This window comes from bacterium (assembly GCA_014360495.1).
Lineage (GTDB): Bacteria > Armatimonadota > JACIXR01 > JACIXR01 > JACIXR01 > JACIXR01.
In genome coordinates, this window is sequence record JACIXR010000013.1 from 1 (window position 1) to 57,671 (window position 57,671).

Annotated in this window: 49 protein-coding genes, 6 tRNA genes and 1 pseudogene (1 of these 56 running past the window's edge); 37 read left to right on the plus strand and 19 right to left on the minus strand. The window is 46.5% G+C overall.

Going from position 1 to position 57,671, the window contains the following annotated elements; genetic code table 11:
- Positions 1–100: 100 nt before the first annotated feature.
- Both H5T88_09940 and H5T88_09945 read left to right on the plus strand, forming a co-directional pair.
- Positions 101–361: a hypothetical protein gene (locus H5T88_09940; protein MBC7330662.1), complete on the plus strand. Its 261-nt coding sequence runs from the start codon at positions 101–103 to the stop codon at positions 359–361.
- A gap of 283 nt (positions 362–644) precedes the next feature.
- Positions 645–2,069 carry a hypothetical protein gene (locus H5T88_09945; GenBank protein MBC7330663.1) on the plus strand — a complete coding sequence of 475 codons (1,425 nt, stop codon included), beginning with the start codon at positions 645–647 and terminating at the stop codon, positions 2,067–2,069.
- A gap of 42 nt (positions 2,070–2,111) precedes the next feature.
- Here the strand turns inward: H5T88_09945 and H5T88_09950 are convergent, their stop codons facing one another.
- The 3 genes from H5T88_09950 to amrA are packed head-to-tail and all read right to left on the minus strand — an operon-like array spanning position 2,112 to position 5,493.
- Positions 2,112–4,499 carry an NTP transferase domain-containing protein gene (locus H5T88_09950; protein MBC7330664.1) on the minus strand — a complete coding sequence of 796 codons (2,388 nt, stop codon included), beginning with the start codon at positions 4,497–4,499 and terminating at the stop codon, positions 2,112–2,114.
- Positions 4,496–4,936, minus strand: coding sequence for an arsenate reductase ArsC (locus H5T88_09955; GenBank protein MBC7330665.1), 441 nt, complete (start codon positions 4,934–4,936; stop codon positions 4,496–4,498). The genes H5T88_09950 and H5T88_09955 overlap by 4 nt, the downstream gene beginning before the upstream one ends.
- On the minus strand, positions 4,936–5,493 hold the full coding sequence (amrA, locus tag H5T88_09960) for an AmmeMemoRadiSam system protein A (protein MBC7330666.1): 558 nt from the start codon (positions 5,491–5,493) through the stop codon (positions 4,936–4,938). Before amrA ends, H5T88_09955 begins: the two co-directional genes overlap by 1 nt.
- A gap of 203 nt (positions 5,494–5,696) precedes the next feature.
- Between amrA and H5T88_09965 the strand changes: the two genes are divergently transcribed.
- Positions 5,697–5,930, plus strand: coding sequence for a hypothetical protein (locus H5T88_09965; GenBank protein MBC7330667.1), 234 nt, complete (start codon positions 5,697–5,699; stop codon positions 5,928–5,930).
- On the opposite strand, the gene H5T88_09970 is transcribed toward H5T88_09965, so the two are convergent.
- Positions 5,917–8,232: a family 14 glycosylhydrolase gene (locus tag H5T88_09970; GenBank protein MBC7330668.1), complete on the minus strand. Its 2,316-nt coding sequence runs from the start codon at positions 8,230–8,232 to the stop codon at positions 5,917–5,919. The genes H5T88_09965 and H5T88_09970 overlap by 14 nt on opposite strands.
- Positions 8,233–8,490: 258 nt before the next feature.
- Here H5T88_09970 and secG point away from each other — a divergent pair, with 258 nt between their 5' ends.
- The 4 genes from secG to H5T88_09990 are packed head-to-tail and all read left to right on the plus strand — an operon-like array spanning position 8,491 to position 12,402.
- On the plus strand, positions 8,491–8,727 hold the full coding sequence (gene secG, locus H5T88_09975; GenBank protein MBC7330669.1) for a preprotein translocase subunit SecG: 237 nt from the start codon (positions 8,491–8,493) through the stop codon (positions 8,725–8,727).
- A 9-nt stretch (positions 8,728–8,736) separates the two neighbouring features.
- Entirely contained in the window at positions 8,737–9,717 is a 981-nt protein-coding gene (locus tag H5T88_09980; GenBank protein MBC7330670.1) for a TIM barrel protein, read from the plus strand.
- A gap of 5 nt (positions 9,718–9,722) precedes the next feature.
- Complete coding sequence (locus H5T88_09985) at positions 9,723–11,147, plus strand: cysteine--tRNA ligase (protein ID MBC7330671.1); 1,425 nt, start codon at positions 9,723–9,725, stop codon at positions 11,145–11,147.
- Positions 11,134–12,402, plus strand: coding sequence for a VanW family protein (locus tag H5T88_09990; protein MBC7330672.1), 1,269 nt, complete (start codon positions 11,134–11,136; stop codon positions 12,400–12,402). Before H5T88_09985 ends, H5T88_09990 begins: the two co-directional genes overlap by 14 nt.
- Before the next feature lie 25 nt (positions 12,403–12,427).
- Here H5T88_09990 and H5T88_09995 read toward each other — a convergent pair whose 3' ends face one another.
- Genes H5T88_09995 through dnaK form a run of 7 tightly spaced genes read right to left on the minus strand, consistent with a single transcriptional unit; the run spans position 12,428 to position 19,902 of the window.
- Entirely contained in the window at positions 12,428–13,105 is a 678-nt protein-coding gene (locus H5T88_09995) for a rhomboid family intramembrane serine protease (GenBank protein ID MBC7330673.1), read from the minus strand.
- Position 13,106: 1 nt separating this feature from the next.
- The gene (locus H5T88_10000) at positions 13,107–15,554 is read right to left on the minus strand and encodes an AAA family ATPase (protein MBC7330674.1); all 2,448 of its coding nucleotides are present in this window, start codon (positions 15,552–15,554) and stop codon (positions 13,107–13,109) included.
- On the minus strand, positions 15,551–15,868 hold the full coding sequence (locus tag H5T88_10005; GenBank protein ID MBC7330675.1) for a MerR family transcriptional regulator: 318 nt from the start codon (positions 15,866–15,868) through the stop codon (positions 15,551–15,553). Before H5T88_10005 ends, H5T88_10000 begins: the two co-directional genes overlap by 4 nt.
- Entirely contained in the window at positions 15,855–16,967 is a 1,113-nt protein-coding gene (gene dnaJ, locus H5T88_10010) for a molecular chaperone DnaJ (GenBank protein MBC7330676.1), read from the minus strand. The genes H5T88_10005 and dnaJ overlap by 14 nt, the downstream gene beginning before the upstream one ends.
- The gene (gene grpE / locus H5T88_10015) at positions 16,957–17,439 is read right to left on the minus strand and encodes a nucleotide exchange factor GrpE (protein ID MBC7330677.1); all 483 of its coding nucleotides are present in this window, start codon (positions 17,437–17,439) and stop codon (positions 16,957–16,959) included. The genes dnaJ and grpE overlap by 11 nt, the downstream gene beginning before the upstream one ends.
- Before the next feature lie 57 nt (positions 17,440–17,496).
- On the minus strand, positions 17,497–17,979 hold the full coding sequence (locus H5T88_10020; GenBank protein ID MBC7330678.1) for an Hsp20/alpha crystallin family protein: 483 nt from the start codon (positions 17,977–17,979) through the stop codon (positions 17,497–17,499).
- Positions 17,980–17,997: 18 nt separating this feature from the next.
- Positions 17,998–19,902 (minus strand): molecular chaperone DnaK, encoded by a 1,905-nt coding sequence (gene dnaK, locus H5T88_10025; GenBank protein MBC7330679.1) that lies wholly within the window; start codon positions 19,900–19,902, stop codon positions 17,998–18,000.
- Between the two features lie 199 nt (positions 19,903–20,101).
- Between dnaK and H5T88_10030 the strand changes: the two genes are divergently transcribed.
- Genes H5T88_10030 through H5T88_10045 form a run of 4 tightly spaced genes read left to right on the plus strand, consistent with a single transcriptional unit; the run spans position 20,102 to position 23,187 of the window.
- Complete coding sequence (locus tag H5T88_10030) at positions 20,102–20,731, plus strand: MBL fold metallo-hydrolase (protein MBC7330680.1); 630 nt, start codon at positions 20,102–20,104, stop codon at positions 20,729–20,731.
- Positions 20,721–21,284: a 2-oxoacid:acceptor oxidoreductase family protein gene (locus H5T88_10035; GenBank protein ID MBC7330681.1), complete on the plus strand. Its 564-nt coding sequence runs from the start codon at positions 20,721–20,723 to the stop codon at positions 21,282–21,284. The genes H5T88_10030 and H5T88_10035 overlap by 11 nt, the downstream gene beginning before the upstream one ends.
- Positions 21,272–22,630, plus strand: coding sequence for a histidine kinase N-terminal domain-containing protein (locus H5T88_10040; protein ID MBC7330682.1), 1,359 nt, complete (start codon positions 21,272–21,274; stop codon positions 22,628–22,630). The genes H5T88_10035 and H5T88_10040 overlap by 13 nt, the downstream gene beginning before the upstream one ends.
- The gene (locus H5T88_10045; GenBank protein ID MBC7330683.1) at positions 22,612–23,187 is read left to right on the plus strand and encodes a response regulator; all 576 of its coding nucleotides are present in this window, start codon (positions 22,612–22,614) and stop codon (positions 23,185–23,187) included. Before H5T88_10040 ends, H5T88_10045 begins: the two co-directional genes overlap by 19 nt.
- Here the strand turns inward: H5T88_10045 and H5T88_10050 are convergent.
- From H5T88_10050 to H5T88_10080, 7 genes are all read right to left on the minus strand, one after another.
- A tRNA-Ser gene (locus tag H5T88_10050) sits at positions 23,188–23,280 on the minus strand.
- A 4-nt stretch (positions 23,281–23,284) separates the two neighbouring features.
- Positions 23,285–23,360: transfer RNA gene (locus tag H5T88_10055), tRNA-Arg, on the minus strand.
- Between the two features lie 3 nt (positions 23,361–23,363).
- Positions 23,364–23,636: a DUF3467 domain-containing protein gene (locus H5T88_10060; protein ID MBC7330684.1), complete on the minus strand. Its 273-nt coding sequence runs from the start codon at positions 23,634–23,636 to the stop codon at positions 23,364–23,366.
- A 15-nt stretch (positions 23,637–23,651) separates the two neighbouring features.
- Positions 23,652–23,745, minus strand: a tRNA-Ser gene (locus H5T88_10065).
- A gap of 5 nt (positions 23,746–23,750) precedes the next feature.
- Positions 23,751–23,827, minus strand: a tRNA-Arg gene (locus H5T88_10070).
- 4 nt (positions 23,828–23,831) lie between these two features.
- A tRNA-Arg gene (locus H5T88_10075) sits at positions 23,832–23,909 on the minus strand.
- 12 nt (positions 23,910–23,921) lie between these two features.
- Positions 23,922–24,018, minus strand: a tRNA-Ser gene (locus tag H5T88_10080).
- Between the two features lie 288 nt (positions 24,019–24,306).
- On the opposite strand from H5T88_10080, the gene rpmH reads away from it, so the two are divergent.
- The 14 genes from rpmH to H5T88_10150 all read left to right on the plus strand — a co-directional run bounded on the left by rpmH (position 24,307) and on the right by H5T88_10150 (position 37,070).
- Positions 24,307–24,438 (plus strand): 50S ribosomal protein L34, encoded by a 132-nt coding sequence (rpmH, locus tag H5T88_10085; protein MBC7330685.1) that lies wholly within the window; start codon positions 24,307–24,309, stop codon positions 24,436–24,438.
- Positions 24,435–24,782: a ribonuclease P protein component gene (gene rnpA / locus H5T88_10090; GenBank protein ID MBC7330686.1), complete on the plus strand. Its 348-nt coding sequence runs from the start codon at positions 24,435–24,437 to the stop codon at positions 24,780–24,782. Before rpmH ends, rnpA begins: the two co-directional genes overlap by 4 nt.
- On the plus strand, positions 24,779–25,000 hold the full coding sequence (yidD, locus tag H5T88_10095) for a membrane protein insertion efficiency factor YidD (protein MBC7330687.1): 222 nt from the start codon (positions 24,779–24,781) through the stop codon (positions 24,998–25,000). The genes rnpA and yidD overlap by 4 nt, the downstream gene beginning before the upstream one ends.
- Positions 25,001–25,012: 12 nt before the next feature.
- The gene (gene yidC / locus H5T88_10100; protein ID MBC7330688.1) at positions 25,013–26,077 is read left to right on the plus strand and encodes a membrane protein insertase YidC; all 1,065 of its coding nucleotides are present in this window, start codon (positions 25,013–25,015) and stop codon (positions 26,075–26,077) included.
- 1 nt (position 26,078) lies between these two features.
- A complete protein-coding gene (locus H5T88_10105) occupies positions 26,079–26,711 on the plus strand; it encodes a Jag N-terminal domain-containing protein (GenBank protein ID MBC7330689.1) in 633 nt (210 codons plus the stop codon).
- A gap of 261 nt (positions 26,712–26,972) precedes the next feature.
- Entirely contained in the window at positions 26,973–28,811 is a 1,839-nt protein-coding gene (gene uvrC / locus H5T88_10110) for an excinuclease ABC subunit UvrC (GenBank protein ID MBC7330690.1), read from the plus strand.
- A gap of 40 nt (positions 28,812–28,851) precedes the next feature.
- The gene (locus H5T88_10115; protein MBC7330691.1) at positions 28,852–29,262 is read left to right on the plus strand and encodes a methylated-DNA--[protein]-cysteine S-methyltransferase; all 411 of its coding nucleotides are present in this window, start codon (positions 28,852–28,854) and stop codon (positions 29,260–29,262) included.
- Positions 29,247–31,796, plus strand: a complete 2,550-nt coding sequence (locus H5T88_10120; GenBank protein MBC7330692.1) for a PQQ-binding-like beta-propeller repeat protein — start codon at positions 29,247–29,249, stop codon at positions 31,794–31,796. The genes H5T88_10115 and H5T88_10120 overlap by 16 nt, the downstream gene beginning before the upstream one ends.
- Before the next feature lie 304 nt (positions 31,797–32,100).
- Positions 32,101–32,586 carry a DUF996 domain-containing protein gene (locus tag H5T88_10125; protein ID MBC7330693.1) on the plus strand — a complete coding sequence of 162 codons (486 nt, stop codon included), beginning with the start codon at positions 32,101–32,103 and terminating at the stop codon, positions 32,584–32,586.
- A gap of 258 nt (positions 32,587–32,844) precedes the next feature.
- Entirely contained in the window at positions 32,845–33,387 is a 543-nt protein-coding gene (locus tag H5T88_10130) for a DUF996 domain-containing protein (GenBank protein ID MBC7330694.1), read from the plus strand.
- Positions 33,388–33,392: 5 nt separating this feature from the next.
- Complete coding sequence (locus H5T88_10135) at positions 33,393–33,923, plus strand: DUF996 domain-containing protein (GenBank protein ID MBC7330695.1); 531 nt, start codon at positions 33,393–33,395, stop codon at positions 33,921–33,923.
- Positions 33,924–33,931: 8 nt separating this feature from the next.
- Positions 33,932–34,486, plus strand: coding sequence for a DUF996 domain-containing protein (locus H5T88_10140; protein MBC7330696.1), 555 nt, complete (start codon positions 33,932–33,934; stop codon positions 34,484–34,486).
- Positions 34,483–35,034 carry a DUF996 domain-containing protein gene (locus H5T88_10145; GenBank protein ID MBC7330697.1) on the plus strand — a complete coding sequence of 184 codons (552 nt, stop codon included), beginning with the start codon at positions 34,483–34,485 and terminating at the stop codon, positions 35,032–35,034. Before H5T88_10140 ends, H5T88_10145 begins: the two co-directional genes overlap by 4 nt.
- Positions 35,035–35,213: 179 nt before the next feature.
- Positions 35,214–37,070 (plus strand): hypothetical protein, encoded by a 1,857-nt coding sequence (locus H5T88_10150; GenBank protein ID MBC7330698.1) that lies wholly within the window; start codon positions 35,214–35,216, stop codon positions 37,068–37,070.
- Positions 37,071–37,091: 21 nt separating this feature from the next.
- Here the strand turns inward: H5T88_10150 and H5T88_10155 are convergent, their stop codons facing one another.
- A complete protein-coding gene (locus H5T88_10155) occupies positions 37,092–38,792 on the minus strand; it encodes a hypothetical protein (protein ID MBC7330699.1) in 1,701 nt (566 codons plus the stop codon).
- 144 nt (positions 38,793–38,936) lie between these two features.
- On the opposite strand from H5T88_10155, the gene H5T88_10160 reads away from it, so the two are divergent.
- From H5T88_10160 to H5T88_10215, 12 genes and pseudogenes are all read left to right on the plus strand, one after another.
- Positions 38,937–41,882, plus strand: coding sequence for an alpha-L-rhamnosidase N-terminal domain-containing protein (locus H5T88_10160; protein ID MBC7330700.1), 2,946 nt, complete (start codon positions 38,937–38,939; stop codon positions 41,880–41,882).
- 16 nt (positions 41,883–41,898) lie between these two features.
- Positions 41,899–44,127, plus strand: a complete 2,229-nt coding sequence (locus H5T88_10165; protein MBC7330701.1) for a hypothetical protein — start codon at positions 41,899–41,901, stop codon at positions 44,125–44,127.
- Between the two features lie 2 nt (positions 44,128–44,129).
- Positions 44,130–45,116 carry a hypothetical protein gene (locus H5T88_10170; GenBank protein MBC7330702.1) on the plus strand — a complete coding sequence of 329 codons (987 nt, stop codon included), beginning with the start codon at positions 44,130–44,132 and terminating at the stop codon, positions 45,114–45,116.
- A 31-nt stretch (positions 45,117–45,147) separates the two neighbouring features.
- Positions 45,148–48,093: a beta-galactosidase gene (locus H5T88_10175; protein ID MBC7330703.1), complete on the plus strand. Its 2,946-nt coding sequence runs from the start codon at positions 45,148–45,150 to the stop codon at positions 48,091–48,093.
- 265 nt (positions 48,094–48,358) lie between these two features.
- A complete protein-coding gene (locus H5T88_10180) occupies positions 48,359–49,201 on the plus strand; it encodes a DUF1559 domain-containing protein (GenBank protein ID MBC7330704.1) in 843 nt (280 codons plus the stop codon).
- Positions 49,202–49,486: 285 nt separating this feature from the next.
- Positions 49,487–50,236 (plus strand): DUF1559 domain-containing protein, encoded by a 750-nt coding sequence (locus tag H5T88_10185; protein ID MBC7330705.1) that lies wholly within the window; start codon positions 49,487–49,489, stop codon positions 50,234–50,236.
- 166 nt (positions 50,237–50,402) lie between these two features.
- Positions 50,403–51,491 carry a hypothetical protein gene (locus H5T88_10190; protein MBC7330706.1) on the plus strand — a complete coding sequence of 363 codons (1,089 nt, stop codon included), beginning with the start codon at positions 50,403–50,405 and terminating at the stop codon, positions 51,489–51,491.
- Between the two features lie 10 nt (positions 51,492–51,501).
- Positions 51,502–53,418 carry a hypothetical protein gene (locus H5T88_10195; GenBank protein ID MBC7330707.1) on the plus strand — a complete coding sequence of 639 codons (1,917 nt, stop codon included), beginning with the start codon at positions 51,502–51,504 and terminating at the stop codon, positions 53,416–53,418.
- Between the two features lie 6 nt (positions 53,419–53,424).
- Positions 53,425–56,601, plus strand: a complete 3,177-nt coding sequence (locus H5T88_10200) for a hypothetical protein (protein MBC7330708.1) — start codon at positions 53,425–53,427, stop codon at positions 56,599–56,601.
- Positions 56,602–56,663: 62 nt separating this feature from the next.
- Positions 56,664–56,840, plus strand: a pseudogene (locus H5T88_10205) (prepilin-type N-terminal cleavage/methylation domain-containing protein).
- A gap of 105 nt (positions 56,841–56,945) precedes the next feature.
- Positions 56,946–57,365 carry a hypothetical protein gene (locus H5T88_10210; protein MBC7330709.1) on the plus strand — a complete coding sequence of 140 codons (420 nt, stop codon included), beginning with the start codon at positions 56,946–56,948 and terminating at the stop codon, positions 57,363–57,365.
- Positions 57,366–57,520: 155 nt separating this feature from the next.
- On the plus strand, positions 57,521–57,671 hold the start of the coding sequence (locus tag H5T88_10215) for a hypothetical protein (protein MBC7330710.1). It continues 1,763 nt past the right edge of the window; the window shows 151 of its 1,914 coding nt (coding positions 1–151); its start codon is at positions 57,521–57,523; the stop codon falls past the right edge of the window.

Genomic DNA, 57,671 nt, shown 5'->3' on the forward strand with positions numbered 1-57,671 from the left:
CTCTCCGAAGGAGAGCCACCGCCCCCTATTGCCCTAGGAAAGTCTCTCAATCTCAAAGGGATTGCTTCAGACGCAAGTCCGACAAAGGAGAACCTGGCAATTGCATTCATTCTCTATGATTAAATACGAGATTGCCACGCCTTCTGCGGAGCAGAAGGCGCGCAATGACAATGGGGCTCTTATCCTGCTACGGAAGGAATTGTCGCTAAAACCTATACCCATAGATGCGAGCCCGCCGGAGGCGGGCGTGGCAATATCAATTTTTAGGGAAAAAACCTCTCATCGCGAGGCTTTCCACCGCAATAACATAAAAGCTCGTCTGCTTACTCCCATCCCTAAAAGCGACTTAACCCCATTATAACAGTTGGCTTATTGCATTAATCTTCGCGAAAATTAAAATTAAAAAAGATAAAATGGAGGATATCATTTTTGCACTTAAGGAAAACTCCGAGAATTTCAAACTACTTCTCTGCAAGGCGCTTCCTCAGGCAATCCTTGAACTCCTGAAAAAGAAGGAGGGATGATGATAGAAATCGTGGAAAGAATGTATCCTTAATGCTCTTTCTAGTCATAACCCGGAGCGATTCTGAAATTTGATGACAGCAATTTTTGACGAGTTATAATGAAACCAGGAGGTGAATTTTATGAGCGAGAGTGAGAGAGAAGGTATGAGGATTAGCCGGAGGGAGTTCCTCGGCTATTGCGCATCCCTTTTCCTCGGCGGGCTGTTCTTGTTGAACGAGGGGAAGGGGTTCGCCCAGCCTCAGGAGCCCATCAAGAAGGGGGATAAGGCTAATATCCCCCTCATCTTCACCCACACTCCCTCCGAGGTCCCCACTTGGCCCTATAAGGGCTACGATTACAACAAGAGAGCGGATGAGCTCACGGAGAAGCTGAGAAAAGCTATTCCCGATATCAATTTCACTCCCTACCATGTCCAAAATCCCGATGAAGCTAATCGCCTCCTACAGGAGACCAAGGATGTGGATGGATATGTTGTATATATCTTGGGAATATGGACGGGAGCGCCCGCCGTCTTCGCGAGAAGCGGACGCCCTACCATAATCGTTGATGACCTCTATGCCGGCTCGGGCGAATATCTTGCGGTTATGGAAGGTATAAGAAACGAGACATTTCCCGTCGTCGGCGTTGCCTCCTCCAACTTTGATGATGTCGTGAGGGCGGTTCGCCTCTTTGATGTCATCAAGAAGCTTGAGCAATCAAAAATATTGGTCGTAACGGATGGTGATATATCGCCCGTTGCCAAGAAGGTGAAGGAGCTTTTCGGGACAATCGTTGAGGGCGCTACTTCCGATGATGTGAATGCGATTTATCGCAGGGTTAGATTGAGCTCGGCTCAGGAATGGGCTAATAAGTGGATTAAGGAGGCGAAGAAGGTCGTTGAGCCCACGGAGGAGGATATTCTTAAAGCGGCGAAAATGTATCTCGCGCTCAAATCCTTGATGCATAGAAGGAGAGCCGATGCGGTAACCGTGAATTGTCTCGGGCTTGTCTACGGTCGTCGGCTTGAAGCCTATCCCTGCCTTGCATTCTTCCAGCTGAATAACGATGGCTCAACTGGATGCTGTGAGGCTGATGTTGATTCCACGATAACTCAATTGATGATGCGCTATATGACGGGGCGACCCGGCTACATCTCCGACCCCGTATTGGATACCGCAACTAACAGGATAATATATGCCCATTGCGTTGCGACGAATAGGGTCTTCGGACCAAATGGTCCCGCCAATCCCTACATAATTCGCTCCCACGCGGAGGATGGAATGGGTGCATCTGTCCAGTCTCTTATGCCCTTGGGAGAAAAGGTAACGACGCTCAGGATTTCCATCTGGGATAGCACAGTCGTCCTTCACACGGGGAAGACTGTTGCCAACATTGATGAGCCGAAAGGATGCAGAACGAAGCTGGCGGCGGAAGTAGATGCGAGGAAAATCCTTAAGAACTGGACCCACACCTGGCATCGGGTTACCTTCTATGGAGATTGGCGGGAGGATGTGAAGAATTTCGCCAAATTGAAGAATTTGAAGGTTTTGGAGGAGGATGTTTGAAATCCACCTTGCCCTCCCCCTTTGGGGGAGGGCAAGGTTTTTTTAAATATTGATGATACCTGCCCCCTTTATGGGAACGCATCGTCCCATCCTCGGCTCCAGCCCTCTCGGTTCATAATATCCCTCTATCAACGCCCTCTCCACATCCGCAACCGCTTCTTCCTCAGCCAAAATCATTATTGAGCCTCCCAACCCCGCCCCCAAAATCTGCGCCCCCAAAACTCCCTTAACTCTCCTCGCGAGGTCCACCATATAGTCTATCTCAGGGGTGCTACAGGCGTAATCGCCGGGCTGATAGGCGAGAGTGAATTCTTTCCTTTCCGGATATTCACCCCTCATTTTTATCAATTTATCAAGATATTCATCCGATACATCGTTCTTATGGGGAACCATCTCTCCCTTTTCGTTAAGTCTCTTCACCCTATCTCCGTCGTGAGAGATGTTTATGAGCTCGGCGAGGGAATGGATATCGCCATTTTTTAGTAGCTCGGGACAAATCCTGCTTCTTGCACATTCGGCGATGCCGAATAGACAAACCCCTCGCACGGGAAATACATCCAAATGGTCAGCGTTACAGCGCTCCAAAACCTCCTCTCCCTCCTCTCCCAGCTCCCTCAACACATCCTCCTTTCTCATAGATATAGGAAGGGCTTTCAAGAGACGGAATATCTCCTCATCGCTCAATCCCTTCTCCTCAGGGTGGAGGTCCCTTAGATGCTCTATCTCAATCTCTCTTTTGAGGAGACGAGTCCCGATTTCGTAGGCGGCAATCCTTTGGTTGAAAGTATCCCTTGCCCATCCCGCTTTTTGAGCTTTTTGATGCGAGTAAGCATAGAGTATGGCGTAGCCTTTTGGCAAGGGAACGCTTTGGACATAGGAGAAGGGATGGAAGGAGAACTGATTAACGCAGAAGGGGCTGCCGAATTTAATCCCGGCGTGGTCTCCCATACCTCCCCTTGTCTGAACGAACCATTCCCCTTCACCGCAGAGATGGACGAATCTCTCCTCGGGGATTTTGAGCCCATTTATTAGGCAGGAAGCCTCAGCGAAGGCGACTACCAGTGCGGAGGAGGAGCTCAAGCCCGAGCCAACCGGTATATCCCCAAAAACGAGGGCATCAAAGCCCTTGAAAAGCCTATCCCTAAACCTCTCCTGAAGCATTAGGACAGATGCCTTAGCATAATTCACCCAATCGCCTTTGCTTTGGGCGATTTCGTTTTTCAAATCGGGTAAATTTATCAGCTCAGCCCAATCAAGCCAGCGATATTTGGCGAACTCCTCGCTTATGCTGAAGGAGCGAGGTGGATACGATTCATCTGAATTGACGAGATGAACAATATCGTCCTCTCGTGGATGGACCACCATAAGGATTTCCCTATCTATTGATATGCTGTTAATCATCCCGCCCCTATGGTCTATGTGACGCCCAAGGATGTTGAGCTTGGCGGGAGAGCGAACGAGAAAGACGAGAGCGTCTTCTCCCATAGCCTTAATAAATTCTTCAAGCAGTCTCTGAAAATCCCTGCGTCTTCTTTCCCAAAGCCAGGCTTCATTCCCGTATATCCCTTTCAAAACGCTTTTTATCTCATCTCCATAAAAGATGGAGAGCCATTCTCTCGCGGGCTTGAGGCTTCTCTCATTCAATAGGTTCTCTTTTTTCTCTATGAATTGCACCTTCCCAACTTTCCCCTCTATTTCACTTAGCTCCTCGGGAGTATTGAAGGTGAGGATTTTCTCCTTATCAACTATGAAAGTCCCTATTGACAGACCTTTCTCATAGAAGAGGGAAACTACATCCGTTACCTGTTCCTCTCCGCTATGGGGGTCTTGTTTAATCAGTGGAAGTGCTTCGTAGAGTGGAGAAGCTTTGAACATGTAAATGGATTGATTCGTTTCGCCGGTTGGGGGGAAGTCCTTTTCCCTTCCCTTGCTCTCCAGAATTGCCATGACCTTTCCTGCCTCATCCCGTATTATCCGCCCAAAGCTCTTCCCCTCCGAAAGGCAGGTTGCGAGGAGAAGGTCGTAGCCTCCTTTTTCAAACTCTTCCCTCATAGCCATTAGCGATTCGCCCTCAACTATCTTGTCCCCGGCGATAATGAGGAGATTTCCCTGGAAATTTATCGTTTGGAGATAAGAACAGGCGCATTTCACCGCATGTCCCGTTCCCTTTGGTTCTTCTTGGAGAACGAAGTTGACATCCTTGAATTCCTTCTCAACGGTGGTGATTACCTCCTTGTATTTATGACCCACGACGACCAAAATGTTGGGGAAACCGCAGTTCTTAAGGGTGGCTATCGTCCTATTTATAACTGGTATTCCACCAACCGAATGGCAGACCTTGTTTCTTTCAGAACTCATCCTCGTTCCTTTACCGCCGGCGAGGATTACCGCAACCCAACCCTCTTGCGGAAAGGGGGAGTTAATCTTCATAAGCGAAGCTCTATCCCTCCTCCTTTCTCTTGAGAGAAGGTCTCAATGAGCCATTCCTTGATTCCCTCTCTGATTTCCCTGACCTTTTCCATAATCTCCTCATCTGAGCCCTGTAAAGAGGCGGGGTCGGGGAAGCTCTTGTGGAGGTATATCCTCCCACCAGGGAAGAAGGGGCAATTCTCCTTTCCCTCTTCGCAGACAGTTACCACATAATCAAATTCCCAGCCGTTGAATTCCCCCAAGCTTTTGGGGCGATTCTTGGATATATCTATTCCTATTTCCGCCAAAGCTTTAACCACAAAGGGATTGACCCTTTCGGCGGGCTCAATTCCCGCGCTATAGGCTATGTAATTCTCTGGATAGAGATTATTCAAGAGAGCTTCAGCCATTTGGGAGCGGGCGGAATTATGAATACAGATGAAAAGGACTTTTTTCATCAATCTAATTCCTCTTCACTGAACACCTCTGCGGAGAATTTATAGATTTTCGTCTCCGGGTCCTGCCAGCAATCTATGGGGAGACCTGCTTTTAGGCAGGTGTGTTGAAGGAAGGTTTCCCTATCCCAATTGTTTTCCGTTGCCACTTGAGGAAGAAGCAATCCTCTATAAAAGCCCCTGATAATATACAGCCCGTGCTTTCCGACCTCTATTTCCTCAATATCTTTCACTTCTTCAAGTGGGGAGAGGACGGAAATCTCTATTGTTATAAGGGGGAGCTCGTCCAAGGTCAAGGGCGGAAAGCGAGGGTCTTCAATAGCGGCTGCCACAGCCATTTCGGCTACTGTTTGATATAGTGGTTTTAGGGCTTCTATCATGCCGATACATCCCCGGAGGAATCCCGCTTTCTTGAGGGTAACGAAGGCGCCTTTTCTCTCCAGAAGGGTGGTGGAGGAGGGAGAGAAAGTAGGGATTCTCCTATTTTTGAGATACTCCTCAATGGAGGTTCTCGCTATATTCAATAGCTCCTTCTTTTCCTCTACTCTCAAGGTATTCATTTTCAACACCTCTTTTTAAATTTTATGGAATAAGTGGGCGATTGCAAGGGGAAAGCCCTAATTCCCTTTCATTATAAGTGGTGGAGCACTTTCCTCTCATTGCGAGGGGCGAAGCGACTTTTCTGTCATTGCTGGCATGGGTAAAGGTTTTTGAAAAATAAATAAAAGATGAAGAAACAGATTGAAAAAGGAGGACCTGGCAATTGCATTCATTCTCTATGATTAAATACGAGATTGCCACGCCTTCTGCGAAGCAGAAGGCTCGCAATGACAATGGGGCTCTTATCCCGCTACGGAAGGAATTGTCGCTAAAACCTATACCCATAGATGCGAGCGATAGCGAAGCAATCTCTTTGAGATTGCCGCGGCTTTCCTTCGGAAAGTCTCGCGATGACGGGTTTTTCTCCCTCAAAGGAGATTATCTTAATCTATTTTGATTTTCCTTATTGAATTAGGAGGAAGCTTAACGCTCAAGCTCTTTTGGGGAAGAATAAAAGTTTTCTCCACTTCCTTGTCGTTGGTGTTGAGAACGAGAAGGTGATTGGGAAAGAGGGTTGCGTAGACGCCGTCCTTTACTCCATCTGGCACGGGACATCCTTCTTCCCTCAATTTCTCAACTAACAGAGAGAAGAGCTTCTCGCTCTCATTCCAGCCAATTGGAATGTAATGCGTCTTTCCTTTCCCCAATCTCTTGATTCCCCCTTCCCCATTGAAGAGCTGCTCAAAGAGAGAATAATCTCCCTCAACGGTTGCCATTTTAGCGACCCCGCAGGAGAAGAGGATTCCACCATCCTCCACCCATTTTTTGATAATTGCTAAATCATCTTTCTCAATGAAATCGCCTGCTATAATGAGGAAGAACTTGTATTTCTTCAATGCACCGTCCCTCAGCATTGTCTCGTCAATGAAATCGTAATCTATAATATCCCTGAGAAGGGGGGCTCTTGGTGGGAAATCCGCCCAACGGAGGGCAAGTGAGGTTTTGGGATAGAGGACCGCTACATCCACCTTCGGTTCAGGCATCTTATCAAGGAAAGGATAATTCTCCCTAAATATCCTCATCCTCTCTTCCGAGCTTATTATGTTGGTATTGTATTCGTGCAGTTGCCTAGCACCGGCGGCGACCACATTATAAATCCTTGCCACTATACCCTTCTCATTCACGCCTGATGCTGGCTCAAAGCCGTAAAATGCGCCATAGAATTTGCCAGCGGATGCAACCCAATGGGTGAGATAGAAGTTCGTAGCGTAATCGGAGCCTTCGTTTGTTATCCTAACTCCTGCTTTGTTTTTAGCAGCGACCTTGCATTGCTCGGCGAAATCGCTACCGTGGGGCGGGACGGCATCTCCACCGGTGCAGAGATAGACCTCCGTATCGGGGAAATATTTCTTGGTTGTCGCTAGCCACCAATCAGCCCATTTCGTCATTTCCCCCCTATACCAGTTGATGAAATCCAGCCATCTCCTTCTATCCTGTGCTGTCTTAGCCTCAAATACGCCGGGAGGAGTTGGGGCATCTTCCCTTATCTCGGGAGAGACCTTAAGAGGAGGGAATTCAACATCCTCAAAAGAGGGGAAGGAGGTTCCCCAAGCCTCGTTGAGCTTCTCTATGCTCCCATATTTTTTCTTCATTTCTTCTTTAAAGGATTTCCTCGCGAACTCGTCTCCACACCAATAACCGGGATGGGTGTGGTAGATGCCCGGGATTTGGAATGTCCAGCCTCCACCCCAAACGGGAAATATCGCCTCTCCGTAATCTCCCGTTATGCCTATGAGGACAGATTCAATAACGCCCGTTTTCCCATACCGTTGAGCAAAGGCGGAGAGAAATCTTTCAATCCATTTCGGGAGATTGGGATTCCAGATTGATTCTATCTTGCTTGATATATTATGCTCCAGGCAGACCGCTCCGAGATGCTCATCTGATTCCCTGAACCATCTCGGAGTTGAATAAGCTGGTCCCACGATGAGGAAAGGAACCCATTTCAAGCCATATTTCTTCAAAATCTCAACTTGTTTATCCCATCTCTCCCAATTCCACTTGTCTTTCTCCGGCTCCACTGTTTCCCAGGTGACATATGATTCAATGCTTGTAACTCCCAAACTCTTGAAGAGGGCAGCTTGGCTTTCCGTCGCGTCGTTGCCGAAGGTTACCTCTCTTCCCTGAATGCTCTTCGCGGGTTTGAGCTTGCTTTCCTGCATTATCTTCAAAATCCTCCTTTCAGGGTCATAGTCTTTTGGTCTTTCCTTTGAGACCTCTACCGAATGGATATAGATTTTATTTGAGGGAGAAAAGATGCGGAAATCAGCCTGCCAGTTTTGTCTATTTGAGAATTGGGCGTCTGTTATATGGAATGTGATTTTCTGCCACTTGTAGCTGCCAAGTCTCGTCTCCATAGGCAAGTCTTTATAGGGGGTATCTATGGAATCATATTGGAGGGTGAAGGGTCCGAAATCGTCAAAATATTCTATCGTGATGTAAACCTCGTTTTTGCCACCGAAGATGAAGGAATCGTCAACTTGGAAGTAGATGTAGAATGAGCGGTTTTCTTGGTCATTGTAGCGGGCGGTTTTCCCTCTTAGAGTTGCAGGATAATTCACGCCGTCCCCACCCGAAGGACAGGATATGCCGAAGGAACGATTTGTTTCCCCAAGGATAATGGAGACAGAAGAAGGGGTATCTTGCCCTGTTAAAAGGAAGGAAAGGAAGAAGAGCAGACAGAGAAGCCTCCAATTCATAATTTGTCAAATATTACCATATTCCTATTTGGAGGTCAAATTAAAAAAACATAAAAAGAGGAGAAAAGGGTGTTTCTGTTATGGGTGGCGAGATTCTGCAATGATGATATGGTGGATATACACGATTGAGGTTGCGAGGAGCGAGGCGACGAAGCAATCCCTTATAATTAGCATCAACATGGGTATAAACCATTAATAACGAGTTTTTATTTGACATTTGTGGAAAAGTAAGACAAAATACTAATGAGGTGAACTTATATGGTTACATTGGTGAATATCCTCCAGATATTATCTGCTATCGTGCTCATCTTCTTGGTTGCCATTCAAACTACGAAGAGGGAGGCGGGAATCTCTGGAACTATAGGAGGGAAGGTGACCACTCCCTTTAAGCTCAAGCCGGGCTATGAGGAATGGCTTGATAAGCTCACTATGTGGGCGGCTATAATCTTCTTCGCCATTTCCATCGTCGTCGCCACTATTTATATGAGAAAATAGGAGGACAGGATGAAACTTAAAACCAATCCCCGTTTTGCTTGTGGAATCTGGTATTTCGGCGCCTGCGGAGATAGATTCAAGAAGGATGGCTATAGAGAGGATATCCCTTTGGAGAAGAGGCTGGAGCTCATCGCCAGCGTTGACGGCTTGGAGGGAGTTGAGTTCCACTACCCAAGCGAATTAAACGAAGGGAACCTTGAAAGAATTTTGGCGATAATGAAAGATTTGAATCTCAAGGTCGCCAATGTCGGTCCCCATCTTCACGGATACATCGAATTTCGCTTCGGTTCCCTAACCAATCCTAACCCTGAAATCCGCAGAAAGGCGATTGATTTGGTGAAGGGGGCGGCGGAGATGGCGGAGAAAGCGGGATGTAATATGACGATTATGTGGCTTGGTCCCGATGGATTTGACTATCCTTTCCAAACGAATTACGCTGAAGTATGGGATTGGTTGATTGACTCTTTAAAGGAAATAACCTCTTCAATGCCAAATCACACATTTTGCCTTGAATACAAGCCCTACGAGCCTCGCTGCAAATCATTCGTTGATAGCATAGGGACTTCTCTCAGCATAATTGAGGCGGTGGGGGCTAAGAATTTGGGTATAAACATAGACCTTGGACACGCTTTGATGGGAGGGGAGAACCTCGCCGCTTCAGCTTCCCTCGCCCTGAAGCGAGGACGCCTCTTTCATCTTCACTTGAACGATGCTTGGAAGCGCTTTGATGACGACCTCATCTTCGGATCGGTTCATTTCATAGAACAGCTGGAACTGCTTTTCTGGCTGGATTATCTCGGATTCAACGGATGGTATAGCTTTGACCTCTTCCCGTATAGAGAGGACCCCAGGAAGGCGACGGAGGAATCGCTGAAAAACGTTCGTAAGATGAGGCAGATTCTTGAGAGAATTGACGAGAAAGCCCTCCTTTCCGCAATTGAGGAAAGCGATGCAACCAAGCTGACGGCTATTATAAGAGAAGCTCTATAACACGCATGCCTATCTTCATCCACAACACCCTCACTGATAGGAAAGAGGAATTTGTTCCCCAGCAGGAAGGGAAGGTGCGCATCTATTCCTGTGGCTTAACCGTTCAGAGCTATGCTCATATAGGGCATATAAGGGGAGCAGTTCTTTTTGATGTGATCAGGCGTTTCTTGAGAAAAGAGGGATATGAGGTAATTTATGTGCAGAATTTCACCGATATTGATGACAAAATAATAGCGAGGGCGAACAAGGAGGGCGTGTCTCCGCGAAGATTGGCGGAATACTTCATAACTGCTTACCTTGAGGATGAGTCAGCAATGGGGATTGCTCCCGCTGATTTCAATCCCCGCGCTACGGAACACATAAAGGAGATAATAGAGGTTGTTGATGCTTTGATAAGGAAGGGATATGCTTATGTCGTGGATGGGGATGTTTATTTCTCCGTTGAGAAGTTTCCCGAGTATGGCAAATTGTCAAAGCGTTCGGTGGAGGAGATGCTGGCAGGGGCGAGGGTAGAGGTTGACGAGAGGAAGAGAGCGCCGCAGGATTTTGCTCTCTGGAAATCGGCGAAGGAAGGTGAGCCTTTCTGGGAAAGCCCTTGGGGGAGGGGTAGACCGGGCTGGCATATAGAGTGTTCCGTTATGTCAATCAAGTATCTGGGAGTGCCATTGGATATACACGCCGGTGGGCAGGATTTGATATTCCCTCATCACGAAAACGAGATAGCTCAATCTGAGGCATTCACTGGTCAGCCATTCGCCCGCTACTGGATTCATTGGGCGCCAGTGAATTTGAGAGGGGAGAAGATGGCTAAATCCACGGGAAATGTCTTCATCGTTAGGGAGGCACTGAGGCTTTTCTCCCCTCAAGCGCTGAGATTATATCTTCTTTCCTCTCATTATAGGTCTCCAGTGGATTTTGATGTTGAGAAGGTGAAGGAGACGGAAAGGGCTTTGGAGAGGGCGAGGGAGGTGGAGGATAAGCTGGAGATAGCTTTGAAGGGGGAAGCTAATTATCGTGAGGTTGAGGTGGAGGATATAGATTTGGAGGCTTATAGGAGAGAGTTCTATTCAGCACTGGAGGACGATTTTAACACTCCGAAGGCTATCGCGACCTACTTCTCCCTCCTTAAGGAGGCGGGGAGGATTGTTGACTCCTTCCTGCCTAACCCACCCGTATGCCTTCTTTTAAATCTTGTGAGGATAAAGAGCCTTTTGAGGGAATTCAAACAGGTGTTGGGGATAGAGGAGAAGGCGAAGAGAGAAGGGGGGAATGTGGAGGAACTAATAGATTTGCTCGTGCGGGTGAGGGACAAATTGAGGAAGCAGAAATTGTTTCAGTTGGCTGACGAGATAAGAAGCGAGCTGGGGAGATTGGGAGTGATTTTGGAGGACCATCCGGAGGGGACGATTTGGAGGTTTGAGGGAGAATAAAGAAATTTGGTCGAAAATAGTTTTAACTCTTGTTATCATAGGTTTTTCCCTTTCCTCTTATAGTTTCGGTTTTCTTTCCCATTTCTATATCCATAATCTCATTTTCCCAAATGTAAGAGTTATGGGGGTTAATCTCGGTGGGCTGTCATTGGAGGAAGCTAAGAGTTATTTAGAGAAGATGGGAGAGGGTAGGAAATTCAAGTTGAGGTGGTTGAATGGGGAGAGGGAATTCCGAATAAAAGAAGTTGGGTTGGGGATGGATGTTGAGGAGGTTCTTAGGAGGGCATATGAAATTGGGAGGAAAGGATGGGCATCTGCTTTCAGAGAGGCTTGGATTTGCTTAAGGGAAGGGATTGATATAAAGGTTGAAATAAGTGTGAAGGATAAGAGAAGGTGGGAGAATTTTCTTTCCTTTTTAAGAAAATCCGTGAATAAACCGCCAAGGGACGCTCGCCCTATAGTAGAAGGAGGAAGGGTCGTGGAGATAATGCCCGCTGAGAGTGGTTATGAGGTTGATGAGGAAAAGCTTTTAAAGATGTTAGCCGAATGGAGAGAGAAATCTATAGAGCTTCCGATGAAAGTGCTTTTGCCAAAAGTAAGGGAGGAGGATTTGGAGGGGATGGAGCTTTTAAGTGAGTTCTCAACTTCACTCACTGGTTCATCGGTGGGAAGGAGATTGAACATCAAAAAGGCGGTTACAGCGATAGACGGAACCCTTATCAGCCCAGGGGAGAGTTTCAGCTTCAATGAGAAAGTTGGTCCCAGGGTAAGCGAGCGAGGATACAAAATAGCTCCCGTTATGGTAAGAGGGGAGCTTGTGCCTGGTGTGGGAGGGGGAGTTTGTCAGGTATCAACCACTCTTTACAATGCTGTTCTGCTGGCGGGATTAAAGGTTATAAGGCGGGAACATCACGCAAGACCAGTGAAATATGTTTCTCCCGGCAGAGATGCCACAGTGGTTTATGGCTATACTGATTTGGTTTTCAAGAACCAGAAGGAAGCTCCAGTTTACATCCAAGGGGAAATTAAAGGAGGGAGGATTAGATTTAGAATCTTTGGGAGGCGGGACTTTAAAGATATAAAAGTTTACACTAATGTGGTAAGAAAGGGGGATGGGACGATAATAGCTAAAACTTATAGGGTGATAGATGTGGGAAGTAAAAAGAGGAGCGAGCTAATATCAACTGATATTTATAAACCCCTTCCTCCCAAGGCTTCTACCCGCAAGGCTGTGCCGGAAGGGGAACATCTCTAAAAAGAAGTTTTCACCGATATCCCGGTCAGTAAAATCTACGGCTATAAGGGAGGAAGTAGCGGGCGTAGAGGTAGCCGAAGGCGAAGCCGCCGATATGTGCCCAAAAGGCGATTCCTCCGATATCTCCCGCGAAGGGCAGAACGAAAAGCCCTTCCAATACCTGCCAAGTGAACCAGAAAAATAGGTAGAGGAAGGCGGGGATTTCCGCTATAGTGAAAAAGAAGAAGATGAAAACGATGGAGGATATGCGGGCGAAGGGGAAGAGGACGAAATAGGCACCCATAACGGCGGAAATCGCTCCGCTCGCTCCTATCACAGGCACCTTTGAGAATGGTCCTATTATGAATTGACATATATTCGCTATAACCCCGCCAGCGAGATAGAAGAGAAGGAACTTGAAATGTCCCAATCTGTCCTCAACATTATCACCGAATATCCAGAGGAAGAGCATATTGCCCAAGAGGTGAAGCCATCCACCGTGGAGGAAGAGGGAGGTGAAGAGGGTTATGAAGAAGGGGAGTCCGGGGTGGACATCGGGATGGAAGAGGCGATAGGGAACCATACCGAGAGCATAAAAAAGCCGGAGCTTTTGCTCCGGCGTTAGGGCTGCTTCGTAGAGAAATGCGACGACATTGAGGGAAATGAGGGCAACGGTTACAAAGGGATATCTTCGGGAGGGGATATTATCTCTTAGGGGAATCAATTCACTCTTTCCTTTCTTCTTCTCCTCCTTCTTCTTCTCCCAATTGGGGCTCCAAATAGAGGCTCAAAACGAGGTTGCCATCCTGAACATCGGCGTAGACGGTGTCTCCGCTCTTGAATTCACCTCGCAGGATAGCGTTTGATAAGGGGTTCTCCAGCAATCTTTGGATTACTCTTCTCAAGGGGCGAGCGCCGAAGTTGGGGTCATAGCCTTTCTCGGCGAGGAAGTCCTTGGCTTTATCGCTCACGATTAGGGTGATATTGTTCTCTTTCAATTGCTTATTTATACGCGAGATGAAGAGGTCAACGATTTGGCGAATGTGCTGATGGCTGAGTGGGCGGAAGACGATTATCTCGTCAATCCGATTCAAGAGCTCGGGACGCAATGTCTTGTGAAGCTCTTCCATAACCCGTTCCTTAGCTTTGATGAAGAAGTCGTCAACGAGGGGAATTGAGGCGAGATAGGAGCTGCCTATGTTGGAGGTCATTATAATGACCGTATTGCGGAAATCCACAGTGCGCCCAGTGGCATCTGTTAGGCGTCCATCATCAAGAATCTGAAGGAGAACATTCAAGACATCGGGATGAGCCTTCTCTATCTCGTCAAACAGAATCACCCTGTAGGGGCGGCGGCGAACGGGCTCAGTGAGCTGACCCCCTTCTTCATATCCCACATAACCAGGAGGTGCGCCAACGAGGCGGGATACAGTGTGCTTTTCCTGGTATTCGCTCATATCAATGCGAAGTAGCGCGCTCTCATCGCCGAAGAGGAACTCGGCTAATGTCTTCGCGAGCTCTGTCTTTCCAACGCCCGTGGGACCGAGGAAAAGGAAGGAACCTATCGGGCGGTTTGGGTCCTTTAAGCCGGCACGGGAGCGCCTTATCGCTTCAGCAACAGCCTTAACTGCTTCTTCCTGGTCTATGAGACGCTGGTGAATGATTTCCTCCAGCCTTGCTAATCTATCCCTTTCATCTTCTATAAGGCGCGATAGAGGGATTCCCGTCCAGCGAGAGACGACCTCCGCTACATCCTCAGCCTTCACTTCGTTGTTAATCCCCGCTTCTTTCTCCCATTTCTCCTTTTCCTCCGTGAACTTCTTGAACAGAGCATCGTGCTCATCCCTTATCTTAGCTGCCCTCTCATATTCCCTGCTCGCTACCGCCTCCTGACCATCCCTCGCAAGCTTATCCAGCCTCTCCTTCATCTCTTTGAGATGGGGAGGCATGGAATAAATTTTCATCCTTACTTTTGAGGCTGCCTCATCCATAACATCAATTGCCTTGTCCGGTAGAAATCTATCGGAGATATAGCGCGCGGAAAGCTTCGCTGCTGCTTCCAATGCCTCATCGCTTATCTTCACATTATGATGAGCCTCATATCTATCTCTCAATCCCTTGAGAATCTCTATCGTATCCTCAACACTTGGCTCGGAAACGAAAACGGGCTGGAACCTTCTCTCCAATGCGGGGTCTTTTTCAATGTATTTTCTGTATTCATCAAGAGTTGTTGCCCCTATACAACGAAGTTCACCCCTTGCTAAAGCCGGCTTCATCATATTGCTGGCGTCTATCGCTCCCTCCGCAGCTCCCGCACCCACCACGGTGTGAAGCTCATCTATGAAGAGGATTATATCCCCTTGCGAGGCTTTAACCTCATCAAGAACCCCCTTCAACCTCTCCTCAAATTCCCCTCTGAACTTGGAGCCAGCCAAGAGGGCACCCATATCAAGTTGAATTATTCTTTTACCTTTGAGAGGTTCTGGGACATCCTCCTTCACAATCCTCTGCGCCAATCCCTCAACTATAGCTGTCTTACCAACTCCCGCCTCTCCGATGAGAACGGGATTGTTTTTAGTCCTACGACAGAGGATTTCTATCACCCTCTCTATCTCTTCATCCCTTCCTATTACGGGGTCTAACTTCCCTTCCCTTGCGAGCTGGGTTATATCCCTTCCGAATCGCTCAAGAGAAGCGTATCTCGCCTCTGCGTGTTCATCTGTTACCCTATGACTTCCCCTTATCTCCCTCAGCGCTTGATAGAGCCTCGTTTCATCCAAGCCAGCTTTGCGGAGAATTCTTCCCGCCCCACCCTCCGATTCCTTCAATATGCCGATGAGCAGGTGTTCTATCCCTATATACTCGTCTTTTAGTCGCTGCGCCTCCTCCCAGGCTAAATCAAGGGCGTGCTTTGCTTGGGGAGTGAGGTAGATCTGGGATGAGGCAGGACCATATACCTTGGGAAAGCGGTAAAGCGCTTCCTCCAATTCCCTCTTTATGTACTCGGGATTGAGCCCTGCCTTGCTTATTATCCTGCTTGCTAATCCCTCCGGATGCTCCAGAAGGGCGAGAAGAAGATGTTCAGTATCCAATTGATTATGGTTATAGCGCTCCATTATCCGCTGGGCGGTATAGAGCGCCTCTTTTGCTCTTTCCGTAAATCTATCAATCATTCTTCATCACCTTCCTCAATTGTTTCTGTTAATTTCTCCAATTCTTGTTCCAATTCTTTCAATTTATTCATCAAGTTGAGAATAATCTCCACTCCGGCAAGGTTCACACCGAAGTCTTGCGTCAAGGTCCTTATCACCTTTATCCTCGCTATATCTTGTAATGAGTATACCCTTTTCCCGCCTTTACGCAAGGGTTTTACCAACCCCATCTGCTCGTAAAGGCGGAGGGTGTGGGGATGGCATTTGGTTATCTTCGCTGCCACCCCGATGAAAAAGAGCGGCTCTTCTTTTTCTTTATTCTTATCCCTTTCCATATCTCATCGCCTGCCTGAAAAGTTCCATACGAGGATTTTCCGGATGGAGGTTTTTGAATTCCTCAAATAGCTCTCTATCCCTAATCCCCATTTTCTGGGGCAGGACGATTTTCGTTGTCACATACAGGTCTCCGTAGCCGTGCCCGTGGAGACGGGGCATGCCCTTCCCCGCCAAGCGGAAGACCTGTCCAGTCTGCGTTCCAGCAGGGATGCGAAACTTCACCGTTTTACCATCTATTGATGGTATCTCTATCTCCCCACCCAGCCCGGCTTCATAGAAGGCAATCGGCACCTCCATATAAAGGTCATCCCCTTTCCTCTTGAAGATAGGATGAGGTTGGACGATGAGATAGAGATAAAGGTCTCCCTTCCTCCCGCTTGGAGATGCATTGCCTTCCCCCCTCAATCTCAATCTGGCACCTGTATCCACACCTCTGGGAATTTTCACCTCAATGGTTTTGATTGTCCTGATTAATCCTTTGCCTGCGCAATCCCTGCAAGGGTCAATGACCCTCCGCCCCGAGCCCTTGCAGTCGGGGCAGATGGTTTCGCTGGAAAAGAAGGAGAAACCCACCCTTACTCTCCCCCGTCCTCCGCAGGTAGGACAGGTGCCGACCCTTCCGTTTGGGCGTGCACCGCTTCCACCGCAAGTTGGACAAACTTCCTCCCTCTCTACTTGTATTTTTTTCTGCGCCCCCTGATAGGCTTCCTCAAGAGTTATCTCCAGCTGTGCCTCTATATCAAGCTCTCTTTCCTCGGCGACACTTGTAGTTCGTCCGAAGAAAGTATCAAATAGGTCGCCGATGCCGAGGTCAGCGAAGGGGTCGAAGTCAAAATCCACTCTTGATGTATATGCTGTCCCTCCACCCCTCTGAAACTCTTGCCAATGCTCGCCATAAGTATCGTAGAGGCGTCTCTTTTCCGGGTCGGAGAGGACTTGGTAGGCTTCGTTTATCTCCTTGAATTTTTCCTCTGCCTCCTTTGAGGGATTGACATCGGGATGATACTGACGGGCGAGGCGCCTATAAGCCCTCTTTATTTCCTCATCGGAGGCGTTGCGAGGAACTCCCAGGATTTGGTAATAATCCTTAGCCATTATTTCCTCCCTTCCTCGCCACCTTCACTCTTGCGGGACGCAGTAGTTTTCCCTTATAGGTATATCCAGCCTGCACTTCCTCTACAATTATCCCATCCTTATCCTCGCTTTCCACCCAGCCGACTGCTTCATGGAGGTTGGGGTCGAACTCCTTCCCCACCGTCTCCATTTTCTCCACTCCCTCCTTTTTCAAAAAATCAACCAATTGGCGATAAATCATCTGCATTCCCTCAGCGTAGGGATTGTTTTCAAAGGAGAGGGCTCTTTCGAAGTCGTCCACGATGGGAAGCATTTTCTTAAGCAACTCGGACTTAGCGAACTCCCCTACCTCCTCGAAATGGCGGGCTGTTCTTCGCTTATAATTCTCAAAATCAGCCCGCGCTTGAAGGAGAGCTCGCCTATATTCTTCCAATTCTTGTTTCAGTTCTTCCATTTCTCGCTTCACTTTTCTCGTCCAGTGTTCTTTCCTTTCCATACTCAATCACCTCTAAGGAGGGGAAGGGGATGCCCCATAGGTATTGACAAACTGGCTTTACTTCTCTACCTTTATTTTAATGGGTTTCGGCTTAGCCTCTTCGGCTTTGGGCACCCTGACCTCCAGCACGCCGTCCTTGTAGGTAGCCTTTACCTCGTCAGCCTTGACGGCGGTGCCGAGAGTGAAGGAGCGTTGGAAGGCGCCGTAGCAGCGCTCAACACGGAGATAGTTCTCCTTCTCCGTGCGCTCCTCCTCCTTCTTCTCGCCACGGATGGTCAGGGTGTCCCCCGTCAGCGTAATCTCTACATCCTCCGGCTTAACGCCGGGAAGCTCCATCTTAACGATGAACTCGTTCTCCGTCTCCTTTATGTCGGTGAGAGGATGGAACTCTTCACGGCGGGTAGGTCGGCGCTCAAAGAGCTCGTCGAAGAGGCGGTCCATTTCCCTTCTGAGGGAGAGGAGCTCCTCAAAGGGTCTCCATCTCATCAGTCCCATACTTCTCACCTCCTTTCCTTTTAGATTTTCTCTCTTGCGGGGCATCCCCTTCACACCTCGCTTTTATTCTTCCTTGTAGTCGGCGTCTATGACGCCTTCATCACCTGGTGGAGGTGGGGTTTGTGTTGGACCACCACCAGCTGATTGGGCGCCCGCCTGCGAGGATGCCTGCTGGTAGAGGATTTGGGATATCCTGAAGGAAGCCCTTTGAAGAGCGTCCATCTTCTGCCTTATGAGGTTCAAGTCCTGTCCTTTCAGAGCCTCCTTCAGCTCATCCATCGCCTTCGTAACCTCCGCCTTCTCGGCGGGTGGAACCTTGTCGCCGAGCTGGTCTAATGTCTTCTGAACAGTGTAGAGGAGGCTATCGGCGCTGTTGCGAAGGTCTATCTCCTCCTTGCGGCGTCTGTCTTCCTCGGCGTGCATCTCCGCCTCCTTTATCATCCTGTCTATCTCCTCCCTCGTGAGGTTGGTGGAACCGGTGATGGTGATGGACTGTTGATTGCCGGTTGCGAGGTCCTTAGCGGTGACATTAAGGATACCGTTAGCGTCTACATCGAAGGTAACTTCAATTTGAGGAACCCCACGAGGAGCGGGTGGTATTCCCGTGAGATGGAAGCGACCAAGGGAGCGGTTGTCCTTAGCAAGGGGTCTTTCGCCCTGAAGGACATGGATTTCCACAGTGGTTTGCCCATCAGCAGCGGTTGTGAATATCTCGCTCTTCCTCACGGGAATGGCGGTATTGCGTTCAATGATGGGAGTGAAGACGCCGCCGAGGGTTTCAACGCCAAGAGTGATGGGGATGACATCTATGAGGACGATGTCCTTTAGTTCACCCTTGAGGACACCGGCTTGGATAGCTGCTCCCATAGCCACAACTTCATCGGGGTTGATATCCCTGCGGGGTTCCTTCCCCACAAGGCGTCTAACGAGGTTCTGGATACAGGGCATCCTCGTGGCTCCGCCAACCAGGATGACATCGTCAAGGTCTGAGGGTTTCAGCCCCGCATCGGACAACGCTTGATTGAAGGGACCGACGCATCGCTCTACCAAATCAGCGGTGAGCTCCTCAAACTTAGCCCTCGTCAGCACCATGTCAAGGTGCTTCGGACCGCTTGCGTCAGCGGTGATGAAGGGAAGATTGATGACCGTCTGAGTGAGGGTTGAGAGCTCTACCTTTGCCTTCTCCGCCGCTTCTATGAGACGCTGAAGGGCTTGGGGGTCTTTGCGGAGGTCTATCCCGTGCTGTTTCATAAACTCATCTGCGAGGTAGTTGGCGATTCTCTCGTCAAAGTCATCTCCACCGAGGTGGGTATCACCAGCGGTGGCAAGCACTTCATAGACCCCTTCTCCGACCTCAAGGATGGATACATCAAATGTTCCACCCCCGAGGTCCCAGACGAGAATCTTACCGCTCTTGCCCTTACCATAGCCGTATGCCATAGCGGCGGCGGTGGGCTCATTTATTATGCGAAGAACTTTGAGCCCTGCGATTTCACCCGCATTTTTAGTTGCCGTGCGCTGGGCATCATTGAAGTAGGCGGGAACGGTTATCACCGCCTCGGTTATCTCCTCACCGAGGTAGGCTTCGGCGTCCTGCTTCATTTTCCTTAGAATCATCGCCGAAATCTCCTCGGGAGCAAAATCTCGCCCAGCGGCGGGTATATACACTCTCGCCTCACCCTTAGGTCCCTTCACAACCTTATAGGGGACACGCTGGCGCTCCGTCTCCACCTCCTCGTAGCGCCTTCCCATAAACCTCTTGATAGAGTAGATTGTATTTTCAGGATTTATAACTGCCTGTCTTTTAGCGGGGATGCCGACGAGCCTCTCCCCGCTCTTGGTGAAGGCGACTACAGAGGGGGTGAGACGGCTTCCCTCCGCATTAACGATGACCTCGGGCTCACCACCCTCAAGGATGGCGAGCACGGAGTTGGTAGTGCCTAAATCGATTCCTACTGCCTTTGCCATTTTATGCACCTCCTTTTTAATTCCACTATATATAATAGCACTTTATAATACCATTGGCAAGTTAAGTTTCAAAAATTTTTTAAAATAAAATTTCAAATTTCGCCTCTCCTTATGGTCTTTCCACACCCTTGTCTTGCTTGTATTTTCTTCCTAAATTGGGGTATAATATCTATAACAAAATAGAAAGGAGGTAAGAAAAATGCGGATAGATTGGCTGGGACACGCTTGTTTTCTCATAACCTCGTCCTCAGGGCTCCGAATTATCACCGACCCTTATGAGCCCAATATAGGATATTCGCCGATAAACGAGTCTGCCGACATCGTCACTGTTTCCCACGACCACTTCGACCATAACGCAGTTAATGAGGTGAAAGGAAATCCTGAGGTGGTGAAAAGGTCTGCGACAGTAAAGGGGATAAATTTCAAAGCGATTGAAACATTCCACGATGAGGCAAGGGGAAGCAAGAGAGGACGCAATACCGTGTTCGTTTTTGAAGTTGACGGAGTGAAAATCTGTCATATGGGCGATTTGGGACACATCCCATCTCAAGAGCAGTTGAGGGAAATAGGCGAAGTGAACATATTGCTCATCCCAGTGGGGGGCTTCTATACAATTGACGCGAGAGAAGCCAGCGAGATAGTCTCCCTTCTGAAGCCCAACATCGTCATACCTATGCACTATAAGACGGAGAAGATTGATTTTCCCATCAGCGGAGTTGAGGAGTTCCTGAGGGGTAAGGTGGATGTGGAAAGGCTTCCCTACTTGGAAATAGAGAAAGAAAAGCTTCCTACTCCCGTTAAGGTAGTGGTATTGAAAAATGAGCGGTAGAAATTCTTTTTATGAGGAAATATTCATCGCTGGTTTGGGTGGACAGGGGCTAATGCTTATGGGTCAAGTTTTAGCCTATGCGGCTATGGAGGAGGGGAAGAACTGCCTTTGGTATCCCTCCTATGGTCCCGAGATGAGAGGTGGATTCGCCTACTGCAGGACGATTATTTCCACTGAAGAGATAGGCTCACCAGTTGGGATAGAGCCCGATACAGTGATAATTATGCACGGAAATTTCTTGGATGTAGCCGAGGAGTTGAAGAGCGGTGGGAGGCTCTTCCTCAACTCCTCGCTATGCGAGGAAATCCCCCAAAGGGACGATTGGAAAATCTACGCTCTTCCTGCAAACGAGCTTGCGGAGGAAGTTGGTTCAGCAAGGGTTGCTAACTTCGTTATGCTTGGCGCCTACCTGGAGCTCGTTCCGGTTATTTCGCTCCAGACGGTTATCTCCGTTATGCCGAAGGTCATTCCTGCCCGCAGGAGGGAAGCCATCCCCTTAAATGAGAAAGCGCTATACAAAGGGCAAGAATACGCAAGAAGATGGAGGGAATAGAAGATTTTCTGGAGGAAATATCCCTTTCCCTTCCTCTCCTCGCCGACATAGCCCATGCGGAGCTTCTCTTTCTCCGTCCAACGGAAGAGAATAATCTAAAAGTCATTTTTCACGCAAAGCCCTCAACTGCTCCCTTTATCTATCGGAGAAGCAGGGAAGGAGAGATACTTTCCCCTCATACTGATTCTCTTCCTTTTCTTGCTCTTGAGAAATTGAAACTAATTAAGGGGGTTGAGGGTGAGATGGTGAGGGGGATACCAGTTTGGAGGTGGGCGGCGCCGGTTCTAATCGCTGGCGAACTTGTGGGGATAATAGAGGTAGACCAAAATCTTTTGCAGAGGAGGATGACTCGCACTTACTCTCCTTATCTACGCCTCATAGCCTCTCTTTTAAACCGCTCATTGTTTGCGGGTAAGATGGATGAGAGGATATTGTTTCAGATGCTAAAGCAAGGAGATGGCAAGGTCTTAAGGAAGGATGGGGAGATAATATTCGCTGACGAGCGAGCGAGGGCTATCTATAGGAAGATAGGCATAGGCTCACCCCTCCATAAGAGATTTGAGGAGCAGGAGTTAGAGGGTGCGGTGAGGCTGATAAGCAGGAGAAAAGAGCTCTATAGCGAACAGGAGATTCAATTTGGCTCCACAATAATCCTGAAAAGGGATGTAGAGCTTGTGGATACCTATTCCCTCTCTGTTCTTTGCGACATATCTCTATTGCGGCGTCGTCTTCAGGAGAAGATGCTTCGTTCTGAGGTTCTTCAGGAGATGCATCATCAAATAAAGAACATCCTGCAAACAGTGATAAGCATATTGAGGATGCAAAGAAGGAGAGTGAACGAGGAATCAGCGGGAGCTGCTTTAGACGAGGCGATAGATAGGCTGTCAAGCATAGCCACGGTTCACGAGCTTCTCTCGGAGGGTGGGATAGAGGGAGTGGATTTTCGGGAGCTTGCAGAAAGGCTTGTATGCACCGCTAAACGCTCTTTAGGGATGGAGAAAGTAGAAGTCCACTTGGAGGGAATTTCCCCCCTATTTTCTCCTCCTGTAGTTTCACTCATAGCGATAATTTTGAACGAGCTCTTGCAAAACGCCTTTCGCTATGCATTTGGAGAGGAGGGTGGCAATTTGTGGGTAAAGCTAAGTGAGGAAGGGGATAAACTCGTGCTGGAGGTGATAGATGATGGTAGGGGGCTCCCGAAGGATTTCTGTTATGGGTTGGGTTTATCTATTGTGAAGGGGTTGGCGGAGGAGCTGGGAGGTAGATTTGAGATTGCTTCCAATTGTGGGACGAGGGCGAAGGTGGTTTTCCCGAAGGAGATAGCGATATGGGTCTTAGAATATTGATAGCTGATGATGAGGCAGTTGTAAGGATGGATTTGAGGGAGATGTTGGAAGAGAGTGGATATGAAGTGGTGGGGGAGGCGGGTGATGGGGAGAGGGCTGTGGAGGTGGGGGAGGAGAAGAAGCCCGATTTAGCCATATTGGATATAAAAATGCCCAAGATGAACGGTCTTGAGGCGGCGGAGAAACTGATGGAGAAGGGAATAGCGACACTTGTTTTAACAGCTTATGCGGATAGGGAATTCATAGATAGGGCGAAGGAGATAGGAGTGCTTGCTTACTTGGTGAAGCCTTTCTCCAAAGAAAGTTTAATTGCGGCTATAGAGATGGCTATGGCGAGGTTTAGGGAACTGCAGGAGCTGAGGAAGGAGGTTTCCTCCTTGAGGGAGGCTTTGGAGGTGAGGAAATTGGTGGAGAGAGCTAAGGGTTTATTGATGAAGCATTTGGGGATAGGCGAGGAGGATGCTTATAGATACTTGCAGAGGCGGAGTATGGAATACCGCAAGCCGATGAAAGAAGTGGCGGAAGCAGTAATCATAGCCTTGGAAATCAAGGAATGATGGCGGAGAGGGTGGGATTTGAACCCACGGAGGGCTTCTTAGACCCTCACTCGATTTCGAGTCGAGCGCCTTCGTCCACTCGGCCACCTCTCCGCTTTGGCGCCCCCGGCGGGATTCGAACCCACGATCCGGGCTCCGGAGGCCCGTGCCTTAATCCGCTTGGCCACGGGGGCCCTCTATTCCCTTATTACATCTCCCCCTATCCTAGGGGGAAGCTTTATCTCTCCGAATTGTGCCTCGTATTTTCCGAGATTTTCCTGTAGGGCGAAAAGGAAGCGTTTGGCGTGCTGAGGTGTCAAATAGATTCTTACCTTCACTTTTGGCGGGACACCGGGACCGGTTTGAATAAAATCAATGATGAACTCGCTTTCATTATGGGTAATCACCGCCAAATTTGAGAATATGCCCTCCAAGTCGGGTGGAATTTCTATCTTAACTTCTTTGTTCATTTTAACACTCCTTTCTGGCGGAGAGGGTGGGATTCGAACCCACGGAGGAGCCTTTAAGCCCCTCACTCGATTTCCAGTCGAGTGCCTTCGTCCACTCGGCCACCTCTCCCATTTTGGCGCCCCGGGCAGGACTCGAACCTGCAGCCTTGACCTTAGGACGGTCCCGCTCTATCCTCTTGAGCTACCGGGGCATTTTGGCGCGCCCGACAGGATTTGAACCTGTAACCTTTGGCTCCGCAGGCCAACGCTCTATCCGGGTTGAGCTACGGGCGCCCTCTATTTTTCTGGCGGAGAGGGTGGGATTCGAACCCACGGGACGCCTTTTTGGGCGTCCAACCGCTTAGCAGGCGGCTGCCTTAGACCGACGCTCGGCCACCTCTCCAACCCAAACACAATTATAACAATTCTATTTTACTTTGCCAATACCTTTGTAGTGAATGAATAATTCCCAAAAGTATAAGGGAAAAAGGAAGCTTTTGGCATTTCAAAAAAATTATTTTCTATAAGACCTAAAAATCCAGGGTAGATTCTCCTAAGGATTTTATATTCAAGCAATATGGGAAGTCTCCTAAGGATTCCCAAATGTTATGGAATTATACAGTTTGTTGACAATTCAAACATTCCCAATTAAAATTTTATAAGAAATGATGTCCTATAGGTAGGTGAAAGTATGAAGCTGATCAAATTAAAACAAAGGAAGAGATATAGAACGCATGGCTTCCTCGCAAGAATGAGCACTAAGGGAGGAAGAAGAGTTTTAAAGCGCAGGCGCCAAAAAGGGCGCTGGAGGTTAACCGTTTGACCCTCCCTCGTGAAAACCGTCTGCTACATACAAACGATATTAAAGAAGTTTTTGCGAAAGGAAGAAAAAGGAGGGGCTCATTGTTATCTATTTATTATCTGCCCCTGGAAAACGGTGAATATAGATTGGCTGTTATCATCAGAAAACAGAAGAGGGCTATAGATAGAAATCGTATGAGAAGGTTGATAAAGGAGGCTTATCGCCTTCTCCTCCCGCACTTCCGCAAAGGTCATCATATGGTTATTATGCCCCTCCCCGATGCCATTGAGAGGTTAAAGGAAGCGAAATTGCAGGAAGTGAAGGAGGAAATGGAGAGGATTCTAAGAAAGAGCGGGATTCTATGATGGCTAAGCTTCCAAGATACTTCCTAATCGCTATCATACGCTTCTATCAAATTCTTTCCTCTCCTCTTCCTCCTTCCTGCCGATTTGTCCCCTCTTGTTCCCAATATGCGATTGATGCCATAGTCAAGCACGGTGCTCTGAAAGGGTTATATTTTTCCGTTAGACGTATTCTTCGGTGTCATCCCTTTAGTCCCGGAGGCTACGACCCCGTTCCCTGAGGAGAGAAAACTATGCAGAGACGCCAAAATGTCCTTGCTTCTTTGATTTTCCTCTTACTTATGATGGGTATTTTTCTCCTACCTTGGCTCTTCTATCGTCCAAAGCCACCACCTCCAGTTCCAGAAGAGAAGGTTGCGAAGATTTTTAAGCAGGCAGAGGAGAAAGAGAAGAATTCACTCACAATTTACGAAGCGATTAAGCTCTACGAAGAGATAATAAAGAAATACCCATTAAGCGAGAAAACTCCCTATGCCATCCTCCGCTTAGGAGAGATTTACGAGAAAAAATTGATGGACAAGAAAAAGGCTATTCAGTTCTACTCCCGCTTGGAGCAGGAGCCTTTCAGGAATAAGGAATTGGAAATAGAGGAAAATGGGCGGAAGATAACCCTTCCTGCGAATGAAATCGCTCTCCGCAAGTTGGATGAATTGCATAAAAACGACACCCTTTATAAAGTGATGGATTTCCTTGTGAGAGCTTTGGGGAAAAATCGCTCCTATAGCTATGTCCTTGCCCTCGTTGTGCTCGTAATTTTGGTGAGATTGCCCCTCTGGCCAATTACAAATGCTCAGTTTAAAAGTATGAAGAAGATGCAGGAAATCCAGCCTCGTATAGTGGAGATACAGAAAAAATACAGGAATGACCCTCGCAAGCTTCAGAAGGAAACAGCTCGCCTCTTTAGGGAGGAAAAAGTAAATCCCTTTTCAGGATGTTTGCTTACTCTAATCCAATGGCCCATCTTTTTCCTTCCCTATTTTATGATTAGGGATTACGCTTACCAATTTAACCAAGTTGGTTTTCTCTGGATAAAAAGCTTAGCTCAGCCAGACCTCCCTCTCTTCATAATCTACACGATAAGCCTTTTCTTATCAATGTGGTTGACATCTCCCTCCGACCCTCAGCAGAGGCAGCAGAGTTTGATGATGTCAATTATGATGCTGTTTTTCTTCATAATGTTCTTCCGCTTTCTACCCTCGGCTTTCATTTTCTATTGGCTTCTTCTCAATATAGCCACGACTGTCCAGCAGTGGCTAATAATGAGGAAGCCAAGGACATCGGTTGAGAAGGTGAGTTGAGATGAGGACTGTTGAGGCAACGGGAAAGACGATTGAGGAGGCGATTGAGAAGGCATTGGAGGAGTTAGGAGCGAAAAGGGAGGATGTGGAGGTTGAGATAATCCAGCATCCAAGGTGGGGTGGTCTTATAGGGCAGGCAAAGGTCAGGGTAACCCTAAAGGAGGGACTGGGGGATAAAGTTAAGGGCTGGATAAGGGCGATAATGGATGCAATTGGCATAAAGGGAGAAATAGCAGTTAGGGAGAGGGAGGAGCTCATAGAGGTAGAAGTAGCTACGCAAGCAAATGGCGCTTTGTTAATCGGCAAGGGAGGTAGGACGCTGAAGGCTATAGAGGTGCTTGTTTCCACCATCATAAATAAGGGCAGGGAGAAAAAGAAGTTGGTTAGATTGGATGTAAATGGCTATGTAAGAAGGAAGGAGGAGAAATTAAGGGATTTAGCCTTGCGAGCGGCGAGGGAGGTCCGGCTTACAGGAAAGCCGATTAAATTTGAGTCCCTTACATCAGCGGAGAGGAAAATCATTCACAACACCCTCAAGGACGACCCCTATGTCTACACATATAGCGAGGGAGAGGAGCCAAACCGCAGGTTAATCATCGCCCCAAAGGAAGGGAGAGAAAAGCCAGGGGGTTAGAAGAGTAGTCAGACGGAAAAGCGTAATTGACACGGGTGACCACCATCTTCTTCCAAACACAAGGCAAAAGCATCTTCAGCAATTAAGAACCAAAGGGCTGGGAGATAAGCTGCATCCCTTCATCCAAATCCAAAGAGAAGAAAATAGAAGCCTATCTAAAAGATAAGGAGCCTTGTATTCCCCTATAAGGACTCTGCGAACTGAAATGGAGTTATACAGATTTTTGAACAATTTTCCCATTTAGGTATAATATTATATGCTATGGCGCTTGAGGAGAAGTTGAAGCAAGTTCCCACATCGCCCGGGGTCTATATTTTTAAAGGGAAGAGAGGCAATGTCCTCTATGTGGGGAAAGCTGCCTCCCTAAGGGATAGGGTTCGCTCCTATTTCGGGCAATACGATGGCTCATTGAAGGTCTCCCTCATCCGCCAGAACATCGCTGATTTGGAATGGATAGTTACTGATTCCGAAACGGAAGCCCTCATACTTGAGCTCAACCTGATTAAGAAATATAAACCCCCTTACAATATAAGGATGAGGGACGACAAGCATTATCCCTTCGTTAAAATCACCCTAAACGAGCCCTTCCCGCGCATTGTCATCGTCAGGAGGATTAGACAGGATGGTGCCCGCTATTTCGGACCCTATGCGGATTCCAAATCTTTAAGGGAAGTCCTTCGCCTTTTGAGAAAGAATTTTCAGATAAGGCAATGCAATCTCCCCCTTACAGGAGGGGAAAACATCCGCCCTTGCCTCTTCTATCACATTGGACAATGTCTCGCCCCCTGCTCCGGTGCTGTGTCAAGGGAAAGATATATGGAGGCAGTGAACGAGGTTATAACTTTCCTTGAAGGACACAGCGAGGAACTGAGGGAAAAGCTCTGGAATAGGATGATGGAGGAGGCGGAGAAGCTTAACTTTGAACAAGCTGCCAAATTGAGGGATAGAATTAGAGCGCTTGACAGAGTCATTGATAAGCAGAAGGTCGTCTTCACAGAGCCTGTTGATGAGGATGTCATCTCCTTTGCTCAAGCGGAGGATGTTATAGGGGCGCAGGTATTCATGATTCGCGCGGGAAGGTTGATTGGGGGAAGGCATTTCATCCTACAGGGGGCGGAGGGGGAGAGCAGGGAGGAAATCACCTCTTCCTTCATCCGTCAATACTATCAGGGTGAACTTCCACCTCCCCTCATCATCGTTGAGGATGTGCCCGAAGATGCCCTGCTTATATCCCGATGGCTGAGTGAGAGGAAGCATAGGGAGGTGGTGATAAGGAAGGCTGAGAATGAAGAGGAGAAGGAGCTCGTGGAGATGGCAAGGAGGAACGCCACTATCGCTCTGCGGGCGAAGTTGGAGGAAGGGGAGATGAAGCGGAGAAGGGCTATGGAGAGCTTGGAGGCTTTGCGATTGGCTCTCAATCTTGACAAAATACCCCGGAGAATTGAGGGATATGATATATCCCATTTGGGAGGAAATCAGGCGGTCGGTTCAATGGTAGTTTTTGAGGATGGCGAACCTCAAAAATCTAAATACAGGAAATTCAACATAAAATATACCGAGAAAATACCTGATGATTACGCGATGATGAAGGAAACTCTAAGAAGAAGGATACTGCGAGGAAAGAAGGGGGACGAGAAATTCCTTCCCTTCCCCGATTTGATTGTGATAGATGGAGGTAAGGGGCATCTCTCAAGCGCCTTGGAGGTTCTCTTTGAGGAGAACATCCTTCCGCCAACAATAGGCTTGGCGAAAAGGCTGGAGGAAATCTATCTTCCTGATTCACCTCAGCCCTTGAGATTGCCCGAGGATTCAAAGGCGCTTCATCTCCTTCAAAGGATAAGAAATGAGGCGCATCGCTTCGCTATCACCCAGCACAGGGGAAGGAGGGAGAAGGCTGCTTTTATGTCTGCCTTGGAGCAAGTTGAGGGGATTGGAAAGAAGCGGAGGAAGATGCTTTTGGATGTCTTCGGCACGCTTGAGGAGCTGAGGAAAGCCTCTCCGGATAAGATAGCGAGATTGGCGGGAGTTCCCTTGAAGGTTGCGGAGAGGCTTTTGGAGGTTCTCAATAAAGAAGGAGAAAAGGAGGAAGAGGAAGGTTAATACATTCGCTATAGAAACGAAGTTTGGCTGGATTCAAGTGATGGCGAGCGAGAAGGGGTTAGTTTATCTCGCAAAGCCAGAAAATAAAAGGGTAGAGGGCGAACGATATCCCGAGTTGGAGGAAGCTTTGGAAAGATATTTCTCCGGAGATGAAGTGGATTTTTCCCATTTCCCAGTTGATTTGTCAACGCTTTCCCCTTTCCAGAAAAGGGTTCTTGAGGAGGTGAGGGGAATTAGATGGGGTGAGGTGAAAAGTTATGAGGAGATAGGGGAGAGGTTGGGAGATAGGAGGAAGGCGAGGGCGGTTGGACAAGCATTAGCGAGGAATCCAATCCCCATCATCATCCCCTGCCATAGAGTGATAAGGAAGGACGGAGGGCTTGGCGGTTTTTCTTGGGGCTTGGAATGGAAAAGGTTGCTATTAAAATTAGAGGGATGTTCAGCAGTTTAGAGAGAGCGACGGTTTTCCTTCTGCTAACAGGTGTCCTTCTCGCTGATTGGGGGACATTGAGGGGGGCAGTTGATAGAAAAGGATTTGTCAAAGGTGAGTTGCGACCTCCTTTCCACCTCCTTTGGGTCAGGCACTTTGAAGGCGAGAAAATCAGCTCATGCGTTGAACCCATAATAGGTGAGGGAAAGCTTTTCATTGGCACGCAGAATGGGAACCTTTACGCGCTTGATGCGCAAAATGGAGAGCCTCTTTGGCGGTTCAAAGCGAATGGCGCTTTCCTACATTCACCCGCTTTTTCCTCTGGTTTAACAGTTGCTGGCTCAACAGACGGATATATCTACGCCCTTGATTGCAAGAATGGGAAATTGAAGTGGAGTTTCTTCGTCGGGAGAGGAGGTTTCTCCTCATCGCCTTTGATTGCAGAGGACAAGGTTTTCATAGGCTCTCGCAACGGAAAATTCATTGCCCTTGAGCTTCAAAGCGGAAAATTGCTTTGGTCTTTTAACTGCGCTGCCCCCATTCGTCAAACAGCTTCCTTCTGGAATGGGAGGGTCTTTTTCGTTGCAGAGGATATGAGGGTTCGTTGCCTTGAGGCAGAAAAAGGGAAAATGCTTTGGGAATCGGAGCCTCTAACGGGTCAGACAGCTCGTGATTACTTCCCCATAATAGCGGAAGCTAATGGGCGTGCCTTTGTCATTATTCGCACAAATCCTGTCTTGAATATGGCGCGTTTGATAGCGCAGGATAGGCATTTGATATGCGAGAATGCGGGCATAGACGATAGCGATTGGAGAAAATTGGATGATTGGATTAAAAGCGAAAAAGCGATGGGCAATCCTGAGCTTTGGGAAAAGGAACAGGAGTTGATAGTTCGCTATCTTGATTCTCATCCGGAGGCGCGCAGCTTCTTCATCTTTGACGCTGAAAGTGGAAAGCAGATGCCATTTCCGCCCATTCTATGGACGGGTGGTTGTCAGGGCATCGGTAATATGCCTGTAGCTCTAAACGATGGACGACTCATAGTCCTTTACCGCAGCGCATATGGAAACTGGAACCTTGGCGTCGCTCCCCTTGTCTCATTGGGTATCCTTGATATATTTAAAAACCGCATCACTCCCCTGTTTCACACTAATGGGATTCAGCCGCCCTGGAATACTTTCTGGGGAACCGCTGATGAAAGCCAAAATTTTCTCCTTGTCGGCGAAACTCTTTTGATTATCCATCAAGGAACGATTAGTGGTTTTGATTTTAATTCAAGAAACCTCTTTCCCATTTGGGGCGAAAGGGATAGTTGGGGAGGATTTCGCAATCTTCCTTGGGCGCGCAACGAATGGCATGGTCCTGCTCGCGGTGGCATTGCTGTAGTGGGGAATCGCATCTATTGGCAAGTGGGAAGCAGGATAATCTGCTTAGAAATGGGCGCCGGAAGAGAACCTGCAAGGGATTTGGGAATAGAAGAGCAGAGCGTGCCAATAACCTCAAGCTCACCCAAAGTGGATTTCTTCAGCGTGAGCGAACTGAAAAAGCTTCTCAACAGTGTTGTTGAAGAACTCCTCTCGCAGAGATGGAAGCCCCTGTATGTTGAACCGGGATTAGCGGGCAGGGAATTTTTCTTCAGCCATAGTGGAGAAGTATTTGAAGCTCTTTCCCTTGCCTACCCCCATCTTTCTGAGAATTTGAAGCGAAAAGTGAGGGAATTCCTCAACAAGGAGTGGTGGGAACATCCTCCCTATTCGCCTGCCTGTAGATATGATTTAAAAGGTGGTATGGGAAGAGAATGGTATCCTATTCCTCCCCATTTGCGGGAAAATGGTGTTGAAATTCCTCATCCCTTCGGAAACATCTATTCAATCTATCTTTATGCCGAGCGTTGTGGAGAATGGGAAAAAGTAAAAGAGGGATGGGAGGAGATAAAGGAATGCTTTAGAGCGTTTGAAGAGAGCGGTTGGAGGATGGAGGAAGGGAAGGGAGATTTATTCGCTAATAAATATCTCTCCTCCTTAATCGCTTTGGAGAGGATGGCGGAGAAAATAGGGGATGTCTCCATCCGGGAGGAGGCAAGAGAGAAATTGGAGGAGATTAAAAAGGTATATATAGATTGGTGGAGGAGGTGCGGGGAAAATATCAAGCTCCCAATATTTTCTGGCATAGCCGAATGGGATAAATTCATCGGAGAGGGCGACCTGCTCTTTTTTTCCATTCGCCCCCATAAAGCAAAGATAGCCCTTTTCCATAACCTAACTCCGGATGTTTCAGCTATTGTCAAAGAGGAAGCTTCCGATTCTATTGATAAAGTTTGGCAGACATTTGAGCTTCTCTGCCCCACCTGGCATTTAGTAGGGGAGGAAAGGCAGGTCCATTATGGTGAAAATTATATTGACCCGCCCGATTTTTCCCTTGATGCCTTTAAGGCTTTTGCCTGGCTCAGAAAAGCAGATTTGCAAGAGCTTATCCCAAGAATAGACATCCCCTTTTGCAGCGCTGACCTCTATTTTATAACGAAAATAGCTATAGTTTCAGACCTAGCACAATAGAGGAGGAAATAGGGGTTGGTCTCTTCTCATGAAAATCTTTTTTCATGATTCTGAGTGGTTGTGTAATATCCTGCTTTTCAAGATAGTTATTGATCGAAGCTGAGATGGGTTGGGGCATTTCATGAACGTGAACCTAAAAATCCATATTTTCCCCCTTCGGTATCACTCCAATTTTTTAAATTCTTGTTGCATTTTTTGAATAGATTATTAAAATTGAAGCGGAGGCGATAAGATATGGTCAGCAGAGAAGTTAATATAAGAGATGCGAAGTTGATGGGAGGCATTAGGGGCGATTCCTGAGATAGTGGGAGGTTTTATACCTTATCTTGGCTGGTTGTTGCCCCTTGCTGGGCTTGTCCTTGTGCTCTTAGCTCTCAAGAGGATATCGGATGAAACGGGCAAGCCGAGGATTTTCAAGGATTTCCTCGTCTCGGTTATCTTTATGGCAATAGGGGATGTCCTTTTTTTCCTGCTGGGAGGAATTACGCTTCTCGGCTCTATCAGCAAGGGTTTCAAGACCATTCATCTTGGTGCCGCTTTGCTTGCCTTTCTTCTCTCTTGGGTAGTTATTATGATTGGGGCATATTTCTTGCGTATGAGCTTCAACATAACTGCAGAGGCGACAGGTGTAGGTACGTTTGAGACATCTGCTACCCTCATCTTCTACGGTGCCATATTGATGATAGTTTTTTTTCATAGGGGGGTTGGTTCTCTTGATTGGAAGAATAATTGGGGTTGTTGCCTTTTTCTCTTTGCCCGATATATTGGAGGTGTCTACCTCTCAATGTGAGATAGGGAAAGAGGATATGTAGGAGGTAAAAATTGGTATTCATCCCCGTTAAGCAATTAAGCGATGATATAAAAAGAAAGGACACCTCCCGGGATTTCCTAATGTGCACCCTCATCTCCTCTCTATCCATTATCCTTGCTCTTTTTATGATTTCCTTATCAACTTTAGAATCCGGTATCTTCTTATTCTTAGCCTTTCTATCATCTCCTTTTTCTCCCTTTCGGATGGACTTCACCTCAGAGGGTAGGGGGGATATGCATGATAGAGAGGGAAATCGTTGATATTAAAAACGCTAAGGCTTTGGGTATTGCCGGTGCCCTCTCTCTATTGGCGAATCCATATATAAGCTTAGCGGGCATAATAATCCTTTACATAGCCCTAAAGAGGTTCTCGGAAGCATTTGGTGAGAAGAGAATCGCCAATGATTTCCTCCTCGCCCTAGTCATCTCTTTCGCCGTTTTGCTTCTCGCTCTATTTGCCACTTTAGTCGTTCCCTTTCTTATGGCTATCCTCGTTGACACGAATTTCCCCTACTGGCTTATAATAGCCTTACCATTTTTGATAATCTGGATTGGTTTATCCCTATCAGCCTACTTCCTGAAGAGGAGCTTTTATGCTTTGTCCTCTGCGTCGGGAGAGGACTACTTCCGCATAGCGGGCGATTATATCCTTTTGGGGACGATTTTGAGCATTTTTCTCGTGGGCATAATAATCTTCTTCATGGGGCAGATTTATGAGACGCTTGCCTTCTTCTCCCTCCCCGATTCATTGGCGATTTCAAAAACATCAGAGGGAGGTTGAATAAAATGCTGGAGAAAAAAGAGATAGATTTAAGGGAGATAAAGCTTCTCGGAGGGATTGGTTCAGTATCCATGCTCGCTCTGCCCTTTGTGGGTTTGGTTTTGCTCCTTGTAGCCCTCAAGAAGCTTGCCAATGCCACTGGTAACGAGAAGATTTTCAGGGACTTCTTCGTTGCAACTATTATCTCCTTGGTCTTTCTTTTCACCTTATATATCGGATGGATGGCTTTTTTCTTGGCATTCGCACACGTTCCTCCTAAATTCCTAGAGGATTTAGTATTCTCTCTTCCTTTCCTCTTCGTCTGGGTCTTAGCCTGGATAGGGGGGATTTTCTTCGCAATTTATGCCAGCAGAAGTCTTGAAGCTTTGGCAAAGATAACGGGAGAAAAGATGTTTAATACCGCTGGTCTGCTCATATTCATCGGCGCCATTCTCACGATAGCCTTCGTAGGGCTAATCATCTTATTCATCGGTTGGATTTATCTCATCGTCGCTTTCTTCTCCCTCCCAGATAAGTTGGAGCTGAAGGTGGCATAGGGTTGGAAATGAGGGAGATTGATATAAAAAGTGAAAAGCTGATGGCTGGCGTGGGGACTTTATTTTCCCTTTTTTGGCTAACCCCTTCCCCTGTTGCAATAGCTGGTTGGGTTCTCCTTTTACTTGCACTGAAAAGGTTTTCCCTCCAATTTGAGAGAAGCGAGATATATCGGGCTATAAGAGAGGCGATGATATTAGCTATAGCAAGCGGATTCGTTTTCATATTAGTTTGGTGGAGATTTCCCATCAGTTTCATTCGCTCTTACCCGGAAGAAAAGTTCGTTTTAATCCCTTATATTATTTCCTTTTTGCTGGGTTGTGGTCTCCTAATCGCTTCTTCCTACTTTCTCAGAAGGTGCCTCTTTTCCTTGAAGGAGATAACCGGAGATGAATTCTTTTCCAGGGCGGGAGAGCTTTTGTTTTTGGGGTCGCTTCTGAGCATCATATTGGTGGGTTTCCCTATCTACTCAATCGGTCAAATCTATCAAGCTATCGCATTTTTCCTTTTGCCCGATAAATTAGAATATGGAAAAGAACAAGGAGAGGAGGTCGTTTTAGAATGAAAGCGAAAAGGGAGATAGACCTAAGGGATATAAAGCTTTTAGGAGGCATTGGCTCTATTTTCCTCTTGTTCTTCCCCTTGGTTGGTTTGGTTCTCATCCTCATAGCGCTCAAGAAATTCACTGAGGAAACGAAAAGGGAGACCATCTTCCGGGATTTCCTTGTCGCTACAGCCATTGCCTTAGCTTATATGTTTGCGGTGTTCCTATTCTGGCTTTTATTTCTTTTAATCCATTCAGTCTCTGGTACACAGCCTCCCGAGCAGCCGGCAATAGCCATCTTCTTTCTCATTATTTTCTTCTTGGCTTGGATTGTCGGCACTATATCAGCCTCCTATGCGAGAAGGAGCTTTGAGGCATTGGCGCAGGTCAGCGGTGAGAGCTTGTTCTCGTCGGCGGGAAAGCTTTTCTTAATCGGTGCCATTCTCTTAATAATCTTAGTGGGAAGCGTTTTGATTTTCATCGGCGAGATATACTCCATTGTCGCCTTCTTCACCCTTCCCGATAAATTGGAGATTGAAGAAGGTGGTGCGGTCACTGAGGGGAATTAGTGTTCACAACCAATTGCGAACTTATAAATTACACTTGTAATTGTGAGCCTTACTGCCTTAGCAGTCAGGTGCCTTCCCTCGTTTTTATAGGTAAAACCGAGATACCTTCCTCCATATTGACATAAACGCTTATACATCGCAATGATGAAATTGGTTTTATAGAAGGAGGTAGAGTTATTATGAAAGCGACTTTTGTGATTTTGCCCTTCCTTATCATCGCGATATTGCCCTTGAGAGGGGAGAACATAATATTCCCCAACGACCCCGAAACGGTGGTTGATGTTAAGAGGGATTTGGGGGCAAAGGGCGACGGAATTCACGACGATACGGAAGCTCTTCAAAAAGGAATTGATATAAGCTGTGGTCTCGGCACGAACAAAACAAAAATCCTTTACATTCCCAAGGGGGTTTATAGAGTTACAAAAACCCTCATAGTGAAATCAGGAATAGGTCCATGGATTTACGGGGAATCAAGGGATGGAGTGATAATAAAATTGGATGATGGGCTGAATATAGAGGCGGTTATTCGCACTCACCCTCGGAAGAAGGACCCCGGCTCGGCGGATTGGTTTATGAGGACGATTCGCAATTTAACCATAGATGTAGGAAATAACCCTGAAACAGACGGAATTCGTTTCTTCTCCAATAACTCGGGGGAAATCAAGAATGTGAGGATAAAAGGGAATGGGAGGATTGGGATAAATATGGGCTTTATGGAGCTTAACGGTCCCAATCTCGTTCAGGATACGGAGATAGAGGGATTTAATAAGGGAATCTTGATTGAAGGACCGGCGATATGGGGAAACACTCTCTCAAGGATAAGCATTAAGAAGTGCAAGGAGGTTGGACTGGAGGTGAGATGTAGCGCGGTTGGGGTTGAGGATTTGAGAGTGGAGGACACGCCGGTCGCAGTAATAAATGACATTCCACATGATTGGTATTGGTGGGGAGGAGTTATGGCGATAGTGGGAGGGGAGCTTAAGGCGAATAATCATCAAGGACCCGCGATTGTGAATCGTAGTGTTCTTTATTTAAGGGATATTAAGACGAAGGGGTATAAGATGGCGCTGAAGAGCTCTACTCCGGGAGGGGATATTGAGGGACCTAATATCTCCGAATATATTTCCCACGAAGTGAGGAAGCTCTTTGAGGAGGCGCCAGCAAAAACTATGAGGCTTCCCATTAAGAAAGAGCCTGAATTCCTTTGGGAAAAGGATTTTAGGAAGTGGGTTTGCGCCAATGATTTCGGCGCCATTCCGGGAGATAACAAGGACGATACGGAGGCGATTCAGAAGGCGATAGATTTCGCCGCCTCTCAAGGTAAGACGGTTGTCTACCTCCGCGGGATAGGCGGACCGGACCCAAATTGGTATACTTTGAATAGGGAAGTGAGAATTCACGGCAGCGTTAGACATATCATCGGGTTGGGCTTTGGGAGGATTGTCGCTGGCGAGGGCGGGAAGTTCGTTATAGATGATGGGAGCGCTCCGATAGTGAAATTTGAGAACATTCAGGCTTTCGGTGGGCGTCCCCCAATTGTTGAGAATCGCTCCAAAAATTGCGTCCTCTATTTAGAGAGCTGTGATTTGAAGGTTGTGGGAAATGGCAAGGGTGATATCTTCGTTACGAACTGCCCTTCCCATATAGAGCTTTTAGGCAAGGGGCAAAATCTCTGGGCTAGGCAACTCAATCCCGAGGGAGATAGCGATTTGGGTTTGGTGAGGAATGAGGGAGGAAACCTCTGGGTTTTGGGGATGAAATTTGAGGGAAGGGGAATTAGGGTGCGGACGGCAAACGGAGGAAAAACCGAGATTTTCGGCGTTTATATTTACGGTCCGGGGATAGCAGAGGATGACACCCGCCCGATGTTTGATATTGATAACGCGAAGATGTGTATTATGGGTGTAAGGGAAATATCGTTTGGCAATACCTATCCAGTTAAAGTGAGGGAGAAGAGGGGGAATGATGTGAGGGACTATAGATTGAAGCCGGGAGAGCACGGCTGGATAGGCTGGGCTATATATAGCGGTTGGTAGGTTAATCCAGCAGAGAGGCCTTTATTCAGATAGCCTTTCGGTCACGAGATAAAAAGTCGTAGGCTGCCCAACTGATATGTATTCCCCATACATGTTTTGCATAGCCTTGGAATTGCTTAGGGAACAAGCCAAATAGTGAAATTCCTTTGGAGAATCTATGACCAGCTGGCTTGTTCTCACGATGTTTTTATCTTTTCCTCTTGTCATATAAATAGTGTATTGCTTCCCCTTTATTTTATCCACGTAGATGATTAAATCGCTGATATTGAAAAAGAAGAATTTGCTCTCAAGGGGATAGATTATGTGTTTACCGTCTGGCGTGAAGGTAAGCTGTTGTGAATTTATGGAGGCCTTATCGTATTGAGCCCATTCATTGCCATCCACGATTAGGAAGAGCTTGTCTCCTATCCATCCTATATAGGCTATCCTTTCCCCTTTAGGGCTGAATACAGGATAGGAGAGTCCATCGTATTGTTTCCCTTCTTTGCCGTCAATCACATAAGTGCATTTGTTTCCAAGCTTTACGCTATAGATGAAATGTTTGCCAGACGGCGTGAAATAGCTTTTGCCTACCGCTTCATACAATTTTTCCTCTTTCCCATCCACAACATAAGCGAACTTATCCCCTTTTTGGATGAGATAAGCAATACGACTTCCATCAGGGCTGAAAAGGGGCAAACCCACTGCTTCATATGGTCCAATCTCCTTCCCATCCACAACAATATACCTCTCATCGCCTCTCTTTGCTGAATAGACGAGATGTTCACCATCCGGACTTAATGCGAAGTGTTCCTTCCAAATTAGGTCGTACGCTTTTCCTTCTTTTCCATCCAATACCACCATTTGCTTGTCCCCGTATTTAGCCAAGAACGCTATGTGTTTTCCATTGCCACTAAACTTTACGGCTGAAATTGCATCATAACTCCTGCTCTTCTGTCCATCTAATACCAAGAAGGCTTTCCCTTCTTTCCGACCAACATAAGCTATATGCTCACTATTTGGACTGAAAGCTAATTCGGAAATTTCATCAAATTCCTCCTCTTCATTTCCGTCAATTACACACCTCCATTTGCCGTCTGCTTTAGCGATATAGGCAAAGCGCTTGCCATTGGGGCTGAATAAAAGACTCCCTTTCTTTATACTATCGTACAGCTTGCCTTCCTTTCCATCCAGGACAACAAATCTCTTTCCTTCCGCGCCGGCTATATAGGAATAATGCTTGCTGTCAGGGCTGAAAATTAGGCTCCCTTTTGTTATGTCATCGTATCTTTTACCTTCTTCACCATCTATAACAACCACCATCTTATCTCCCAATTGGGCTACATAAGCGTAATGTTCTCCATCTGGACTGAGAGTCAAGTTGATGACAGAATCATATTTCTTACCTTCCTCACCGTCTACTACAAGAAAGTTCTTCTCTCCTATCCGGGCGATATAGAATAGACGAGATGAATTGGGGCTGAAGATTGGTTGGCTGACGCTGTCATATGCTTCTCCTCTTTTTCCGTCGTAATTCACGAATTGCTTATTAGGTCCGCTTCCAATCACGGCGAAATGCTTACCATCGGGGCTTATCGTGAAAGTATCAAGTTTCCACCTCAATATCTCCGCTGGTTGAATAGTAGCTATCACTTTTTCCTCCTGTATTCTCTTCACTTCTCCACCCTCTGCGAGGGATAAAGCAAAGAGGCAAGACAAAATCAGGCATATAATCTTTCGCAATTTTAAAAACCTCCTTGACCGTGGGTTAAAAACATTATAACAAATATTTGGCTATTTTGGAAATTGGAAACTTCCTATCTTTTCAATTAAAAAAATTTCTTGACACAAATTCTAAAGCGGTTTAAAAAATTTGAGGTGATTAATATGGAGAAGGTGATTTGCCTCGTCTTTTGTGCTCTTCTCTTGCTCGCCTCCCCTGATTGGGGGGGTTATACCCTCTCAAACGGATATTTCTCTTTAAAAGGGAAAAACGGAGATATTGAGGAGCTGAAGATAGACCCTAAAGGAAAGGGAAATTATTCCATCGTCCTTGCGAAGAGGATTTATCTTGGGGAAATAAACCCTGCGGAGCTTTCCGAGAATATTGAATGGCAGAAGACGAAGGAAGGGATAGTGTTGAAAAATGTTCCTATTTTCGTTAAGAAGGCAGAAGGTGGGATTGGAATAAACAAGGAGTGGAATGACCCTGTTCAGCTTATAGAAGGACACACTCTTGGGCAAGATTTCGTTGCTGACATGGATGGCTTTGTCGCAGTCAGCGTGCCTTGCCCAACCTATAGAACGAAATCAGCAGATATGACATTAACTTTGAGAAGAGACGGACCGCAGGGAGAGATAATCGCCCGTAAAAGGTTCACAAATATACCGGATAATTCCTATCAAACCCTCTTTTTCCCACCCCAACCCAAAGGACGCTATTATCTTGAGATGTCTCAGCCTAAAGGAAGGATTGGTTGGTGGGGGAGAAAAGACGATATTTACCCTCAGGGCTCAGCTTATATTGATGGAGAGAAGGTGAGCGGCGATAGGTTCATTCGCTTGACATATGCGGATGTTAAGAGAACGGATGTAAAGATATGGCTTGATAAGAACATACTTACCCTTCAACCTTTGGAGAATGTTTCCATAGGCTTTAAATTCGTTGCTCCCTGGGAGCGAGATAGTTATGATGTCTCCGCCAGTCCCTTTATCGCTTTCATATCCGATAGGGCGCAGTACATTCCCGTTCACCAGCTGAAGAGAAGGTTTTCCCTTGATTTCGGGATGAATGCGGACGAATGGATGGAGGCGAAGGGGCAGAAGGATTTCCGTATCCTCTTCAAAAAACCCTATGGGATAGTAAGATTCACGATGGACGCCCACGAGATGACTCTCCATTTCCCCAAATCTCCCGTGATAGTTGAGGTTAGGGATGGCAAAGGAGATGTTCCCGATTTCTTCCCACGATTTGCCTCTTCCGATAAAAAGTTTGATGAGGTTATAAATCAATTCCTCTGGGAAAGGGCTTTAAGTTGGCCACCCGGACCCAATAATCCAGATTGGATGGAATGGCTTTCTCGGGTTTACAATTGGATGGACATACCTCGCTATCTCTCCGCCCAAAGGAATCACCTTCTCACCTACAAGATGGACCCAGATGGATATGTTTGGACTTGGGGATATCAGCGCTGTTGGCCTTTCCCACCTTGTCCTCCCTATGATTCTCGTCATTTCACCACTAACTCAAATTATATCCTTGCCTGCTGGCGATACTATGCTTGGACGAAGGACATAGATTTCCTCCGCCAGAATATGGGGAGGATTAGAAAGGCGATGGAGTGGCAACTGGAATATTGTAAGGGGAAGGAGGGGCTCTTTATTGATAACAGTCCTGACCACGATGGCACAACAAAGGGGGTTCACTCCAATTACTGGGATGACATCCCCTTCGGCTACAAATCCGCTTATGAGAATATTTATTTCTACGCTTCTTTGGAGGCTATGGCTCAGCTTGAGGAGGTTGTCAGAAAGGAGAACATACAAGTAGAAAGCGATGTTCCCGCTCATCCGCCTGAATATTACAGAGAGTTAGCCAAGGTGGTTAAGAGGAATTATAACGAGACATTTTGGAACGATGAGGCGGGAAGATATATAGGATGTGTGGATATCACGGGAGCTAAGCACGATTATGGTTTCACTTATGTGAATTTGGAAGCCTTGACTTACGGATTGGGGGACGAGGAGAAGGCGAGGCGGATTTTCCATTGGATGGAGACCGACCCCTCAGACACATACAAATACAAGTTTGCTCCAAGGGCAAACACAATAGATTGCAGTGGATGGTGGTATTTAGAAGGGAAAGGGGAAATTCCTTCCCAGAAATTTGATACTCATTTAGAAAACGGTGGGGCAATCCTCTATACCTCCTTCTTTGACCTAATGGCAAGGGCTAAATATCTGGGAGCGGATAACGCTTTCAAGAGGTTGCTTGAGATTTTGGATAGGTATCAGAAGCCGGATAAGCTCTGTGGTGGTCCTCCCCTTTACTATGGTGAAAACAACGGCTGGCAAGTTGGCACTGACATCCCCTTCCCGGAAAGTGGACTTGTTCCCTGCTTCTTCCTGTATGGGATAATGGGGATAGATGCTGATATTGAGGGATTACGCATTCAACCCAATCTCCCTTCCCATTTATCCTATGCAGAGGTAAAGAATTTAATATATCGTGGGCTTCCCTTGGATATAAAGGTCACTCCCACGAGCGTTGAGATCACCTGCAAGAAAAAGGGATATGAATTCCACATAAAGGAGAAGATAGAGGAGGGAGGCTTTTACTATCTTAAGGAATTGCCCAGAGGATTGAAGTTTCCCTCTTTCCCTCCTCCCTCTGATTGGCGAGCCTATTGGATATGGTATCCTGAGGCTAATAGCAAGCGGGAGCAGAATGTAACATTTTATTTCCGCAAGGAGTTTAAGATATCGGAGGAGGTGAAATCCGCGCGAGTTTGGATAACGGCTGACGATGCTTATAATCTTTATCTAAATGGAAAGTTTGTGGGGAGCGAAGGGAGATGGGAGGAGGCGGAGCGATATGATGTTGGGAAACTTCTAAAGAAGGGAGAGAATATAATAGAGGTTGAGGTGCATAACGGTGAGGGACCGGGAGGGCTCCTTATGGAGATGGAGGTTGTATTGAAATCGGGGAAGACGGTTTGGGTAATAACGGACAAGAGCTGGAAAGTGGGAAGGGCGAAGGAAGGTGAATGGGAATCGGCTGAGGAGTTAGGAATGCCTCCCTCTGGCTGGGGAGATATTATAAAGAAAAAGTAAAGGAGAGTGATTGATTATGAAGATGTTATTTCCTCTCTTGTGTCTCACGGTCTTTGGATTCGCGATGTTTGATGAGAATCTGCTTTTCCCTCCCTTCAAGGACCTTATGGATAATGTTCCCAAACATTTCTCTCGCTTCTATTTCAAGGATAACGAGGAAAACGCCCAATGGCTGAGTAGGTATCTCTGGTATCATTTCTCAACCCGTATGGGCAATAATCCCGTTCTGTTCAATAAGGAATATTTAACGATAGCAGATATGTGGCTCTCCGATGCCATTGATAAGAAAAGGGGAAAACCCATACAGGAAGTTCATAGGGAAGATATAAATTCTATAAGGATTGATGAGGAGGGCTATGTTCATTCCCATCAGCATTTCTCCCACGCCCACGATTACGGCTGGCCTTTCCCTCACTGGACGCAGACTATGCCCCGAATAGATGGATACACTGCAGGATGGCACTTCCAAGAGGATGGATTCGGTTGGGTTTGGGATTGGTTGAGGGCAACGAAGGATAAAAGATGGTATGGGAAGACAGCGATTGAATCATGGGAGGTGGAGAACGCACGCTCGGAGGGGATAGTGGATGGGAAATGGCGTCTCGTAGCCACGGGTGCTTCACCTGCCATAATAACTCCCAAGGGCGTAGTGATTGACGCTTATTGTTCCCCCTTCCTCCAGCTTCGCTGGAAGCACACGCCACGCAAGACAAACAACTTGCCCTATATTGAATGGATGAGGGAAGAGGATGAGGACTTCGGCGAGGATAGGAGAGTCTACATCCAAAACGAAGACTCCCATTGGTCCTCTATTACGGGAGTGAATCACAGCATAGTTCCGATGTTCAAGCATCCGAAATGGCGAGGGAAAATCAAGAGGATAAAGATAGTGCTCGCTCCCGGCGAGTCAGAAGGGGAGTTTTATATAGATTCCTTCTTCACTGTTTATGATACCCGCCATACCTCCAACAATCCCAACTTCATATTCGCTTGTTGGAACTATTTCCGCTGGACAGGAGATATAGCCTTCCTGAGGCAAAACATCAACAGGATGAGGCTTGCCCTTCGCTATATGCAAACAGAGCTTGGTGGATTGAAATACAAATGTATACGTAATCCCTGGTGGGGTCATACGGGACGCTCTGGATGGTATCTGACTCCGGATGGAAAGAAGGTATTCCGACCCGGGGAGGGGATAGGGAGCAATTATTGGGATATCCTTCCCTTTGGAGGTTATGATATGTTCGCTACAGCTGAATATTATGGTGCTCTCATGACTATGGCTCAGGTTGAGGAAGTTATAAGGAATCATCCTGAGTGGGATATTCCTCAAGGAGGCTTTTCCTTTGACCCCGAGGAGCTTCGCAGACACGCTGAGGAGGTGAAGAGGGTTGCGAACGAGAAATTCTGGGATAAGGAAAAGGGGAGATTCGTCGCTTGCATAGACGAGGACGGGATTCCCCACGATTACGGCTACACATTCCTCAACTTGAACGCTATATGGTATGGCATAGCGACGGAAGAGCATGCTAAGGAGATAATGGATTGGCTTGATGGCAAAAGGATAATAGAAGGGGACACATCAACGGGGAAGGATATTTATAGATGGCGGTTCGGACCAAGGGCTTCCACAAAGCGAAATATAGAGTGGTATGTATTCCCTTGGTGGGCTCCTGAATCTCTACCCTTTGGTTATCAGGTGCAGGATGGAGGAGGGGTTTTGGGATTCACATTCTATGATTTATGGGGGAGATTGAAGATTTTGGGACCCGATAACGCTTGGCAGAGGCTCTGCGAGATATTGGATTGGGAGAAAGAAGTATGGAGTGAAGGAGGATATAGGGAATACTACAAGGATGGGAAGAGGGGAACGACTCTGCAGGGAGGAGGGACTTGTGGCGGAATAGGGATAGATTTTGAATTCTATGAGAGTAGTCTTTTGCCTTCAATAGTAGTATATGGATTTCTGGGGATAAATCCCCAGGGAGACGAGCTTCAAATAAATCCTAGCTTGCCTAAAGCCTGTCCAGAGATGGGAATAAGCAATTTGCTCTATAATGGAGTGAGGCTGGATGTGAAGGCGAGCGAGGAGAGGATAGCGATTCATCTAAAGGAGAGACCGTTGAAGGGGATTAAGGTCGCCCTTGAGGGAGAGTGGAGGCTTTCCCCTGGTGGGCAAAAGGGTTCACGATTTATAATAAACGAACCCGGGGTTTACACTTTTGTCAAAATTACCTCAAAATAGCAATGACCTCAAGGGAAAGGGTTCAACTTGTTTTGCAGGGGAAACTGCCTGACCGTCCGCCCTTCAATTTCTGGATGGACAGGGATAAGATGGCGGAACTTGATGAGAAATGGGGTGCCGATTTCCGTATCACTCATTATGATGCGGATGTGATAGAGGCTTTTCCCATTATCAATTGGTATCCCGGTTTATCCGCAAAGACATATTTTGATGGAAAAACGGTTTGGCAGTTAGAGCCTATGATTGATTCACTTCATAAGGCTTTAGACTTGTCCTTGCCCGACCCATCCGACCCAGCCGTTTATTCCGATATAATTGAGAAGAGGAAAAGATATCCAGACAAGGCTATTTTCCCTCTCGTGGGGGCGGGATTAGCCCTTTTGGAACCCCTTCGTCTTCCTCAAAATCTCTATATTGACCTTTATGACCACCCCGATGTGATTCATAAAATCCTCAAGAGATATCAGCCTATTCTTTTAGAGCTCACAAAAAGGATTTGCGAGCTTGACATTGATGTCCTTTATATCGCGCATGATATATGTGGAAGGGACGGACCATTGGTTTCGCCGAAGCATTTGAGGGAATTTCACTTTGATTACATTGTGGAGATGGTTGAGCTTGCTCATAGGATGGGGAAGAAGGTTTTTTATCATACGGATGGCAGGGTAATGGAAATAGTGGATTTGTTCTTGGAGTATGGATTTGATGGGATAAATCCTCTTGAATATCGCTTCAACAATCCCAGAAGGTTTAGGGAGATTGAAGGAGGTAAATTGATAGTTTACGGTGGCTTGGATAACTCAAACATAATCCCAAATGGGACTGTTGAGGATGTTAAGAAACATGTATACGATGTATTTGAGACGCTTGGAAAGGAGGGGAAGCTCATATTCTCCACCCACGATATCCCCAGTTATTGCCCTTTGGAGAATTTAGATGCGATGATAGAGGCGATAAAATCCTGTAAATATGAAGAAAGGAGCGTGTAAAATTTTGATTTTCCTTTTACTTGGGATGCTAATGTTAACCTTCGGAAACTGCGAAGGAAAAGACCCAGGTGGGTTTTCATATATCCATAGTACATTAGACATAAAATATCAAGTCCTACTGAAAAGACCTTTGGAATATTTTGGTTATGTAGGAACTGGTTGGGAGGATGAGCAAACCCTACAGGAGATGCTTTCGGATAACGCCAATCTATTAGTTGTGGATTTCGGTTGGCTTGGGGGATTCCTCCTCCCTGATGCTGATACTCCCTTGAAGGCGAAAATAGATACAGATAATCTAAGATTCAAGGCATTTGAAGAGTTTCTTCAAAGATGTTCCAGGCTCGGGTTGAGAAATCTCGTTGGCATAATCACTTGCACGAATTTCCACGAGTATCCCGAGTGGTTCCGCAAGCTCTATCCAGAGATTTACGCTCTGGACGCAGATGGAAATCCCGAGCCCTTGCTTTACGAGATAAATATCCCTCCCGAAAAAAAGCAGTTCTGGACGAATATTGAACATCCAATCCTAAATGATTTGAGGAAAAAGTTTGCGGAGATAGTTATAAAATCGTTTCACAGCAACCCCAATATAATCCTTTGGGGCATTGATGGGGAAACCCTCTATCCTCCCGTCCCAGCTGAGAGAGGTTTTGACCAATCCAAGTTCGCTTTACACCATTTTAGACGATACCTCAAGTTTAAATATGGGGAAATTGACAAATTGAACAGGGTCTGGGGAACGAAATATAAAGATTTTGAAGAGGTTTTGCCTCCGAGGAAATTCCTCCTTGATAGGGCTAATTTGGATTGGCATAGCTTTCGGATTATCGCTATAGGGGAATATCTGCGCTATCTTTACGAAACCTATAAGAAAAGCGATAGGGAGAGATTTGCTTTCAATTGGCTTCACGATATGGGCTTAAGAGATGACGAGTTGAAAATCTCGGGATGTGCTCCTTTCATATACGCTATGATAGGGGATGGATTGATAGCTAATCCAATCGTTCGCCCACCGAGAGAGGACCACAATACGAAATATTTTGAGATGATGACATCGTTTGGTAAGCCGGTTTTCAGCTCACAACTTGCCTATTTCCCTCGCCCCTGGCCAGGCTATATGATTCGCAGGCAGATATATGAATGTTTGGGCTTGGGTGTTTGGGGTGTTGGTCTCGTCGCTTGGACTTGGCCTGAAGGATACTTAATAAACTGGGGGATTAAGGGAACCGAGGGGCAAAAGGAGGCAAGGAGAGTATTTGGAGAATTGAGGAAATTAGCCCCTTATCTTGACTTGATGTGGCCAGTAGCTCCTGCGACGAGGATTTTCATATCACAACCAGTTTGGCTTATGGATGGTTGGAAAGGCTCTTGGGATGCCCTTCATAGGGATTTCCTGGAAAGGCAGATTCCAAAAAGGTATATAATGGATTGGCAAATCTTGAAAGGAGAACTCAAAAGACCAGAAACCAAGATTTTGATATCCTTGGATAACGAAATCATAAATGGCGAAGTCCTAAAGAGGATTGAGGAGTTCGTGAAAGCTGGTGGAATTTTCGTCATAATAGGCGAGTTCAACCAATTTGACGAAAAGCTGGAAAGAGCACGGGTCCCAAGCTTTTTGAAAGGGAATGCAAAGAAGGAAAAATTCAAAAATTTGAATTGTTATTCCTTCCATTATGGAGCGGGGGAGGTAATAAGGGTAGAAGGAGGTTACTCTTCCGCGGTTGCCGATTTATTAGAGAGTTTGTTCAAGAATGAGAGGGGATTTCAGCCGGTAAAGATTCTCAAAGGATTCCCCGCTTCAATTGAGAGGGCGAAGATTTTGGACACTACGGGCGAGAAGCAGGATTTGGCGGAGGATTTTGCCGGACATAGCTCCCTTGGACAATTGATAACCGCGCCTTCAGATTTCATACAATCCTTAAGCATTTCCACTCCAACTTATTGGAAGAAAGTTGAAGGATATGGCTTGAGGATGGAGGTTTTCCTCTCGGGTCCAAATGGGGAGAAGATAGGGGAGAGAACCGTTGCTCCAGAGGAGATAAAGGATAACGGCTGGATAGAAATCGTATTGAATAAGAGGGTGCGTAAAGGGGCTAAGTTATACCTCAGGATATCTCCGTTACAGCCTTTGCCGCCCGCGACGATAGGTTGGTGGAGCTTGAAGATGGATGCGGAATCTGAGGCGGGTGCCTTTGTGGATGACAAGCCCGTTAAGGGGGTTTTGAGGAGAGTTGTCATGAAATATAAAGAGAGGGAGGAAACAAGGAGAGGGGTTGAAAGCTTCTTGCTGTCGGATGGTGTAAATATGGGGGTTGTGCTTGTAAACATAACAGACAAAAAATTTGACATATTCTTAAAGATTGACGAGAACTTAATTCCTGATAGGAAAGGTATATACTTGATTAAGGAGCCGATTATTGATAGGGAAATAGGCAAGGTAAAAGGAGAGAAGGCAGAAGTTAAGGTCTCTCTATCTCCCTACGGAACAGCTTTCGTTTTTCTTGAGCGAATGACAAGCGAGGTAGATGTAGAGAAATTGTTGAAGAATGTCAATGTAAAAAGAATGGATAGTGATGCCGGAAAAGCTTTTCTTCGGATGGCAGATGAATTTCTAAATGAAAATAGATACAGCAAGGCCTTAGCATCAGTTTTTCACTTAAAGAATCTTCTTGTCATTAATAAAGAGGGGGAAGGTAAGGGGAGGATTATAATAAAAATCGTGAATGTGGATGGCGAGCCCATCTCCAACGCCAATCTTTGCGTAGAGATTTCCCCGTTGCCTGGATCACTGATTCCTTGGAAGGAGATTGCTAAAGGAGTTTACCTTATAGAGTTTGATAGGAAGAAATTGCCCCTTATTTATGATTATCAAAAAGGGGAATATGTGCAATATATGGGCGAGTTGAGACTTAAGGTAAAGGCTTGGAAAGGTGAACTGCAAGGATGCGCCGAAATCTCAATAAAAGGAGATTAAAAACTTTGTAGAACTACACATATTGGCTGAGTGAAAATATAGTTGACCGACTTTAACATACGTCTTATTATTAAAACAATTTAATAATATTGACAGCGATTTTTAATATCTTATAATTAAAGTAGTTTAATACAAGGAGGTGGTTTAGATTTGAGGGTTTTATAAAGGAGGGAGGAGTTCGGTCCCGCTTCTCCCTCGCTGGTTTCCCCAGAGAGCCGGTTTGGGTCCAAAAAGAAAGTAAAAATAAAAAGGAGGTGTTAAAACAATGAGAAAGAGAAGTAGAGGGTTCACCTTGATAGAGCTGCTAGTGGTGATAGCGATAATCGCTATCCTAGCAGCTATCCTGTTCCCTGTGTTCTCAAGGGCGAGGGAACAGGCTCGTAAGTCCGCCTGCCTGTCCAATCTTAAGCAGTTGGGACAGGCTATTCTGATGTATGTCCAGGATTGGGACGAGGTTCTGCCGTTTGCTGTTCCCGCTTGCGCTGGACCTAAGCATCCCCAATGGTGGGCGCAAATCTATCCCTATAGCAAAAACGCTTCCATCCTCCATTGCCCATCCAGCACGACGAATTGGACGATGTTCACTAATCCCGGAGGGAATTGTGGAGGTGCTCCCTATTGCACTGAACTTTTGCCCGGAATGCCCGCAGAGGGAAATTTCATAAGTTATGGGGCTCCTACGGGACTTTTTGGGGCAGCGAAATGCGCTTTGGGAAACACAGCATATCCTTGCACTGGTGGTGGACCGGGTAGTGGTTATGGCGGAAAATTAGCGGCGCTAAAGGATGTGCCCAACACGATTATGTTAGCTGACTCCACGAAAGCTATGTTTGCGTGGGCGGGTTATCTGCAGGATGGTGTAATTGCTCCTATAGTATTTGCAAACTATCAACAAGGTTGTCCCTACGGACCTTGTGGTCCTTTCTATGCAACTTTTGACGATGCTCTTCGGGCGGTAGGAAAAAGTGAAGATGCTGTGACTCGCCATACAGGTGGAGCAAATATTGTGTTTATGGACGGTCACTCTAAGTGGTTACCAGCTAGGCAAATAAGGGCAAAGCACAGGGGTGGCACCTTAATTATGTCGTGGCTTGACGACCAATTTTAAATAGTTCAAATTTATTGGCGGGGATGCCATCGGCATCCCCGCCCATAAATACATCTAAAAGGCTTCTCTTTAAAAATTCGTTGACACACAATAAATAAAACGCGACTGAAAAACTTGTTGACATATATCTACAACAACTTATAATTAAAGTAATTTAATACAAGGAGGTGGTTTAGATTTGAGGGTTTTATAAAGGAGGGAGAAGTTCTTGCTCCCCGCTTCTCCCTCGCCGGAAAGACCGGAAACCATATGGGGGGCAAAGCGAAAAAAGGAGGTGTCAAAAGAATGTTTTTGAAAAAGGGAAGAGGAGGTTTTACCTTGATAGAGCTGCTAGTGGTGATAGCGATAATCGCTATCCTAGCAGCTATCCTGTTCCCTGTGTTCTCAAGGGCGAGGGAACAGGCTCGTAAGTCCGCCTGCCTGTCCAATCAAAAGCAGATAGGTATGGCGCTGATGATGTATGTGCAAGATTGGGATGAGACTTTTCCCTGGTGGAAGATAAAGTGCTTATTCGGAGACCACGATGGACTCTATTGGACGGAGCAATTGATGCCATATCTAAAGAACACCCAAATCCTCTTATGTCCAAGTAGTCGTCGGCAAGCGAGGGGATGGTCTTGGGCGTCCAATTGTTGGCCAGGACAGCATGGAAGGACGAACATAGAAACGGATTATGGATATGCGAACTGGTTGATGTATAACTATGATGGACCGATTAAGCTGGCTAAAATAGAGGACCCTGCAAACACTATAGCGATTGGTGATAGTGGTGGTGGTTCCTTTTTGAATACAGCTGCTATTGATACCACGGGGATCATCATCCACGCGGCTTTTGCTGAATGGGATGGAAATCCAGCCGGGATGAGTTGTCTAGGAAACGGAGGGCCATGTCCACCTGTCATCGTAGACCTTAACTGGATGATAGAAAAAGCAACACGCCATGTTGGAGGTTCCAATCTAATCTTCTGTGATGGACATGCCAAGTGGTTCAAAGCTGACCAGATAAAACGCAAGCCATGGGGACAATTTGAGTAACTAATATCATTTATTGAAGGGGCGGGGATGCCATTGGCATCCCCGCCCTAAAATCTTCTTAAAAAGTTCCTCTTTATAAACCACTTCTTGTCCCTGGCAATATAATTGCCAGAAGGGGATTTTTGTTCTAAATTCAGCCATATCTTTTTATAATTCCTTTGAGGTGATGAATTTGAATGACCTCCAAAGATTTCGCAATCTTTTCGCTTATGAGAAAGTAGATAGATGCGTCTACTGGGGCGCTCCCGCCCCTTGGGCGGAAACGATTGAAAGGTGGAAAAGGGAAGGTTATGACCCAACAAAACCCTTTCCCCATCCAGACGATAGAAGAATAGTTCACAGCACTTGGTTCTTCCCCAATCCCCCCTTTGAGAGAAAAATCATAGCCGAGGACGAGGATACCATCACTTACATCAATCATGAGGGAATAATTATGCGGGAAAGAAAGAACTTCCCCGATTCCTCTATGCCCCAGTTCATTCGCTTTCCAGTTGAAACGAGGGAGGAATTTCGCCAATTCCGCAAAGAGCGCTTTCAAGCCAACCTTGAGGAGAGAATAGGTCCAAATTACAAAGAGCTTCTATCTTCCTACAAAGATAGGGATTGCCCTTTAATCATAATCGCCGATAGATGGGGAGGCTTCTTCGGGGGAGTGAGGGCGATGGTGGGCGTTGAGAGAGCCTGCCTCCTCTTCTACGACGACCCCCTCTTCCTTGAGGAGATGATGGATAGCATCGCTGATTTCCTGATCGAGATGATGGATAAAATCCTTGAATATACCGATGTTGATGTTTTCGGCTTCTGGGAGGATATGGCTTATAAAACTGGTCCGCTCGTCGGTCCGGAGCTCTATAGGAGGTTCGCACTACCGAGATACAAAAGGGTGGTTGATTTTCTCCGTTCAAGGGGGGTCAAATATGTCTCCTTGGATAGCGATGGGAACATCTATTCCCTCATTCCCATTTGGCTTGATGCGGGGATAAATGTGCTTTATCCATTTGAGGTTCAGGCGGGAATGGATGTGGTGAAAGTGAGGAAGGAGTTCGGGAGGGAGTTGAGGATGTGGGGTGGAATTGATAAGAGGGCTCTTGCCCAAAGCAGAGAGGCAATAGACGCGGAATTGAGGAGGATTGAGCCCTTAGTCAAGGAAGGAGGATATATCCCCTGCTTGGACCATAGCATTCCTCCCGATGTTCCCTATGAGAATTATCTTTATTACGCCGAGAGGTTATGGGAGCTAGTGAACTCAGTATAAGGGGGATGAATTGAGGAGGAAGTTAAAGTGTAGGGCAATCCTCATAGGTATTTTGCTGATTCCTCCCAATGTCCTGTGGACGGGGTATATGGAGATGGTGGTGGGGAAGGGTTTTCCCACAACGATGTCCCTATTCTTCAACGCTGTTTTTACCCTTCTCATCCTCGTTCTATACAATCTCCTCGTCGGCAGGATTTCCCCTCGGGTGAAGCTAACGCAAAGCGAATTGATGCTTATTTATTCAATGGTGGCGATTGGAACTTGTATGGTTGGAGTCGACTTATACGCTGTTTTGATTCCCTGTCTCGTCCATCCCTTTTGGTTCGCTACTCCTGAAAACAAATGGGAAAGTCTTTTCTTCAAATATCTTCCTAAGTGGTTGATGGTCTCCGATAGGAGGGCTTTGGAGGGATATTTTCTCGGTTGGTCATCAATTTACTCTAAAGAGAACATCTTAGCTTGGCTTCCTCCCATTCTATACTGGACCCTTTTCTTTATGGTTATGATATTCGTTATGCTTTGCATCAATGTCATTTTTCGCAAGCAATGGTCTGAAAACGAGCGTCTAACCTTCCCCATCATTCAGCTTCCCCTGGCGATTACTGATGAAAGGCTCTCCCTATTCAAAAGCAAGCTTATGTGGGTAGGTTTTGCTATCGCGGCGTTGATTGACATAGTTAATAACATAAACGCAAACTATCCTTTCTTCCCTCATATTCCAATCAGGGATTACGACCTCTATTCCTTTGTCTATGCTCTTCGCCCTTGGAATGCGATAGGTTGGACGCCAATCTACTTCTTCCCTTGTATTATCGGACTCGGTTATTTATTGCCGCTTGACCTTTCCTTTTCCTGTTGGTTCTTCTACTGGTATTGGAAGTTTCAGAGGGTCTTTAGCGTTGCCTTTAATTTGCAGGTCGCCAGACCCGATATGCCCTATATCAATGACCAATCAGCAGGCGCCTACATCGGGATAGCTTTTTTCGTGATATGGGTGGGAAGAAGGTATCTTCTTGAGGTAATCAAAAGGGCTTTGGGGAAGAAATCGCTTGTCAGCGATGCCGATGAGCCTATGAGTTATCGCACAGCTTTCATCGGCATAATTTTAGGCTTTGCTTTTCTCCTCTTTTTCATCACAAAAATGGGTGCGAGGTTGATTACCGCTTTCCTATTCCTGTTGATATATTTCATCCTATCCTTAGCGATTGCGAGGATAAGAGCGGAGCTCGGCTCCCCTGCTCACGACTTGCATTTCGCCGGTCCCGACCAGATGTTACCGAGGGTTGCGGGAGTTGAGAGCTTCTCAAAAGGGGATTTGGTCTTCTTCACCCTCTCTTGGAGCTTCAATAGGGCTTACAGAGCTCATCCTATGCCTCATCAATTGGAGGGGTTTAAGATTGCTGAAAGGCTTGGACTTGATTATCGCCAATATACGGTTGCGATGTTGATAGCGAGCTTAATCGGTTCCTTTTCCGCTTTCTGGGCGCTTCTCCATGCTGACTATAAATTTGGCGCCGCCTCAGCCAAGATGCCGCCTTGGATTGTAGGGTTTGGCTGGGAAGCATATAACAGGCTGGATTCGTGGTTAAAGATGCCCCAAAACAGGGACAATTTCTGCGCCATCTTCACATTTTGGGGGTTTTTGTTCTCCGTCTTTCTCGTTTTTATGAAAGGACGGTTCCTCTGGTGGCCTTTCCATCCCGTTGGATATGCGGTGTCATCCTCTTGGGCGATGGGACTTATGTGGTGTCCCATATTTATCGCTTGGCTTTTTAAATTCATCGTCCTAAAAAGCTCCGGGCTTAAGGGATTTCGCTACACACTTCCTTTCTTCTTGGGATTGATATTAGGCGAGTTCGTTGTTTCAAGCATAGCGAATATCCTCGGAATCGTTTTCAACTGGCAGATATACCGTTTCTGGGGGTGATTATTTGTGATATTCTTTTTTCTAATCCTTGTATCTCTCAAAGCCTTTCCATTGAATGTAATAGAGGCAGATGGAGGTTATACTATTGGCATAGAGGGGAAGGAATTTAGAGCAAGGATAAATAAGAAATTCCCCTCCTTTCTCGGAGTTCTACATGATGCGGGAAGTCCTTCCGACCCATTTCTTGGCTACTTTTATGGTTGGTGGACAAGCTCTGATTTTTCCCTTGAGGGAAAAGGGTGGGTGGGTTTACATATGCCAATTTTCAAATTAGAGAAGTTGAAGATTGAGAGAGGGAAAAGAAGCGTAGCAGTTAGCACGGAGGTCTACCTAAAAGACGAACCAGACATCCGTATTCGCTCCCGTTATATCTTTTATGAGGGCGTGAGTGGTTTTGAGATGGAAAGGGAGTTCATAGGGAGAAAGGGAAAGAGATTTGGACCTCTTGGGCTTTGGTTAGGCGGTGTGCTAAGTGAGTTTCCCGTCTCAAATGCTTCCTTGCCCGATTCTTATTACTACCAAGGGAAGTGGAGAACTAAAATAGAGCATCACTGGCAAAACCTCTCATCTCAACAGAGCAAAGAAGGTGGCGAGGTCCAATTTGTGATTTTCTATTGGAACGAAACGAAAAGGTATCTCATAAGCTTAATTGACCCTAAGGGCTTTGGAGGTGGAATCAAAGCTTTGCACTTCTGTTGGCGAGGTGAATGGAAGGACCCTGCTTGGGGGAATGATACGGGATTATTTAGCTATGGAAAATTTAAGGTAAAATTCCTAATAGGAAGGGGAAGCAAAGAGGAGGCATTAAAAAAGGCAAAGGAGTTGCAGAAGGGGATTTTTCCTTCTTTAAGTCCAAAGATGAAAGAAGAAATAAGAAAAGGCAAGATTGAATATATTAAGAATGACTTTTACAGATTAGGGGTAGATATTGATAGGGGTGAGGTGGTTTCTCTTCAGGTAGATACTGGGGGGAAAGGAAAATGGGGAGCTAATCTTTTGGCGGGAAGAAGGACGAGAATTTATTTCGGAGGACCTTCCAAGTGGCAAAGGAGCGTCTATCCTTTCGATGCTTACCCCCTTTACCTCTCCCCTAAAAGAATGCAGAAATGGGAGATTTCTCCCACTTCCCTTAGCATCCCTTCTCTCTTTCTCCTTTCCCCCGAAAGGGAGCCCCTAATATCCGCTTCGCTAACTTACTCCCTTGAAAAGGATAAAATCCTTTTAAAGGCGCAATTTGAAAGTTTAAGAGATATCGCGCTCCCCTATTTGGGCTGGCACTTGGATTTTCCTTCTAATTCCTGGAAAAGGTTCTATAACTTCGCTGGAGGTTATTTCCATATAAGGATGTTGAGCAATTATAAGATGAGTATGTATGACCTTCAACCTTGTTATCGTCCAATAGGCAATGATTTGATAGCTTACGGAGAGGAGGATTCGCTTACTCCTTTCAGGACTATTGCTATGGAGGTAAAAAATGAAGGGAGCGATATGCCCTTTAACATCCATTTACCAAATCCTCTTTTTGACGAACCAACGGGAATTTCCAAGATAGCGATAACTGGAAGTCAATTTGATTGGACGATACATAACTGCAGACCGATGTCATTGAAGCGGGGAAAAGTGTATAGGTTGGAGCTCTCGCTAAGAATAATCCCACCGCCCACTCCTCCTTCCCAATGGACATTCATCCTCCGCTTTCCTCATTCTCCTGAGATTGAAAAAGCTATAAATATGTTTTATCAAGAGCACTGCTATGGCGGACCAATCGCTCCAATTGGATTGGTTCCCTTCTTTCATATCCTTGCTGGGAAATACAATCCTCGCTTCAGCTTAGAGCTCACGAAGGAAAAGCTAAAAGAATATATCTCAGCTTTAGCTGACGGTGAAACGACGAGAGATGAGGATGGGAATCTCCTTCCGAAGGGGATGATGCCGATAGCGAAATACGGAGACGGTAGATGGATGTGGCGTTGGAACGGAACCGGCTATATATTTGAGACCAACGCCCAATTTATCCTCTCTGTCCTTGAATATTTCATTCTCACAAGGGACCATGAGTTTATCGCAGAAGTTTTCCCAAATTTGGAGGATGCATTCGGGTTTTATAAATCTATGGCTGATAATTATATTTTGACCTTGCCTTATCCATACACTGGACTGCCCAACCAAAATCGCCCCGCAACTTACTGGGATGGTTGGAATATAGGACATCGTTATTCCCTTTTACAGGTCTACTATGTGGCTTCTGCTCAGGCATTAGCACGTTTAGCGAAAGTTCTAAATTATGAAGATAAGGCAAATGAATATAAAAGGATAAGCGAGAAAGCAAGGGAGGCTCTCTTCTCAATCTATTGGAGGGAAAAATATATCAGGGATAACGAAGGCAGGCTATTGGAGGGAGGAAGGTTCTTGAGTTGGATAGATGTAAACGGAAAGGAGATAGATGTGGGTTTCACAGATATTCCTCTGCTTGCTAATTATCTTGGGCTTTTGAGCGATGACAAATCACTAAAGGTGAGGCTCTGGCTTAATTCCGACCCGAATGCCTATTCTTGGAGGGATGGAAAGACTGGCAAGCCTTGTGGAATCCCTAGCATAAACACGATAGATGGGAATAAAGAGGCTTTCCATGCGGGGATTTGGAACAACTTCCAATTTCCTCCTGGATTTGAGAATGGTCAGACGATGTTCTGGCAGGGTGGTTTTGATTGGTTTTTGAGGGCAAGGTTCTCGCTTGAAGAGGTTTATGAAAAGGTTAAAAGTTTTTCCGGAAGGGCACTACGAGGGGACCTCGCAAGTGGGCATGGACTTCCTCATACTCGTCCCTTGCCTATGTTTGAGGGGACAAGCACATTTAGCGCGGATGATAAGCCCGTTGGTAGCGACCAAGGTTTGCCGGAGGATGGCGTCCTTATCGCTGTTGGAATAATTGAAGGTATAGGTGGTTTGAGGTTGAATGAGGAGCACCTATATTTTGAGCCAGCAATTCCGGAGAAATTGAGGGACTTTTCAATAGAAAATATCAGAGTTGGCGATGTTATTTTAAATATAAAGTTCTCTGGATGGGGAAGAAATGTAAAGTTAGTTAAGGTAAACGGCGAAGTAATTCCTCAGCCCATACCTCGCTCTTTATTGAAAACGGGCGATGTCGTAGAGGTTGTGTTGGATAAAGAATTTACTTAATTTACAATTGAAGTAATTTTAAAATTTAAATGAAAACGAAAAAGGAAAGGAGGTGAAAAGCGATGAGAAGAGGCTTTACGCTGATTGAGCTACTTGTGGTCATAGCTATCATTGCCATTCTGGCGGCTATTCTCTTTCCGGTTTTCAGCCGGGCAAGAGAACAGGCAAGAAAAGCAGCGTGCTTATCCAATATGAAGCAGATAGGACTGGCTTTTGCGATGTATACGCAGGATTGGGACGAGAATCTGCCTCTTTTCGTCTGTGGCTGCGGTGCCGCTCGACCAAATGGAGAAACCGGAGTATGCCTCTTCTCCAAACTTCAGCCATATATGAAAAATATGTAGGTGTATATTTGTCCGAGCCTTGGAGATGGTCCAACGGGGCAGGAAACTTGTGGTAAGAATCCTGAAATCGCTCGCTTGCATTATGGAGCGAACAGGGCTATTATCTGGAACCCAAGCTTGGCTCGCTGGCCCAAACCCGCCGATGCTGTCGCTATAGCGGAAACCGGTGGAAACATATGGGGTGGAATCTGGAATGTAGGTTATTGTGGCAACTGCAAGGACCTTTCCGTTGAGATAAATGTCAGCGCTGGAGATGATTGGGCAGGCAATGAGTGGAGCAATTGTTCATGGACTTGGGTATGGTTCGCGAGAAATCGGCATAGCGAGGGGCTGAATGTCGTCTTTATGGATGGACACGCTAAATGGACGAAGTTGGACTCCCTCGTTAGCAAGCGCTATTGGCAGCCTGAATGGCAATGAATAGCAAGGGGGGCGAGTTTCACTCGCCCCCCTTACCCTTAAAGGAGCTATCCCTCTACTTTCACTTCTCATAAGAAATAAGACAAGATAAGACAAATTGATAGCAATTTTCCCCTTTTTTGAAAGCATATTTTTTGTAAAATCATAAATAACTTATGAAGGCGAAAATCTCTTTCAAAGCGATTCTCCTCGGGATTATTTTAATCCCCATAAATAACCTCTGGGTCGTTTATATGATGGAGGTAAAGGGTGGTGCCTTCCCCACTTCCATGTCTCTCTTCTCCCACGCCGTTTTCTCGCTCCTCA

Excerpts from the sequence above, each read along its gene's own strand:
- H5T88_09945 (MBC7330663.1), top strand. The coding sequence starts at position 645 with ATGAGCGAGAGTGAGAGAGAAGGTATGAGGATTAGCCGGAGGGAGTTC.
- H5T88_09950 (MBC7330664.1), bottom strand. The coding sequence starts at position 4,499 with ATGAAGATTAACTCCCCCTTTCCGCAAGAGGGTTGGGTTGCGGTAATC.
- H5T88_09955 (MBC7330665.1), bottom strand. The coding sequence starts at position 4,936 with ATGAAAAAAGTCCTTTTCATCTGTATTCATAATTCCGCCCGCTCCCAA.
- amrA (MBC7330666.1), bottom strand. The coding sequence starts at position 5,493 with ATGAATACCTTGAGAGTAGAGGAAAAGAAGGAGCTATTGAATATAGCG.
- H5T88_09970 (MBC7330668.1), bottom strand. The coding sequence starts at position 8,232 with ATGAATTGGAGGCTTCTCTGTCTGCTCTTCTTCCTTTCCTTCCTTTTA.
- secG (MBC7330669.1), top strand. The coding sequence starts at position 8,491 with ATGGTTACATTGGTGAATATCCTCCAGATATTATCTGCTATCGTGCTC.
- H5T88_09980 (MBC7330670.1), top strand. The coding sequence starts at position 8,737 with ATGAAACTTAAAACCAATCCCCGTTTTGCTTGTGGAATCTGGTATTTC.
- H5T88_09985 (MBC7330671.1), top strand. The coding sequence starts at position 9,723 with ATGCCTATCTTCATCCACAACACCCTCACTGATAGGAAAGAGGAATTT.
- H5T88_10000 (MBC7330674.1), bottom strand. The coding sequence starts at position 15,554 with ATGATTGATAGATTTACGGAAAGAGCAAAAGAGGCGCTCTATACCGCC.
- H5T88_10005 (MBC7330675.1), bottom strand. The coding sequence starts at position 15,868 with ATGGAAAGGGATAAGAATAAAGAAAAAGAAGAGCCGCTCTTTTTCATC.
- grpE (MBC7330677.1), bottom strand. The coding sequence starts at position 17,439 with ATGGAAAGGAAAGAACACTGGACGAGAAAAGTGAAGCGAGAAATGGAA.
- H5T88_10020 (MBC7330678.1), bottom strand. The coding sequence starts at position 17,979 with ATGCCCCGCAAGAGAGAAAATCTAAAAGGAAAGGAGGTGAGAAGTATG.
- dnaK (MBC7330679.1), bottom strand. The coding sequence starts at position 19,902 with ATGGCAAAGGCAGTAGGAATCGATTTAGGCACTACCAACTCCGTGCTC.
- H5T88_10030 (MBC7330680.1), top strand. The coding sequence starts at position 20,102 with ATGCGGATAGATTGGCTGGGACACGCTTGTTTTCTCATAACCTCGTCC.
- H5T88_10035 (MBC7330681.1), top strand. The coding sequence starts at position 20,721 with ATGAGCGGTAGAAATTCTTTTTATGAGGAAATATTCATCGCTGGTTTG.
- H5T88_10040 (MBC7330682.1), top strand. The coding sequence starts at position 21,272 with ATGGAGGGAATAGAAGATTTTCTGGAGGAAATATCCCTTTCCCTTCCT.
- H5T88_10045 (MBC7330683.1), top strand. The coding sequence starts at position 22,612 with ATGGGTCTTAGAATATTGATAGCTGATGATGAGGCAGTTGTAAGGATG.
- H5T88_10060 (MBC7330684.1), bottom strand. The coding sequence starts at position 23,636 with ATGAACAAAGAAGTTAAGATAGAAATTCCACCCGACTTGGAGGGCATA.
- rpmH (MBC7330685.1), top strand. The coding sequence starts at position 24,307 with ATGAAGCTGATCAAATTAAAACAAAGGAAGAGATATAGAACGCATGGC.
- yidD (MBC7330687.1), top strand. The coding sequence starts at position 24,779 with ATGATGGCTAAGCTTCCAAGATACTTCCTAATCGCTATCATACGCTTC.
- yidC (MBC7330688.1), top strand. The coding sequence starts at position 25,013 with ATGCAGAGACGCCAAAATGTCCTTGCTTCTTTGATTTTCCTCTTACTT.
- H5T88_10105 (MBC7330689.1), top strand. The coding sequence starts at position 26,079 with ATGAGGACTGTTGAGGCAACGGGAAAGACGATTGAGGAGGCGATTGAG.
- uvrC (MBC7330690.1), top strand. The coding sequence starts at position 26,973 with ATGGCGCTTGAGGAGAAGTTGAAGCAAGTTCCCACATCGCCCGGGGTC.
- H5T88_10115 (MBC7330691.1), top strand. The coding sequence starts at position 28,852 with ATGGCGAGCGAGAAGGGGTTAGTTTATCTCGCAAAGCCAGAAAATAAA.
- H5T88_10120 (MBC7330692.1), top strand. The coding sequence starts at position 29,247 with ATGTTCAGCAGTTTAGAGAGAGCGACGGTTTTCCTTCTGCTAACAGGT.
- H5T88_10130 (MBC7330694.1), top strand. The coding sequence starts at position 32,845 with ATGATAGAGAGGGAAATCGTTGATATTAAAAACGCTAAGGCTTTGGGT.
- H5T88_10135 (MBC7330695.1), top strand. The coding sequence starts at position 33,393 with ATGCTGGAGAAAAAAGAGATAGATTTAAGGGAGATAAAGCTTCTCGGA.
- H5T88_10140 (MBC7330696.1), top strand. The coding sequence starts at position 33,932 with ATGAGGGAGATTGATATAAAAAGTGAAAAGCTGATGGCTGGCGTGGGG.
- H5T88_10145 (MBC7330697.1), top strand. The coding sequence starts at position 34,483 with ATGAAAGCGAAAAGGGAGATAGACCTAAGGGATATAAAGCTTTTAGGA.
- H5T88_10150 (MBC7330698.1), top strand. The coding sequence starts at position 35,214 with ATGAAAGCGACTTTTGTGATTTTGCCCTTCCTTATCATCGCGATATTG.
- H5T88_10160 (MBC7330700.1), top strand. The coding sequence starts at position 38,937 with ATGGAGAAGGTGATTTGCCTCGTCTTTTGTGCTCTTCTCTTGCTCGCC.
- H5T88_10165 (MBC7330701.1), top strand. The coding sequence starts at position 41,899 with ATGAAGATGTTATTTCCTCTCTTGTGTCTCACGGTCTTTGGATTCGCG.
- H5T88_10170 (MBC7330702.1), top strand. The coding sequence starts at position 44,130 with ATGACCTCAAGGGAAAGGGTTCAACTTGTTTTGCAGGGGAAACTGCCT.
- H5T88_10175 (MBC7330703.1), top strand. The coding sequence starts at position 45,148 with ATGTTAACCTTCGGAAACTGCGAAGGAAAAGACCCAGGTGGGTTTTCA.
- H5T88_10180 (MBC7330704.1), top strand. The coding sequence starts at position 48,359 with ATGAGAAAGAGAAGTAGAGGGTTCACCTTGATAGAGCTGCTAGTGGTG.
- H5T88_10185 (MBC7330705.1), top strand. The coding sequence starts at position 49,487 with ATGTTTTTGAAAAAGGGAAGAGGAGGTTTTACCTTGATAGAGCTGCTA.
- H5T88_10190 (MBC7330706.1), top strand. The coding sequence starts at position 50,403 with ATGAATTTGAATGACCTCCAAAGATTTCGCAATCTTTTCGCTTATGAG.